The 55,203-nt window shown below is 57.9% G+C and carries 62 protein-coding genes, 2 tRNA genes and 1 rRNA gene (2 of these 65 cut by a window edge); 46 read left to right on the top strand and 19 right to left on the bottom strand.

Translation table 11 applies throughout. From position 1 onward, the window contains the following. From WDO70_12215 to xth, 3 genes are all read left to right on the top strand, one after another. Positions 1-1,544: the 3' portion of a hypothetical protein gene (locus WDO70_12215; GenBank protein ID MEJ0063919.1), read on the top strand. It extends 652 nt beyond the left edge of the window; only the last 1,544 of its 2,196 coding nucleotides appear in the window; its start codon lies beyond the left edge, outside the window; its stop codon occupies positions 1,542-1,544. Positions 1,545-1,575: 31 nt separating this feature from the next. Next, positions 1,576-1,926, top strand: a complete 351-nt coding sequence (locus tag WDO70_12210; protein ID MEJ0063918.1) for an iron-sulfur cluster assembly accessory protein — start codon at positions 1,576-1,578, stop codon at positions 1,924-1,926. Positions 1,927-2,411: 485 nt separating this feature from the next. Continuing rightward, positions 2,412-3,191 carry an exodeoxyribonuclease III gene (gene xth, locus WDO70_12205; protein MEJ0063917.1) on the top strand — a complete coding sequence of 260 codons (780 nt, stop codon included), beginning with the start codon at positions 2,412-2,414 and terminating at the stop codon, positions 3,189-3,191. Here the strand turns inward: xth and WDO70_12200 are convergent. Together WDO70_12200 and WDO70_12195 are read right to left on the bottom strand one after the other, a co-directional pair. Further along, positions 3,163-4,341 carry a glycosyltransferase family 2 protein gene (locus WDO70_12200; GenBank protein ID MEJ0063916.1) on the bottom strand — a complete coding sequence of 393 codons (1,179 nt, stop codon included), beginning with the start codon at positions 4,339-4,341 and terminating at the stop codon, positions 3,163-3,165. The genes xth and WDO70_12200 overlap by 29 nt on opposite strands. A 42-nt stretch (positions 4,342-4,383) precedes the next feature. Beyond that, positions 4,384-5,466: a PA0069 family radical SAM protein gene (locus WDO70_12195; GenBank protein ID MEJ0063915.1), complete on the bottom strand. Its 1,083-nt coding sequence runs from the start codon at positions 5,464-5,466 to the stop codon at positions 4,384-4,386. Between the two features lie 294 nt (positions 5,467-5,760). Here WDO70_12195 and WDO70_12190 point away from each other — a divergent pair, with 294 nt between their 5' ends. The 15 genes from WDO70_12190 to WDO70_12120 all read left to right on the top strand — a co-directional run bounded on the left by WDO70_12190 (position 5,761) and on the right by WDO70_12120 (position 17,199). Next, positions 5,761-6,378, top strand: a complete 618-nt coding sequence (locus tag WDO70_12190) for an OmpA family protein (protein ID MEJ0063914.1) — start codon at positions 5,761-5,763, stop codon at positions 6,376-6,378. Between the two features lie 34 nt (positions 6,379-6,412). Further along, positions 6,413-6,712: a hypothetical protein gene (locus WDO70_12185; protein ID MEJ0063913.1), complete on the top strand. Its 300-nt coding sequence runs from the start codon at positions 6,413-6,415 to the stop codon at positions 6,710-6,712. 68 nt (positions 6,713-6,780) lie between these two features. Beyond that, the gene (locus WDO70_12180; GenBank protein MEJ0063912.1) at positions 6,781-7,215 is read left to right on the top strand and encodes a hypothetical protein; all 435 of its coding nucleotides are present in this window, start codon (positions 6,781-6,783) and stop codon (positions 7,213-7,215) included. Positions 7,216-7,218: 3 nt separating this feature from the next. After that, on the top strand, positions 7,219-8,313 hold the full coding sequence (locus WDO70_12175; protein MEJ0063911.1) for a lipid A deacylase LpxR family protein: 1,095 nt from the start codon (positions 7,219-7,221) through the stop codon (positions 8,311-8,313). A gap of 178 nt (positions 8,314-8,491) precedes the next feature. Next, positions 8,492-9,214, top strand: coding sequence for a response regulator transcription factor (locus WDO70_12170; GenBank protein MEJ0063910.1), 723 nt, complete (start codon positions 8,492-8,494; stop codon positions 9,212-9,214). A gap of 173 nt (positions 9,215-9,387) precedes the next feature. Further along, positions 9,388-9,633 carry a YMGG-like glycine zipper-containing protein gene (locus tag WDO70_12165; GenBank protein ID MEJ0063909.1) on the top strand — a complete coding sequence of 82 codons (246 nt, stop codon included), beginning with the start codon at positions 9,388-9,390 and terminating at the stop codon, positions 9,631-9,633. A 60-nt stretch (positions 9,634-9,693) separates the two neighbouring features. Beyond that, on the top strand, positions 9,694-10,110 hold the full coding sequence (locus WDO70_12160) for a hypothetical protein (GenBank protein MEJ0063908.1): 417 nt from the start codon (positions 9,694-9,696) through the stop codon (positions 10,108-10,110). A 269-nt stretch (positions 10,111-10,379) separates the two neighbouring features. Then, positions 10,380-12,206, top strand: a complete 1,827-nt coding sequence (locus WDO70_12155; protein MEJ0063907.1) for an ATP-binding protein — start codon at positions 10,380-10,382, stop codon at positions 12,204-12,206. A 62-nt stretch (positions 12,207-12,268) separates the two neighbouring features. After that, positions 12,269-13,864, top strand: coding sequence for a response regulator (locus tag WDO70_12150; protein ID MEJ0063906.1), 1,596 nt, complete (start codon positions 12,269-12,271; stop codon positions 13,862-13,864). 136 nt (positions 13,865-14,000) lie between these two features. Continuing rightward, positions 14,001-14,225, top strand: a complete 225-nt coding sequence (locus WDO70_12145; GenBank protein ID MEJ0063905.1) for a hypothetical protein — start codon at positions 14,001-14,003, stop codon at positions 14,223-14,225. 135 nt (positions 14,226-14,360) lie between these two features. Next, complete coding sequence (locus WDO70_12140) at positions 14,361-14,876, top strand: DNA starvation/stationary phase protection protein (GenBank protein MEJ0063904.1); 516 nt, start codon at positions 14,361-14,363, stop codon at positions 14,874-14,876. A 37-nt stretch (positions 14,877-14,913) separates the two neighbouring features. Continuing rightward, positions 14,914-15,174 (top strand): hypothetical protein, encoded by a 261-nt coding sequence (locus WDO70_12135; GenBank protein ID MEJ0063903.1) that lies wholly within the window; start codon positions 14,914-14,916, stop codon positions 15,172-15,174. Continuing rightward, positions 15,164-15,439 carry a hypothetical protein gene (locus tag WDO70_12130; protein ID MEJ0063902.1) on the top strand — a complete coding sequence of 92 codons (276 nt, stop codon included), beginning with the start codon at positions 15,164-15,166 and terminating at the stop codon, positions 15,437-15,439. The genes WDO70_12135 and WDO70_12130 overlap by 11 nt, the downstream gene beginning before the upstream one ends. A gap of 18 nt (positions 15,440-15,457) precedes the next feature. Beyond that, a complete protein-coding gene (locus WDO70_12125) occupies positions 15,458-16,432 on the top strand; it encodes a hypothetical protein (protein ID MEJ0063901.1) in 975 nt (324 codons plus the stop codon). Between the two features lie 119 nt (positions 16,433-16,551). Next, on the top strand, positions 16,552-17,199 hold the full coding sequence (locus WDO70_12120; GenBank protein ID MEJ0063900.1) for a hypothetical protein: 648 nt from the start codon (positions 16,552-16,554) through the stop codon (positions 17,197-17,199). Here WDO70_12120 and WDO70_12115 read toward each other — a convergent pair. From WDO70_12115 to WDO70_12100, 4 genes are read right to left on the bottom strand one after another with little or no spacing between them, the layout of a single operon-like run. Continuing rightward, positions 17,196-18,977, bottom strand: a complete 1,782-nt coding sequence (locus WDO70_12115; protein MEJ0063899.1) for an acyl-CoA dehydrogenase C-terminal domain-containing protein — start codon at positions 18,975-18,977, stop codon at positions 17,196-17,198. The two genes, WDO70_12120 and WDO70_12115, sit on opposite strands and share 4 nt — an antisense overlap. Positions 18,978-18,980: 3 nt before the next feature. After that, positions 18,981-21,308, bottom strand: coding sequence for a 3-hydroxyacyl-CoA dehydrogenase/enoyl-CoA hydratase family protein (locus WDO70_12110; GenBank protein ID MEJ0063898.1), 2,328 nt, complete (start codon positions 21,306-21,308; stop codon positions 18,981-18,983). A gap of 16 nt (positions 21,309-21,324) precedes the next feature. After that, positions 21,325-21,873, bottom strand: coding sequence for a hypothetical protein (locus WDO70_12105; protein MEJ0063897.1), 549 nt, complete (start codon positions 21,871-21,873; stop codon positions 21,325-21,327). Next, entirely contained in the window at positions 21,870-23,006 is a 1,137-nt protein-coding gene (locus tag WDO70_12100; GenBank protein ID MEJ0063896.1) for a thiolase family protein, read from the bottom strand. Before WDO70_12100 ends, WDO70_12105 begins: the two co-directional genes overlap by 4 nt. Before the next feature lie 153 nt (positions 23,007-23,159). Between WDO70_12100 and WDO70_12095 the strand changes: the two genes are divergently transcribed. Both WDO70_12095 and WDO70_12090 read left to right on the top strand, forming a co-directional pair. Beyond that, entirely contained in the window at positions 23,160-23,513 is a 354-nt protein-coding gene (locus WDO70_12095) for a type II toxin-antitoxin system RelE/ParE family toxin (protein ID MEJ0063895.1), read from the top strand. Then, entirely contained in the window at positions 23,510-23,842 is a 333-nt protein-coding gene (locus tag WDO70_12090) for a helix-turn-helix transcriptional regulator (GenBank protein ID MEJ0063894.1), read from the top strand. The genes WDO70_12095 and WDO70_12090 overlap by 4 nt, the downstream gene beginning before the upstream one ends. Before the next feature lie 12 nt (positions 23,843-23,854). On the opposite strand, the gene WDO70_12085 is transcribed toward WDO70_12090, so the two are convergent. Beyond that, positions 23,855-24,088, bottom strand: coding sequence for a hypothetical protein (locus WDO70_12085; GenBank protein ID MEJ0063893.1), 234 nt, complete (start codon positions 24,086-24,088; stop codon positions 23,855-23,857). Next, positions 24,088-24,513: a Fur family transcriptional regulator gene (locus WDO70_12080; protein MEJ0063892.1), complete on the bottom strand. Its 426-nt coding sequence runs from the start codon at positions 24,511-24,513 to the stop codon at positions 24,088-24,090. Before WDO70_12080 ends, WDO70_12085 begins: the two co-directional genes overlap by 1 nt. Positions 24,514-24,634: 121 nt before the next feature. On the opposite strand from WDO70_12080, the gene fdxA reads away from it, so the two are divergent. The 3 genes from fdxA to WDO70_12065 all read left to right on the top strand — a co-directional run bounded on the left by fdxA (position 24,635) and on the right by WDO70_12065 (position 26,775). Beyond that, on the top strand, positions 24,635-24,964 hold the full coding sequence (fdxA, locus tag WDO70_12075) for a ferredoxin FdxA (protein ID MEJ0063891.1): 330 nt from the start codon (positions 24,635-24,637) through the stop codon (positions 24,962-24,964). 328 nt (positions 24,965-25,292) lie between these two features. Continuing rightward, entirely contained in the window at positions 25,293-25,817 is a 525-nt protein-coding gene (locus WDO70_12070; protein MEJ0063890.1) for a CarD family transcriptional regulator, read from the top strand. Positions 25,818-25,914: 97 nt separating this feature from the next. Further along, entirely contained in the window at positions 25,915-26,775 is an 861-nt protein-coding gene (locus WDO70_12065) for an adenosylcobinamide-GDP ribazoletransferase (protein ID MEJ0063889.1), read from the top strand. 35 nt (positions 26,776-26,810) lie between these two features. Here WDO70_12065 and WDO70_12060 read toward each other — a convergent pair whose 3' ends face one another. Further along, the gene (locus WDO70_12060; GenBank protein MEJ0063888.1) at positions 26,811-27,557 is read right to left on the bottom strand and encodes an acetoacetate decarboxylase; all 747 of its coding nucleotides are present in this window, start codon (positions 27,555-27,557) and stop codon (positions 26,811-26,813) included. 161 nt (positions 27,558-27,718) lie between these two features. Here WDO70_12060 and WDO70_12055 point away from each other — a divergent pair, with 161 nt between their 5' ends. Next, entirely contained in the window at positions 27,719-28,408 is a 690-nt protein-coding gene (locus WDO70_12055; GenBank protein MEJ0063887.1) for a lipid-binding SYLF domain-containing protein, read from the top strand. A 25-nt stretch (positions 28,409-28,433) separates the two neighbouring features. Here the strand turns inward: WDO70_12055 and WDO70_12050 are convergent, their stop codons facing one another. Continuing rightward, positions 28,434-28,673: a hypothetical protein gene (locus tag WDO70_12050; GenBank protein ID MEJ0063886.1), complete on the bottom strand. Its 240-nt coding sequence runs from the start codon at positions 28,671-28,673 to the stop codon at positions 28,434-28,436. Positions 28,674-28,963: 290 nt separating this feature from the next. Between WDO70_12050 and WDO70_12045 the strand changes: the two genes are divergently transcribed. Then, entirely contained in the window at positions 28,964-29,329 is a 366-nt protein-coding gene (locus WDO70_12045) for a hypothetical protein (protein ID MEJ0063885.1), read from the top strand. An 81-nt stretch (positions 29,330-29,410) separates the two neighbouring features. Beyond that, entirely contained in the window at positions 29,411-30,598 is a 1,188-nt protein-coding gene (locus WDO70_12040) for an acyltransferase (protein MEJ0063884.1), read from the top strand. Between the two features lie 147 nt (positions 30,599-30,745). Here the strand turns inward: WDO70_12040 and WDO70_12035 are convergent, their stop codons facing one another. From WDO70_12035 to WDO70_12020, 4 genes are all read right to left on the bottom strand, one after another. Next, entirely contained in the window at positions 30,746-32,248 is a 1,503-nt protein-coding gene (locus WDO70_12035; protein ID MEJ0063883.1) for an NAD(P)H-hydrate dehydratase, read from the bottom strand. A gap of 43 nt (positions 32,249-32,291) precedes the next feature. Next, positions 32,292-33,257 carry a 2-dehydropantoate 2-reductase gene (locus WDO70_12030; protein ID MEJ0063882.1) on the bottom strand — a complete coding sequence of 322 codons (966 nt, stop codon included), beginning with the start codon at positions 33,255-33,257 and terminating at the stop codon, positions 32,292-32,294. A gap of 19 nt (positions 33,258-33,276) precedes the next feature. Further along, positions 33,277-33,351: transfer RNA gene (locus WDO70_12025), tRNA-His, on the bottom strand. Between the two features lie 20 nt (positions 33,352-33,371). Next, a complete protein-coding gene (locus WDO70_12020; GenBank protein ID MEJ0063881.1) occupies positions 33,372-33,548 on the bottom strand; it encodes a hypothetical protein in 177 nt (58 codons plus the stop codon). A gap of 68 nt (positions 33,549-33,616) precedes the next feature. On the opposite strand from WDO70_12020, the gene glnA reads away from it, so the two are divergent. The 5 genes from glnA (at position 33,617) to WDO70_11995 (ending at position 38,983) form a co-directional block, all read left to right on the top strand. Further along, positions 33,617-35,023 carry a type I glutamate--ammonia ligase gene (gene glnA / locus WDO70_12015; protein ID MEJ0063880.1) on the top strand — a complete coding sequence of 469 codons (1,407 nt, stop codon included), beginning with the start codon at positions 33,617-33,619 and terminating at the stop codon, positions 35,021-35,023. Positions 35,024-35,199: 176 nt separating this feature from the next. Then, the gene (locus WDO70_12010) at positions 35,200-36,231 is read left to right on the top strand and encodes a methyl-accepting chemotaxis protein (protein MEJ0063879.1); all 1,032 of its coding nucleotides are present in this window, start codon (positions 35,200-35,202) and stop codon (positions 36,229-36,231) included. 359 nt (positions 36,232-36,590) lie between these two features. Next, on the top strand, positions 36,591-37,898 hold the full coding sequence (locus WDO70_12005) for an ammonium transporter (protein ID MEJ0063878.1): 1,308 nt from the start codon (positions 36,591-36,593) through the stop codon (positions 37,896-37,898). 115 nt (positions 37,899-38,013) lie between these two features. After that, positions 38,014-38,098, top strand: a tRNA-Leu gene (locus tag WDO70_12000). Positions 38,099-38,326: 228 nt separating this feature from the next. Continuing rightward, positions 38,327-38,983 (top strand): hypothetical protein, encoded by a 657-nt coding sequence (locus WDO70_11995; protein ID MEJ0063877.1) that lies wholly within the window; start codon positions 38,327-38,329, stop codon positions 38,981-38,983. A 69-nt stretch (positions 38,984-39,052) separates the two neighbouring features. Here the strand turns inward: WDO70_11995 and rpsD are convergent, their stop codons facing one another. Next, positions 39,053-39,670: a 30S ribosomal protein S4 gene (rpsD, locus tag WDO70_11990; GenBank protein ID MEJ0063876.1), complete on the bottom strand. Its 618-nt coding sequence runs from the start codon at positions 39,668-39,670 to the stop codon at positions 39,053-39,055. 137 nt (positions 39,671-39,807) lie between these two features. On the opposite strand from rpsD, the gene WDO70_11985 reads away from it, so the two are divergent. The 4 genes from WDO70_11985 to WDO70_11970 all read left to right on the top strand — a co-directional run bounded on the left by WDO70_11985 (position 39,808) and on the right by WDO70_11970 (position 42,906). After that, positions 39,808-40,479, top strand: coding sequence for a squalene/phytoene synthase family protein (locus tag WDO70_11985; protein ID MEJ0063875.1), 672 nt, complete (start codon positions 39,808-39,810; stop codon positions 40,477-40,479). 45 nt (positions 40,480-40,524) lie between these two features. Continuing rightward, a complete protein-coding gene (locus WDO70_11980; protein MEJ0063874.1) occupies positions 40,525-41,115 on the top strand; it encodes a urate hydroxylase PuuD in 591 nt (196 codons plus the stop codon). 106 nt (positions 41,116-41,221) lie between these two features. Then, entirely contained in the window at positions 41,222-42,034 is an 813-nt protein-coding gene (locus WDO70_11975; GenBank protein ID MEJ0063873.1) for a metal ABC transporter ATP-binding protein, read from the top strand. Beyond that, positions 42,034-42,906: a metal ABC transporter permease gene (locus WDO70_11970; GenBank protein ID MEJ0063872.1), complete on the top strand. Its 873-nt coding sequence runs from the start codon at positions 42,034-42,036 to the stop codon at positions 42,904-42,906. Before WDO70_11975 ends, WDO70_11970 begins: the two co-directional genes overlap by 1 nt. 2 nt (positions 42,907-42,908) lie before the next feature. Here the strand turns inward: WDO70_11970 and WDO70_11965 are convergent, their stop codons facing one another. From WDO70_11965 to WDO70_11950, 4 genes are all read right to left on the bottom strand, one after another. After that, positions 42,909-43,517: a hypothetical protein gene (locus WDO70_11965; GenBank protein ID MEJ0063871.1), complete on the bottom strand. Its 609-nt coding sequence runs from the start codon at positions 43,515-43,517 to the stop codon at positions 42,909-42,911. A 47-nt stretch (positions 43,518-43,564) separates the two neighbouring features. Further along, positions 43,565-43,789: a hypothetical protein gene (locus WDO70_11960; protein MEJ0063870.1), complete on the bottom strand. Its 225-nt coding sequence runs from the start codon at positions 43,787-43,789 to the stop codon at positions 43,565-43,567. A 207-nt stretch (positions 43,790-43,996) separates the two neighbouring features. Further along, positions 43,997-44,617, bottom strand: coding sequence for an FtsW/RodA/SpoVE family cell cycle protein (locus WDO70_11955; GenBank protein MEJ0063869.1), 621 nt, complete (start codon positions 44,615-44,617; stop codon positions 43,997-43,999). Further along, a complete protein-coding gene (locus WDO70_11950) occupies positions 44,511-45,146 on the bottom strand; it encodes an FtsW/RodA/SpoVE family cell cycle protein (protein MEJ0063868.1) in 636 nt (211 codons plus the stop codon). Before WDO70_11950 ends, WDO70_11955 begins: the two co-directional genes overlap by 107 nt. A gap of 35 nt (positions 45,147-45,181) precedes the next feature. Between WDO70_11950 and zapE the strand changes: the two genes are divergently transcribed. From zapE to WDO70_11895, 11 genes are all read left to right on the top strand, one after another. Then, complete coding sequence (gene zapE, locus WDO70_11945; protein ID MEJ0063867.1) at positions 45,182-46,309, top strand: cell division protein ZapE; 1,128 nt, start codon at positions 45,182-45,184, stop codon at positions 46,307-46,309. A 3-nt stretch (positions 46,310-46,312) separates the two neighbouring features. After that, positions 46,313-46,627, top strand: a complete 315-nt coding sequence (locus tag WDO70_11940; protein ID MEJ0063866.1) for a lipid-A-disaccharide synthase N-terminal domain-containing protein — start codon at positions 46,313-46,315, stop codon at positions 46,625-46,627. Next, a complete protein-coding gene (locus WDO70_11935; GenBank protein MEJ0063865.1) occupies positions 46,624-48,255 on the top strand; it encodes a glycosyltransferase family 39 protein in 1,632 nt (543 codons plus the stop codon). The genes WDO70_11940 and WDO70_11935 overlap by 4 nt, the downstream gene beginning before the upstream one ends. Beyond that, a complete protein-coding gene (locus WDO70_11930; protein MEJ0063864.1) occupies positions 48,252-48,905 on the top strand; it encodes a phosphatase PAP2 family protein in 654 nt (217 codons plus the stop codon). Before WDO70_11935 ends, WDO70_11930 begins: the two co-directional genes overlap by 4 nt. 45 nt (positions 48,906-48,950) lie before the next feature. After that, positions 48,951-49,436 (top strand): helix-turn-helix transcriptional regulator, encoded by a 486-nt coding sequence (locus WDO70_11925; GenBank protein ID MEJ0063863.1) that lies wholly within the window; start codon positions 48,951-48,953, stop codon positions 49,434-49,436. Between the two features lie 56 nt (positions 49,437-49,492). Beyond that, the gene (locus WDO70_11920) at positions 49,493-49,864 is read left to right on the top strand and encodes a hypothetical protein (GenBank protein ID MEJ0063862.1); all 372 of its coding nucleotides are present in this window, start codon (positions 49,493-49,495) and stop codon (positions 49,862-49,864) included. A gap of 144 nt (positions 49,865-50,008) precedes the next feature. Beyond that, positions 50,009-50,161, top strand: a complete 153-nt coding sequence (locus WDO70_11915) for a hypothetical protein (GenBank protein ID MEJ0063861.1) — start codon at positions 50,009-50,011, stop codon at positions 50,159-50,161. 63 nt (positions 50,162-50,224) lie between these two features. Next, the gene (gene fumC, locus WDO70_11910) at positions 50,225-51,625 is read left to right on the top strand and encodes a class II fumarate hydratase (protein ID MEJ0063860.1); all 1,401 of its coding nucleotides are present in this window, start codon (positions 50,225-50,227) and stop codon (positions 51,623-51,625) included. Positions 51,626-51,830: 205 nt separating this feature from the next. Next, positions 51,831-52,616: a hypothetical protein gene (locus WDO70_11905; GenBank protein MEJ0063859.1), complete on the top strand. Its 786-nt coding sequence runs from the start codon at positions 51,831-51,833 to the stop codon at positions 52,614-52,616. Positions 52,617-52,744: 128 nt separating this feature from the next. Continuing rightward, complete coding sequence (gene ppa / locus WDO70_11900; GenBank protein ID MEJ0063858.1) at positions 52,745-53,287, top strand: inorganic diphosphatase; 543 nt, start codon at positions 52,745-52,747, stop codon at positions 53,285-53,287. Between the two features lie 627 nt (positions 53,288-53,914). Next, positions 53,915-55,203: ribosomal RNA gene (locus tag WDO70_11895) — 16S ribosomal RNA — on the top strand (it continues 197 nt past the right edge of the window).

Here is a 55,203-nt window from a genome sequence, read left to right as displayed (position 1 = left end):
AAAACTGGGCCGGCGTGAATTATTTCTATTCGGCGGCGCAATATTGGACCGGACGACAGCACCCTCTTCCATGGGAAGGCTGGTACTCATCGGAAATATGGTTCGAATATTCCGTCGATATCGGCGCCAACAACGGAGATAGCCAAACCTGCGGCTATGTTTTCGCGAGCGACGACCCTGGCGACACCGGCAGGATCGGCGATCCGAACCATACACAGGAAACCCGGTGGGGCCGATTCTACGCCACTTGCGACACGCCGGAACATTTACTGTGTTTCGTCCATCCCTCCCTTTCGGACGGCGATTCTTCGCCGCCGCCCGCCGACACCGGCTACTTCGTCCTGAGCCACGACACATGGACCGGCAATCTGAACGGTATTGCCGGATCGGACGGCGCGGATGCGAAATGCCTCGCCGATTTGACCGGCAATGACTGGCTAAACAAATCCGACGCCGTAAGCCGGGGATTGCTTAACGCCGATCATGTCCGGGCATTCATATGCAACGGGGACTATTGCGCGATGTCGCAACCTGAAGCCGCATACACTTTCGCCCGCTCCGGCTCGACAACGGCAGGCGGCGCGACGTTCCTTGCCGATGAATTCGGCCAGGGGCCGGGCGACGAAATCCCCTGGTCGACGGCGGATCGCTTCGGTTATCCGGCGGAATACTGGTCGGCGCGCGGGCATCCCCTTGATTGGGAGGGCGGCTTGCCGACGCTATGGACCGACTGGTCTCAGGAAGGTTGCTGCGGCAACGCGTGGGTCAATACCTGTGGCCATACCGGAGTTATCCCCTGGATATCCGACGACAACGAGGATGGCGGCTTCATCGGCGACGCGCTTACCGCAGGCCCATCCCGGTGGCAATATGGCCGCGTCGGCTGCGCCACGCCCGAGCATCTCGCCTGCCTCGTGCATCCGGGAGCGGAGGACGGCAATCCGGCTCCTCCGGCGGCCGGCACCGGCTATTTTGTCATGACCAGCGGCACCTGGACCGGAAATCTGGGAGAGCGAGCAGGCGCGGACGCCAAATGCCTTGCCGACCTGACCGCCAACACCTGGTTGAACAAATCCGATGCCAACGGCCGCGGATTGCTCGACAGTTCCCACGTCGAAGCATTTCTATGCGACGGCGACTGCTCGTGGCCGGTTCCCGATACCACTTATACGTTCGCGCGTTCCGGCTCGGCGACGGCGGGCGGCGCGACCTTCAGCGCGAACGGAGATGGCGATGCGCCATTGGATAATCTGAGCTGGACGACGGGAGATCATTTCGGCCTGCCCGCGCAATATTGGACGGGACGGAATGGCGACTCTCAATACGGCGGCGACATGTTCTGGGGTAATCTGGATATGGGCAATGGCAACGGCGAAGTCAATGGATGCGGCATCTGGGGGGTGAGCGCCCCCTGGACATCCGACGATAGCGACTATTATGGCATGACAGGCGATCCCGTCGGGATGAGCTCAAACCGATGGTCATGGGAAAGAGCATCCTGCGACACGCCCAAGCATCTCCTTTGCTTCGTACATCCGGACTGACAAATAGAAAAATATGCGCTATAATGGGCGCATGATCGAAACGCATTCCCATCAGTCCGGTTCCTTGACGGTTACCGGCACAGCGGCGCAGCAGCTCGCGGCGTTCGTGGCGCGCCACGGCAAGCAGGTGCGCCTTGCCATCAATCCCGGCGGCTGCTCCGGCTTCGATATCGCTTTTGCCGAAGGGGAGCCGCAAACCGACGACGCGCGCTTCGGGCCCGCGGGCGCGGAGCTTCTGATCGATCCGATGTCGCTGAGTCTTATCTCCGGCGCGACGGTGGATTACGTCGACCAGATCGGCAAGGAAGGTTTCGTTATCGATAAAATTCCCGGCATGGATGCCCGCTGCGGCTGCGGCAAGTCGTTCAGCATATCGGAATAAGGCCCGTGCGGATTGCCATTACCCCGAACGATTTGCTTTCTCCAAAAGGCGTCGCGGGAATAATTGCTGTTTTAAGTGGTATAGCCCTCAGCGCAGCCTACATCGCGGAGAATTTTTACGGCATACGCGCAAGCTGCGGGTCGTGCAAAATTCAACGTCTTGTATATTTGGTGCTATTAGCAACGAGTGTCATTATCCTTGTTGTTCCAAATCGATATAGACGCTCGGTGTTATTTCTAAGATGGGGATACCCGATTATCTTGATCCCCATGCTTCTCAAAACATCGGGGCTATTTGAATATCTTGAGACATCCAATGCCCCGGCGTCATCCTATGCAATGGTATCCCTATGCCGGGATATGTCCTGGGACATATTTGGCATCCCGGCGGAAAGTTATAATATTGTAATATGGTGTTCTATGATTGGTTTAATTGTTTTATCCTTCCTACGAACAGATAAACCTCACTCTCATTCCTAACCCCTCATGCGCATCGCCACCTGGAACGTCAATTCGATCAGAATGCGCATGCCTCACATCGCCCAATGGGTGAAAGAGGCGCAGCCCGACATTCTGCTGCTGCAGGAATTGAAATGCGAAACGGAAAGTTTTCCGCGCATGGAGATCGAGGCGCTCGGCTATCAAGCTCATGTATCGGGACAGAAGTCCTATAACGGCGTGGCGATCTTGAGCCGGCATGACGTTCAGCTGACGCTCGACCGCCTGCCCGGCGACGATGGCGACATCCATGCGCGCTATCTCGAAGCGCAAAGCGGCGATTTCATCGTCGCCTCGATCTATCTCCCAAACGGCAATCCGGTCGAAAGCGAGAAATTTCCCTATAAGCTGAAATGGCTGGAACGGCTGGAAGCCCGCGCCAGGGAATTGCTGGCGACCGAGCGCCCGGTCATCCTGGGCGGCGATTTCAACGTCATTCCGACAGCCCTCGACGTCTATGATCCCGCGAGATGGGAGGGCGACGCGCTATACCGGCCTGAAAGCCGCGCCGCATGGCGGCGGCTGAAGCATCTCGGCCTGACCGACGCTTTTCGCGCCCTGCATCCCGACGAGCCTCATGCCTACAGCTTCTGGGATTACCAGCAAGGCGCATGGCAGAACGATCTCGGCATCAGGATCGATCATTTCCTGTTGTCGCCGGAAGCGGCGGATCGCCTTCAGGGTTGCCATATCGACCGCGCGCCGCGCGGCTGGGACAAAGCTTCGGATCACACGCCGGTCATCTGTCATCTATCCGGCGATGCCTGATATCCATGATGCCGAGCATGAACGCCGCGAAGCCCAGCTGGAGGCCGCCGACGATGCATGTCGCCGACGCGATCATGATGCGCATGACGTCGCGGTAATCGAGCGCGCCGAAATCCGCCGCCGACCAAATCCGGGCCGCCCATAAAACGCCGCCGCCGCCGATAACCAGGATCACCAGCGCCAGCAGTAACAAGCGCTCGACGCTGAGCAAGGCGAACCATCTCTCATAAGCCGAGTTGGGAGGCAGCATGCCCTGCTTCACCGCGTACTGGCGGGCAAGCAGCGCAAAAGTGATGCTCTGCACGCCGACGAGAAGCGCGAGCGCGCCGACGAGCAAGGTATGAACGTCAAGCCCGACTCCCGGCGCGACCATGAACGGCCCCGGCAGCAGCAGTGCCGCGACGAACAGGCCGAACAGGATCATGAAAATTCCCGGATACAGATAAAGCCAGCGCGGGCTGTAGAGCAGCAAAAAGCGCAGATGCCTCCAACCGTCGCGCCAGGTCTGCAAATGCGGCGGATGATCGCGCCCGTCCTTGGAGAGCGTGACGGGCGCCTCGCCTATTTTAAGCCCGGCGAGCGCGGCGCGGACGATCATTTCGCTGGCATACTCCATACCGGTGGTGCGCAGATCAAGATCGGCAATCGCCTGCCGCCGGAAGCCGCGCAGGCCGCAATGAAAATCGCCGACCTTGATATTGAAGAACAAGCGTCCGATGAAACTCAGCACCGGATTGCCGAGCCACCGATGCAGAAACGGCATGGCTCCCGGCGCGATGCCGCCCTCGAAGCGATTGCCGATGACGACATCGCTGCCCGCGCGCAGCGTATCGATCAGTTTCCCGGCCTCGCGGAAATCATAGCTGGCATCGGAATCGCCCATGACCACATATTCGCCACGCGCCGCCGCGATCCCGCCCGCCAAGGCCGCGCCATAGCCGCGCGCATCGACAGGCACGACGCGCGCCCCGGCGGCTTCCGCCAGCACCTGCGAGCCGTCGGTGCTGCCGTTATCCGCCACGATGACCTCTCCGTCATAACCGGAAGCCCGCAGAAATTCCTTGGCCATTTCAACGCAGCGCACGACCGTCCGCGCCTCATTGAGGCACGGAAGGACGAAAGAAACGGCGGGAGTTTGATTCGTCAACATCGACTAAAGCGTAGCCTGCGACGGATGATTTGACCATATCGTCTAAAACAACTCCCCCTGCCCGTCATTCCCGCCGCACCGGAATGCCGCCGTCGATAGCGCGGTATAGCGCCGGTCCAGCCCATACCGCTTTTTATAATGCGCGAAGATTTGCGCGACCTGGTCGGCGTGAACCCCCTCGCCTTTCATGCGGCTGCCGAAGCGCGGATCGTTAAGCTTGCCGCCGCGTATTTCCCGAATCCGGTTCAGAACTTTCTTGGCGCGGTCGGGATAATGCTCGGCGATCCAGGTTTGAAACAAATCCTTCACGCCGTAAGGGAGGCTCATGACGGTATAATGCGCCGTGCGCGCTCCCGCATTCGCCACCGCCTCTAAAATCGCCGGGATTTCATGCTCGGTAAGTCCCGGTACGATCGGCGCGACCATCACGCTGACCGGAATGCCCGCCTTCGCCAATTCTTCCACCGCCCGCAGCCGCAAGGCGGGACGCGAGGCGCGCGGCTCCATGGCGCGCGCCAGTTTCGGATCGAGCGTCGTGATCGACAGATTGACGGCAATGGCCTGCACGGCGGCCATCTCCTTGAAGATATCGATATCGCGCGTGACAAGATAATTCTTGGTGATGACGACGGCCGGATTGCGAAACGCGGCCAGAACTTGCATGCAGCCGCGCGTAATCTTCATCTTGCGCTCGATAGGCTGATAGCAATCGGTCACGCCGCTGAAGGTTATGACTTTGGGTTCCCAGGATTTGGAGGCGAGTTTGGCGCGTAGCAATTCCGGAGCGTCGGTCTTCGCGAAAATTTTCGTCTCGAAATCCAGTCCCGCCGAAAGCCCGAAATATTCATGGGTCGGGCGCGCGTAACAATAGATGCAGCCATGCTCGCAGCCGCGATAGGGATTGACCGAGGCCTCCATGCCGATATCGGGACTGTCATTGGTCGAGATCACGCTGCGCGACGCATCGCGGAAAACCGTGGTCGGCAGGCGTTTGCCCGATTCGTCTTCGGGATCGTGGAAATCATCGTCGCGTTCTTCAATAGTGGCGAGCTTTTCGAATCGCCCCGCGGGATTTTCCAGCGCGCCGCGCCCATGCACGCCCGGTTTCGTGGTTTCTTGTTTCATATTCTCTATATAGCAAAATCGAAACAAATGTTCTATATTTGTTCTTATCAAGCAAATTCAACGATATAGATTAGTTTTCTATGGAAAAAATAGCATTTGCAGCCGTAAACAAATCGAAAACTTATGGTTGAGCCTTCATTCTTTGTTCCGGTGCCGCCGTCAATGACTCCCCTCATTCCGGCGGCACCAACCTGAATTCCTCTTACCTGCCCCAGTCGTCTTTTATTAAAGCTCGACATTCGACCGGCTTCTGCCAATCATTGATTACTCACAACTCTATACGGGAGAAGTCTTATGAAGAATATGAAGAAGGTGCTTTCGTGCCTGCTGTTGGCAACCATGGCGATCATACCTGCCGCCCATGCGAACGAGACCAACTATGAGGATGTCGTGCTCGACAGCCAAGGCAGCGTCATCCATACCGCGCTGACGGGATCATGCCTGCGAACCCAGTGGCTTGCGTCGGGCGACGCCTGCGGTTCCGCGACGGCCAAGAAAATACGCCGCGCCAAAACCCTCGGCATCGATGAGCGCACCGTCTATTTCGACTTCGACAAAGCGGCTCTGCGGCCCGATGCGCGCGGCAAACTCGACACCTTGGCGTCCATCCTGAAATCGGACGATCAGGTACAGAGCGCCAAGATCGTCGGTTACGCCGACCGGATCGGCAACGCGAAATACAATGACAAGCTTTCGCAGAAACGCGCCAAAGCGGTCAGCGATTATCTCGTTGCCCAGGGCTTCGTGAAAAGCCAGGTCGCGAAGACGCGCTGGCTAGGCGAATCGGCCCCGGCCACCAAGTGCCCGGATAAACTGTCGAGGAAGAAACTAATCGCGTGCTTGCAGCCGGACCGGAAGGTCGAAGTGGAAATTGAATACATCCCCGAATCCTGGCCGCAAGCAGCCCGTTAACTACCGAACCACCAACCCTAGAAAGGAAAACGTCATGTTTGCATCACGAGCTCCAGAAGCCACTGAGGCCAAAAGGGCCGTTAACGAAGCCTCCGGCCAAGCCGCTGATACCTACACCCAGGTGAAGGACGATCTCAGCAGAGCCGCCAATCAGGCGGGGCAAAAGGTACGCCGGGCTATCGACTCCACCTCCGAGGGAGTCGAGCATGCCGCCGATGAGGTGCAGCACATAACTAAGGAAGTGCGCACCCGCATCGAACACAATCCTTTCCAGGCCACCCTCGTCGCCCTGTTCATGGGCTTTGTCGTCGGGGCGCTTGTTCGCGGTAAATAATATTCGATACGTCATTCCGGAAGGCGGCGCCGTCGCCTTCCGGAATTCTATTATTTAGGGGAATCGATATGAAAATGGCCATTCTTTCAGGCTTGGGAAAACTCGCTGGGCTGATCGACCTTCCAGGATCTTCCGTCGATCCCAAATTAGTCCAGGAACTCCTCGCCAAACTGGCGATCGTCATCGCCTTGATCGTGATATCCGGCCTGCTGGTCGGCGTATTGCTGGTCGGCGCTCTTTATGCCGGATACAGCGCGCTGCTTTACTATGACATGCCCCAAGCGTCCGCCATGGCGATCACGGGACTGAGCGCCGCTTTGATCACGGCGATTCTTGTCGTCGTAGCCATACAGCAAGCTCGCCGCCTTTCCGAAATGCCAAGCCGGATCATGCGGCGCCCCTCTCTTCTCCCCTCCAATGATATAGGCCATGGCGCCATCGCGGTTGCCGACGCCTTTATCCAGGGATTACTTACCCGCCGCGTTCACACTGAAAGCAAATAACAAATGAAACTATATATTGCCCCCCTGTTGGCGGTCCTTCTGTCCTTTTTGTCCATGCCCGCTCATGCCGCTGCGGATGAGAATCTTCCAGCCGTTGATCCCTGGCAATTCATTCCCGATCTTCATTTTCCCGAACCTAACGCACCCCCGCCGATCACACCCGATCTGGGAAGAAATCCCGACGAAAAAGGTATTTTCAGCCTTATCTGGGAAAACGATATCATCGCCCGCACCGACCGCGGCTATACCAACGGCGCCCGCGTGGGGTGGCTGTCCTCGGAAAAAGACACGCCGCAATTTGCTCATTGGATCGCGAATAATTTGACCATGGCAGACAAAGATAGCCAGAAGCGCGTCGCCATTGCCGTCGGGCAAAGCATGTATACGCCCGAAGACCTCAACAATCCCAATCCAAGCCCTGATGACCGTCCTTATGCGGGATGGCTATACGGCTCTTTCGGCATCGTCTCGGACAACGGCCGGAGGCTGGACAATCTCGTTCTCACTTTGGGCGTCGTCGGTCCCTGGTCGTACGCCGAGCAAACCCAGAAATTCGTCCATAAGAATATTACCGGCTCGCGCGATCCGAAAGGATGGGACTCGCAATTGCATAATGAGCCGGGCGCGATCCTCACCTATCAGCGCAAATGGCGCAGCCTGTATCAATTCTCGCCTTTCGGAACCGGCATGGACGTCACGCCGAACGCAACGGTCAATCTCGGCAATATCAACACCAGCGGCGCGGCAGGGATGACGTTCCGCCTCGGCTATGATCTTCCCGCGGATTACGGGCCGCCGCTCATCCGCCCAAGCCTGCCGGGGTCGGACTTCTTTATTCCGACCAAAACGTTCGGCGGCTACCTGTTCGCAGGCTTTCAGGCCCACGCCGTCGCGCGCGATATTTTCCTCGATGGCAATACGTTCCGGGATAGCCCTCATGTGGACAAGAATGTCTTCGTCGGCGACTTGCAGGCTGGATTCGCCCTCACTTACGGCAATGCGCGCCTGTCTTATACGCATGTCGTCATGACGCCCGAATTCCATGGCCAAACGGGATTGTCTCAATACGGATCTCTTAACGTGGCCATGCGCTTTTAATATTAATTTATATCTTTCTTATAACCCCCTGGAGTTAGATGATGTTTTCTTTATAAGCGCGGCGGCCAAACTAGTGAGCCGCTCTTAAAGATGAGGGCGATTCGTATAATAAGTTCCGCCGCAAGCCTTTCTCCTGCTATACTAACTTTAACGAGCAAACTTTAATTTGGGGATACCTATGCCAGAAAAGAAAAACACCCTTCTCGTCATTGATGACGAACCGCAGATCCGGAAAATGCTGAACATTTTCCTCGACGCCTCGGATTTCAAGATAGAAGAAAGCGATTCCGGAAGACAAGGAATGCGCATGGTGGCGTCCATCAAGCCGAACCTGGTGCTGCTCGATCTCGGCCTGCCCGATATCGACGGCAAGGAAGTCGTCGCCTCCATCCGTCAATGGTCGCAGGTTCCGATCATCATCCTGTCCGTTCGGTCGGCGGACGATGAGATCGCCGCCGCGCTGAATCTCGGCGCGGACGATTATGTGGTGAAGCCGTTCAATCCGAGCGTGCTCCTCGCCCGCATCAACGCCAATCTTCGCAAGACCGCCGTGCGCGCCGCCGGCGAGCCGGAACTTATCAACGGACCGGTGCGCATGGATTTGGTGCGGCACGAGATTTTCGTCAATGGCGAAAAAATTCCGTTCACGCCCAGGGAATATGATCTGCTGCGTTATTTCCTCATCAATCGCGGCAAGATGCTGACGCATAAGCAGATCTTGAAAGAAGTGTGGGGTCCGGCCCACGGCGAGGATACCCAGTATCTCCGCGTGTATGTCGGACAGGTTCGGGAAAAAATCGAAGAGAGTTCAGGCTCCCCTCGCCTCATTATCACCGAACCCGGCATCGGCTATCGCATGGAAACATTCGAGGATCCGATTCCGCAGTCTTCGGCGGCCTAAGCGAAACGAAATCGGCGGCAAGCTTCTCTTCCTTGAGAAGTTGCCGCCGATAAAAACAAGCTAACTCCAGTTTGTCTCATCGCTGCCTTATAAATCCCGGCACCATCCCTATATAAAAATAATACGCGCGTTTTTAGTCTGCAACTCCTGTCAACAAACGGAGTGTTTACATCATGCGCGCATTGCACGTAGCCTGTTGCTTATCCCTTATCTCCCTCATCATGCTTTCGGCCTGCGGCGATAGGCCCGGCGAGCGCGCTTTGTCGGGAGGCGCGATAGGCGCGGGCGCGGGGGCCATAGGCGGCGCGCTCGCGGGCAGTCCCGCGATTGGAGCCGCTATAGGCGGTGCCGCTGGCGCGGCAGCCGGCGGTTTGACCGACAAGAGCCAGATCGATCTCGGCAAGCCGGTCTGGAAATAAAACCTGTCATTCAAGTTCTATCCCTCCACATCATAACTTCAACTGAGAAAAGGAAATCCTATGAAACAATCCATGTCTTCTCCGCTCGCCCTAGTCATTCTTGGTGTAGCTTTGACTACCCTGCCGATTCCGGCTCAAGCCGCTGAAGAAAAGGAAAGCTATAAGGCCGAAACTACCGTTAAAACTCATGACAACGGCGGTTACAGCACCAAAGCCAAGGAAGAAACGACTGACGCCGGTGGAACGACGATCAACAAGGAAACCACGAAAGATGTCACCATCGGAAGTGAGGGCGGAGAAACCAAAGTTAAAAGCACCATTACCAAGGATCCCCCGGGCCTCCTGAACAAGACCACCATCGAAACTGAAGATTCGACTGCCACGAAAAATGGTTCGGTCGAAGCCAGCCACGTTAAAAAAGTCGATGGCAAGATCGTCGAAGAAAAAAAAGATAAAGAAAAAGTGAATAACGACTGATAGAGTTATTCCGTTCTTAGCTATCAATCCGCCGGGTCATGCCCGGCGGATTTTTCTATGCATAATTCGAAGGCCCCATGGCGAATTAATGATTTGCCCCCCAATGTTTATAGAATTTTTATATGAAAAATATGACCATCGTATTCGCTGGGCGGATATCTTTTTTGATAACCGATCGATTGAATTATCAGAGCGCCCATACCAATAAACACCATTGAATAAATTGTTACGCGGACACACGCGATCAAACACTGGATATAGGCCATCACATGCGCCGCTTCGATCTTTCCGGCCATCGCCCGCTTATCGTCATCTTTTTGATCTCTCCCCTGCTGCTGTCCGCTTTTACCTATGCGCTCTATCTGCATGCCAACCAAAGCCGCGCGACCCAGCGCCGCATGATCGACGCTTACGAAATGGTTCGCCTGGCTAGAGCGGCCGATTCGACGTCTTTGAACATGCAAGCCGACGAGCGCAGCTACGCGCTGAGCGGATCGGGAGAATTTCTGGAATCATACGCCAATGACCGCGCGGCTTTGACCAAACATGTCGAGAGCCTCAAGGTTCTGGCCGCCGCCAATCCGGCACGCGCGCAAAATTTCGACAGGGTAAGCGCGGACGCCGCCCTAGTGATCGCGGACATCGATGCGCGAATCGAGCGTCTTAAAGCATCCGGAGACGCCCGCTCGACGCCTGAAATCCTGCACCGAAGCAAGGAAGTCATGGACGATTTCCGCGCGGCCTTGGAAAATCTCACCGCTCCCGAAGAAACGCTTCTGCGGGAATACCGGCAACCGACCGTTGAAGCCGACCGGCAATATTCGATCGCCCTTATCATAGGCACCGCCCTGACGCTGGGCAGTATTTTTCTTACTTATCTTACGATCATCGGCCTGATCGCGGCGAACCGGAAATCCCATGACTCCCTCGCCGATTCCAAGGAAACCTACCGCCTTATTCTTGATGGCATCAAGGACGGCATCTATGACTACTCCCCTCAAACCGGCAAGATGTCGTTCTCGCCGAGTTACCATGATTTGCTGGGCTACGACGCTTCCGAGCTTCCGGACAGCCTGGAACTGGTGATCGCCTTGCTGCATCCGGACGACCGCGAGAACGCCTTAAGGGCGATAGGCCAATTCGTGCGCCATGAAATTCCCTCCTACGTTTCCACGTTTCGCTTAAGGCACAAGGATGGAAGCTGGCGCTGGATACTCGCGCGCGGAGTCGGCATATGGGACGAGCGCGGCGTCATGGAGCGCATGGTCGGCACCCATACCGACATCACCGACCAGAAAACGCGCAACGAGAATTCGGAACAGTTCGACGACGATATGTCGGGGGTCGTCTATGTCATTTCTCACGATTTGCGCACGCCTTTGGTCAACCTTCGCGGATTCACCAGCGAAATAGAACGGTCGCTTTTGGAAATCACGCCTCTTCTGGATAAAATGATCGCGAAAGCCCAGCCCACTGAAGAAGAAGCCGGCAAGCTGCATCATGCCTTTAAAGACGACATTCCGGAGGCTATCGATTTCATTCATACCAGCGTGGAACGGATGGACCGGCTGACCAACAACATTCTTGATTTGGCGCGGATCGACCAGCGCGAATATGAGCGCGGACAAGTCGACTGCCAGATCGTCGTCAACCGCTGCATCGAGAATCAATCTTATGAAATCCGGCACCGGAACGTCGAAATCATATGCGAACGGCTCCCTACCGTTCTCACCGATGCGGCGGCATTCGAGCAAATTCTGGCCAATATCCTCGACAACGCCATCAAATACGCCATGCCCAACCGCAAGAGCGTCGTCAAAATCAGGGCGCGCCAATTGCCCTGGGAAACCATCTTCAGCGTCGAGGATAACGGACGCGGCATTGCCGCGCAGGACAAGCAGAAAGTCTTCGATATTTTCCGCCGCGCCGGCAACACGACCGGCGTGCGCGGCGCCGGCATGGGCATGGCTTACGTCAAAGCCATCTTGCGCAGGCTAGGAGGCAGAATTTGGTTCGATTCCGTTCTCAACGAAGGCAGCACGTTTCATTTCACCATCCCCGCGGCCAAGGAAGAGCGTCTCCGCCAGGCGTCATGATACGGTGATGTTTACATCACCCCTTCGGTCGAATACGATTGCACATATGATAGGAAAACGAGATGCCTGACGGAAACGACAAACTGCAGAATGTTCTTTACATTGAAGACGATGCCGGGCTCGCGCGCCTGCTCCAGAAACATCTGGCCCGGGCCGGCTTTCATGTCGAAACCGCGCCCAGCGCGGAAGAAGGCCTAGAGCTGATTCAAAAGAACGAATACCACATGATCCTGGTCGATTATCATCTTCCGGGCATGGACGGGCTGACTCTTCTCGATAAATTGTCGTCTTGGAAAACTCCCCCGCCTGTCATCGTTCTTACGGGAAGCGGTGATGAGAGTGTCGCCGTGAGAGCGCTCGAAAAGGGCGCTGCCGATTATACGATCAAAGATACGGGGCAATTATACTTCGATTTGCTGCCTGCGGTCATGCAAGCCGCCTTTGTCCGCGAGCGCCTGCTGCGGGAAAACGAAGCCCAGCGGCATGAGCTTGAGCTTGCGAAAGACAAGGCGGAATCGGCCAACCGGGCGAAAAGCGAATTCCTCGCCACCATGAGCCATGAAATACGCACCCCCATGAACGCGGTCGTCGGACTGGCTACTTTGCTCGCCAATACGGAACTCGACGCCAAACAAAAAGAGATGGCGGAGACTCTCCGCACCAATGCCGACGTTCTTTTGAAGCTCATCGACAACCTTCTGGATTTCAGCCGCATCGAGGCAGGCCAGCTGCAGCTCGAAATATCCATCTTCAGTTTCGACGAGATCATCGGCGAGATCAAAGCGATGTTCACGCTGCAAATGGAGCAAAAGGGACTGAAATTCGCCATCGAGAACCGGACGGGAGGCATGTCTTTCCATGGCGACCGCACGCGGCTCCAGCAAACCATAGCCAACCTGCTCAATAACGCGCTCAAATTCACCGATGAGGGCAGCGTGGAACTCGTCATCGATCATACGCCGCTCGACGATCATACCAGCCTGGTAAGCGCCCGCGTCACCGATACCGGTATTGGCATCGCCCCGAAAAAAATCGGCCATATTTTCGATAGATTTACGCAAGCCGATCAAAGCATATCCCGCCGCTTCGGCGGATCGGGTCTTGGGCTGGCTATCGGCCAGCGGTTGAGCAAGATGATGGGCGGCAACATCGAAGTCGAAAGCACGGAAGGCAAAGGATCGACCTTCACCGCTTCATGGAGATTGGGCACCGTGGCCGGAGCGCGAGACAACGCGCCTCAAGCAAACCCGGCGTCCGCCGCCGATGCCGAGTCGCACCAGCCAAGCATTCTGCTGGTCGAAGATTATCCCGCGAATATCCTGGTCGCGACCCTGATGCTGGAGAATCTCGGCTATAAGGTGGATGCCGTCAATTCAGGCCAGCAAGCGGTGGACAAGATCGCCACGATCATGGAACCCTATGAAGCCATTCTCATGGACGTGCAGATGAACGATCTCGACGGCTATGAAACCACCCGCCATATCCGGCAACTGGAGCGCGACAAGTTGTTTCGTCACACGATCATAGGCGTCACCGCGCACGCGCTTGCCGGAGATCGCGAGCGCTGCCTGGATGCCGGCATGGACGACTATATGAGCAAGCCGATCCATCCCGACATGCTCGCGCAAAAGCTCTCCGGACTGCGCAAGGCGAGCTAGGACGAGTCAGGCCCCTTACCGTTCGTTTATCAATAAGCCGACCATCATTCATGGCGCGCTTATTTTCTTCGTAATAGGTTGATATGGGTTGGAGGTTTTTTCCAGCTTGTCCAGTCACGACCACGGGAGATGGATTATGACTCCGGAGGCCATTCAAAAGATACGCGACCGCCTTAAATTGACGATCGAGGAAATGCAGCGGCTTGAAGGCGAAGGAGGAAATCCGGCAACCAAAGCCCAGGCGGACGATCTTGAAAGATTAATCAAAATATACCGCCGTCTCGAGGGAATAGGCGGCATGAAAACGGCGGCCCCGGAAGAAGAACGGACCAAAACTTCCAAACGCGACGAGGCGGCATAAAGCTGATTAAAGGGATCATCGCCCCTTATACGCTGCTTACGATATCGCCGGGGTTCAGGACAGTCACCTGACGGCGACTCATTTAGCCTCTCACCTCATCTATTCTTTTACAACGCAACCAGCGAGATCAGGGCCATGAAACCATCTATTATAAGCACGGTTCCCGCCCAGCCGGAGATTCAGGCATCGAACGCGGCGGCGGATCCCCGCAAACGGGAAGCGGCGGCTCACGCCCTGTCGCGTTTTCTGGCCTCTACCTATGCCCTCTATCAAAAATCTCTTTTTTATCATTGGAATGTCGGAGGACCGCATTTCGTTTCCCTGCATAAGCTTTTCGAAGAGCATTATCAGGAATTGCATGAGGCGGGTGACACGATCGCGGAACGCATTCGCGCGCTGGGATATTTCGCTCCCGGCACGCTTACCGAATTCGCCGCGCTTTCCTCGGTTGCGGAAGATCGCAAGCTTCCGGCCTCCGCCAAAGAGATGATTGGCAATCTTCTCAAGAGCCATGAAGTCTGCTCGGGCGAAGCGCGCAAAGTTCTGACGATCTCCGAGGAAGCCGACGACCAGGTGACTTTCGATCTCATGGTCCAGCGCATGGCTTTCCACGACAAAGCGGCCTGGATGCTCCGTGAGCTGCAGGCCTGAATTTCCAATTACATCAACCCCGGAAAAGGAACTGAAAATGGCTGTCATGGCAAATACCAATTCGATGATTAGGCTTTTCGTCGTCGCGGCTATCGTGGCCGCCGCGGGCTTCGCGCTGTTCATGATGCTGACCACGCCCGACCAGCGCAGCTTTAGCCAGAAGGTCGGCGATGCCGTCGACGCCCTTCCCGACGGCGGCGACAAGGCCGTTCGGCAGCTCGAAGACCGGACGCCTGCCGACAAAATCGGAGACGCCTTGAAAGACGGGCGGAAAGAGGTCGAAAAGAATGCCCGCTAATCAGGCGAATGACGACAAAAGAGAGCAAGCCATCAATACCCTGCCCAAGCTTCACGAATCAAACTCTCCGGAGGAGGTTCTTTGCTGCCTGGAATCGGCTATTGAGGCGTTCGATCATGCCGGGCGGATCGCGTCGGATAATTACCGGAATTTCGCGGCGGGCAAGCCGTGGCTGATGATATCCTCGGAGCTTGAGAGTGTGCGGAAACGCATCGAAGTCAGGCTTAACAAGCGTTGTACGATGGAAGAAAAAGTTCCTGCCTAACGTTTAAGGAGTCCCGTCATGTCCAGGAAATTTATTCTCGCGAGCGCGATGCTACTAGGAGCATGGGGTCTTGCGGCGACGGCGCAAGCGGCCGACGCGGTCATCATCACCAGTCCCGCATCTTCCATGACGGAACGGCGCGGGATGGTCATAGCGCCCCAAACGACGCCCGTCATATCGATCGTGCCGGTGGAACCCGCCCCCTATTCCGTTCCTCCGGATACGGTCGTCATCAGCAATCCCGCTACCGCGGCGGGCTATTTCATGGAACGCGTGAGCGACGCCCAGTGGGCGCTGTCCACGGATAATCCCGCGCTGGCTCAAACGCACATCGCCGCGGCCCAAACCCTCGCGGCGGGCCTCAAAGCGATCACCCCGCCTGACCAGCGGATCATCAAGGTCAATCTGGGCCGAAGCGTATACATGCCGACCGCTGTTTCTAATCCTGTCATATATCAATACCGCTATTTACCCAACCAAACAGGCTATGTCGAAGTCACCACGGTTGAAAATACCGTCCTTGTGCCCACGGGCCATAATTTCGCCGACGTGGAAGCAATGAATATCCGCCTGGATTTTTCCACCGACGCGCCTGAGCGATATCTGCAGGCAGCCGGCGCGGCGATCGGCGAGGGCGATTATGCGGAAGCCGAGCAGCGCCTGACTGAGCTTATGGAAAATATTGTCGACAATAGAGAGCAATATGACACGGCCCTCGACAAAGCGAGCAACAACATCGCCCTGGCCCGCTATTTCATCATCGAGAATAACTATGCCGCCGCCCGCTACGCACTGGCCCATGCCGACAAAGCCCTGGAAAACATGCAGCGGGACATCCACTACAAGGATAAAAAGGATTCGATCTTGTCCATTCGCATGGAGATCGATCAAGTTCAGGAAAGCATAGCGCGCGCCGATACGTCGGCCCCGCCGATAGCCGATTCCACCATGAAAAGATGGTGGAACAATCTGCACAGATGGCAGCGCGGCTAAAGCTTTAGGACGCGATTTTCCGGCTTATCCTGCTGTGTTTGCGGCCACATTTTCCGTTTGGCAAATGCGCGTTTCGATTGCTACAGTCGAAGCGTGATTTTAACGAATGGAGATTTGCAATGCCGATCCACAACGACGATTCAGCATCAGAATTGGCACGGAATTTAGGCTTGGTTGATAGGGGAATGCGAGCTCCCGCCGTCATACACAAAATCGGCGCTTCAATCGGAAGCGCCATGGCGAATCGGGATGAAGAAAGCTTGCAGCTCTTAAAAAAGTTCGTGGACCTCGCCGAGGAACTCACATTGCATGGGCCGGATGGGAAGGCTATTCGCACCGTGCTGACCAGCGTGGTTCAGGGATATCTCGATCATGTCGAGGGCACCCAGATTTCTCAACATAAAATTCAGGAAAACCTCCAAACATGGCGGCCTATGATTGGCGAATGGCAGCCCGTCATGGATGTGCTGCAAAGCAGCGGCCCGATTGCTCCCCGAGATGTGGCGGACAGGCTGGGCGTGACGATCGGCGAAACGAAAAACCGGATAGCCCAGCTTAGCCAAGAGGGCTTGGTGGAGCCCTGGCCCCGTCCCAGCACCTCCGATCAAACGGTGGCTTTTTCCGGCCCACTGACCATATCATATGTCCTGACTAATATGGGCCAAGCCCTTGCCAAGCATCTCAAGCAAGAAACCAGTGCCCAAGCTTCACGGCCAACCGGCGAGCAACGTTCCGCTAGCGGCCATCTGCGCGCTGTAGTCGGTTAGTTTCCGAATCCCTCGACCGGGAAATCCATGACCGGCTTGCTGCCCGCCATGATGGAGAGGTTGAGCGCATTGACCTGCGGCATGATCTTCTGGAAATAGAAGCGCGCGGTTTTGAGCTTGGCGTCGTAAAAGCCCGCGCGGTCGCCCGCCGCCGGAAGTTTCTCCGCCGCGACCTTTGCCATCTTCAGCCACATATAGCCGACGGCGACATACGCGAACAGCTTGAGATAGTCGCTCGCCGCCGCCCCGGCCTCGTCAGGATTGCCAAGGCCGCGCGAGGCCACCGTCACCGAGGCCATCTGCAATTTGCCGAAGGCGCTGATAAAGGACGGCATGAAATCCGCCAGCGCGGCGCTCCCCTTCTCGGCCTCGATAAAATCTGCGACCGGATGGAAAAACCGCCGCAGCAGCTTGCCGTAGGTATCCGGCATCTTGCGCCCGACGAGATCGAGCGCCTGAATGCCGTTGGTGCCTTCATAAATCTGCGTGATGCGGGCGTCGCGGACATATTGCTCCATGCCGAAATCCATGCAGTAGCCATGGCCGCCGTAAATCTGCATGCCGATATTGGCGACATCGAAGCCTGTATCGGTCAGGAAGGATTTGACGATCGGCGTCATCAGCGCGACGAGCTCGCCCGCCTCCGCCCGCTTCGCGGCATCGGGATGCTTCGCCTCGATATCGAGATGCAGCCCGATCCAGCAGGCCAGCGCACGGCAGCCTTCGGTCAGCGCCTTCATGGTCAGAAGATTGCGCCGCACGTCGGGATGGACGATGATCGGATCGGCAGGCTTGTCCGGAAATTTTACGCCGGTCAGCGCCCGCATCTGCAGGCGCTCCTTGGCATAGACCACGGCATTCTGATAGCTGACTTCGGCCAGCCCAAGCCCCTGAATGCCGACCGCGAGCCGCGCCTCGTTCATCATCGTGAACATCGCCTTCATGCCGCCATGCGGCTTGCCGACCAGCCAGCCGGTCGCGCCCTCGAAATTCATCACGCAGGTCGATGACGCCTTGATGCCCATCTTGTGCTCGATGCGCCCGCAATTCAGCCCGTTGCGCTTGCCGTCCGGCAAAATCTTCGGCACCAGGAACAAACTAATGCCCTTGGTTCCGGCGGGCGCGTCGGGCAGCTTCGCCAGCACCAGATGCAAAATGTTATCGGTCAAATCATGCTCGCCCGCCGAGATGAATATCTTCGTGCCGATGATTTTGTAACCGCCGTTTCCGTCCGGCTCCGCCCGCGTGCGGATCAGGCCGAGATCGGTTCCGCATTGCGGCTCGGTCAGGCACATCGTGCCCGACCAGGTTCCATCCACCAGCTTCGGCAGATATTGCTGTTTCAATTCCGCGCTGCCGTGAATATTGATCGCGTTATACGCGCCGTGCGACAGGCCGGGATACATGCCGAACGACATGTTCGCCGCGCTGACGATTTCATCGACGACGAAATTCAGCAGTAGCGGCAGCCCTTGCCCGCCATAGGCCGGATCGCAGGATAGGCCGATCCAGCCGCCCTCGCGGAATGTCGTGTAAGCTTCCTTGAATCCCTTCGGCGTCGTGACGACGCCATTGTCGAAATGGCAGCCTTCCTCATCGCCCGACTGGTTGAGCGGAAACAACACTTGCTCCGCGACCTTGCCCGCCTCTTCGATCACGCTGTCGATCAATTCCAGACTGGCGTCGCCGTAGCCCTGGAATTTTTCCAGCTGCGCGGCGTCCAGCACCTCATGCAGCAGAAATTTGATGTCGTCGCGCGGCGCTTGATATTTGGGCATGGTTCAATTCCTCAACGGCTTGCCGTTCGCCAGCATATATTCGATCCGCGCCTGGGTATCGGGATGGCGCACGAGGTCGAAAAAGGCTTTGCGTTCCAGTGTCAGGATATCCGCCTCGCTTTGCGGCGACGGCAAATCGCCGCCGGTCAAGACTTCGGCAAGCTTTTTGCCCACCACCACGTCATGCGGCGTTGCCTTGCCCGCGGCGCGGAATCCCTCGATGGCGAGAGCGACGGCGGCGCGGCCGGTCTTGCCCGCCAGCTTGAACGTTTCTTCCTCAGGGGGCTTATAATCTTTCGCAAGCTCGATCGCTTTTTGCTTGGCATCGAAAAGCAGCCGGTCGCGATTCATCGTGATGCCGTCGGTCGGTCGCAGATACATAAGATCGACGGCCTCCGCCGCCGATTTCGACACTTTGGCCGTGCCGATGGTCTCGAATGCTTGCACCAGCGGCGGGATCGGGCCGCCGAAGCCTTTCTTGAGCGCATAAGTCCGCCCCAGCATCTGCGCGCAGCCGCCCCAGCCCGGAACGACGCCGATGCCGACTTCGACGAGGCCGGTATATAGCTCGGCATGCGCCTGCACCGCCGCGCAATTCAGCAGAATCTCGCATCCGCCTCCCAGCGCCAGATTGGCGGGAGCGCCGACGACCGGGAACGGCGCAAATCTTACGGCGCGATAGGCCGCCTGTCCCTGCTCGATAAGCTGATCGATAGCCTGATACATCGCCAGATTGATGGCGAACATGGCGAGGCCGAGATTGGCGCCCGCCGAAAAGACCTTGCCCTCGTTATAGATCACCATGCCGCGCCAGCGCGCGCGGTCGCTCCCTAACAACTCCACGCTCTTGTGCAGCATGCCCAGCAAATCGGGATCGATGGTATTCATCTTGGTGTGATATTCGAAACAGGCGACGCCATCGCCGATATCCCACAGACTCGCGGAGGCGTTTTTCAGCACGGGTTTGCCCGCGCGCTTCACGTCTTCGAGCAGCAATACGCCTTCGGCGCGCGGCACCGGCTTATACTCGCTCGCCAGCATCAGATAGTGCAGTTTGCCGTCCTGAACTTTATAGAACGAACGGTCGCCGGCCAGTTTGAGCAGTTCCGGCACCGGCCTGTTTTCGGCTTTCAATTTTTCGGCAAGCCATGCCGCGCCGAGCTTGTCGATCAGCTCGAACGGCCCGAAATCCCAGTTATAGCCCCAGCGCATCGCGCTATCGACGCCGACCACGTCGTCGGCGATTTGCGGCACCAAGCTCGCGGCATAGCTTAAGGTCTGGCTGAGAACCGACCAGGCCAATTGCCCGGCTTTTTCGGATGAAGAGCACAGCGCGCGCAAATCCTTGCCCGCCGATTCAATCGCCGGATGCTTTTCCTTGCTCGCCGGGCGATATTCGCCGGTCTTCAGGTCGATGGCCTCTTTGACCTTGCCGCCGCCTTCCTTGTTGATGCGGTAAAAACCGCCCTTGCCCTTGCGGCCCGTATAGCCGTCGGCGATCATCTTCTTGAACAAATCCGGCTCGCGATAGATTTTCCGGTATTCGTCGTCCGGCGGCAACGTCTCCATGAAGCTCTTGGCGATCAGCGGCATTAAATCGAGGCCGACGAGATCGATCAGGCCGAAAACGCCGGTCTTCGGCACGCCCATCGGCTTGCCGCATACGGCGTCCGCCGTTTCGACCGAAAGGCCGAGATCGAGCGTAGCGTTGATCGCCGTCTGCATGAAGAAGGTGCCGATGCGGTTGGCGATGAAGCCGGGCGTGTCCTTGCAGATCACGATGCCCTTGCCCATGCGCTTATCGATGAAATCGCTGACGGCGGTCACGGCATCGGGGCGCGTCTTCGGTCCCGCGACAAGTTCAAGAAGCCGCATGTAACGCGGCGGGTTGAAAAAATGCGTCACCAGGAAATCGCGCGCGAATTGCTCCGACTGCCCGCCAGTCAGAATATGCAATGGAATCGTCGAAGTGTTGGACGACACGATGGAGCCGGTCTTGCGCGCGGCATCGATCTTTTTATAGATGTCGCTCTTGACCTGCGGATTTTCCAGCACCGCCTCGACGATCCAATCGACATCGGCAAGCTTTTGCAAATCGTCTTCGAGATTGCCCGGCGTCACCAGTTTGATCGCCTTGGCATGCATGAAAGGCGCGGGATCGGCTTTCTGCATTCTTTCCAATGCACCCTTGGCAAGCTGGTTGCGATCCTTCGCGTCTTTCGGAACGATGTCGAGCAGCAGCACCGGCACGCCAGCATTGGCGGCCTGCGCGGCGATCTGGCTGCCCATCACGCCGGAACCGAGAACGGCAATTTTTTGAATTGGACTCATGATTGCGATGCCTATTCTAATTGGGAAGCGGTGCCGCCGGCGTGAAAGGCGTCGATCCTCCCCCCGGCACTTTGGGAAGTTCGATCGCGCTTCTGATCGTCGCCAGAAGCGTCGGCTCATAAACGCCTTCTTTTTCTGTTTTATGAGCGTCCAATATCCTTTGACGCCGGGAAGCTTTGCCATCGTATCGCATATGGCCCATGGGAATCACCCATCGAGTTCGCTTGCCGTCAATTTGAAGTACGCCGCCTAATTCTTTCGTACGATTTGACGACAGAGCCTTATGGAGCAAGCGCCATTCCATCTTCTGACTCTCATCCTTCATGTCGAATTCGACAATCAAATGCGGAACTTCGGGACGGTCGCCGGTAAAGGGAAGAGGAAAATTCATGTCGGCGGCGCGTTCCGCCGAAGGAAGAAAGGGGCTGGCATCGCTTTGCTTGAGCGTGACGTTGAGTAAGCTTGGCATGCCCGCTCCGTGCGCGGCCTCGGCGTTCTTGGCGACAAGCTGCATGAAAGCCGCCTTTATGTCGTCATCGGCTTCTCTTTCGGGAACGCCGCTCATACCGCCTCCAGCACCGTCGCGATCCCCTGCCCGCCACCAATGCATTGCGTGGCGAGGGCGAATTGCTTGCCTTCGCGCTTGAGCAGCATGGCGGCCTTGCCGGTGATGCGCGCGCCGGTGGCCCCCAGCGGATGCCCAATGGCGATCGCGCCGCCGTCGATATTGATCTTGCCTTGATCCAGGCCGAGATCGCGAATGCAGGCGATGGACTGGCTGGCGAAAGCTTCGTTGAGTTCGATGATGTCCAAATCCTTGGCCGTCAGCCCCGCGCGCTTCAGCGCTTTCTGCGTCGCCGCGACCGGGCCGATGCCCATGATCTCGGGATCGCAGCCCGCCACCGCGACGGATTTGATCCGCGCCAGGATCGGCAGATTATGCGTGTGCGCGAATTCCTCTGTCGTCACCAAAACCGCCGCCGCGCCGTCGGTCAGCGGCGATGACGTTCCCGCCGTGACCGTGCCGTTCTCGTCGAAGGCCAGCTTCAGTCCAGCCAGTTTTTCCAGCGTCGTTTCCGCGCGGATGCAGCCGTCCTTCGTTACATCGCCCCCAGGGGCTGTAATGGCGATGATTTCGTCCGCCAGTTTTCCCGCGGCTTGCGCCGCCGCCGCCTTCTGCTGCGAGGTCAGCGCGAATTCTTCCTGTTCCTTGCGCGTGATTTGATATTTGCGCGCGACGTTCTCCGCCGTCTGCCCCATGCTCATGTATGCGCCGGGCAGCCGCTCCATCAGATCGAAATTCGGCATCGGATTGAATCCCGACATCGGAATTCTCGTCATGGATTCGACGCCCGCGCAGATGAACACTTCGCCCGCGCCAAGCTGGATCGCGCCCGCCGCGTTGTGAATCCCCTGCATCGACGAACCGCAAAATCTGTTGACCGTCGCCCCGCCCACGCTCTGCGGCAAATCCGCAAGCAGCACGACGAGGCGCGCGATATTCAGCCCTTGCTCGCCTTCGGGAAAGGCGCAGCCCATCTGCAAATCCTCGATCAGCGCGGGATTGATCTTGCTGCGCTCGACCAGCGCGCGCACGACCGCCGCAGCCATGTCATCGGGACGAACTTCCGCCAACTCGCCCTTCGTCGCGAAACAGAAAGGCGAGCGCAGATAACCGGCAATGACGACTGATTTCATGGGGAAGCCTCCATCATGAATCTGGCCCGAACTCTTTAAGAAATGGTTAGGGTTGGTTAAAGATTCAATGGTGCGATGCATATAGCGCTTGCCATTGGCAATTCATCGCACTATTGCATTTATGAGTATTTTATCATATTATGGGGTTCGCGCTTGAGTGAAGACATCAGGCCGGTCACATGGCTGGGCGATTCAAAGAAGCAGGTGCAAAACTTTCCGCCGGAAGTTCGGAAAAGTATCGGCGCGGCATTGTACGACGCTCAGAAAGGACAGAAAGCACCCACGGCAAAGCCTTTTAAGGGAATCGGCAGCGGCATATTCGAGATTGCCGTGCGATTTGATACGAACGCGTATCGGACGGTATATGCGGTGCAGATCGGCAAACAGATATACGTTCTCCACGCCTTCCAGAAAAAATCGAAGGCAGGGATTTCGACCCCGAAACAGGATGTGCATTTGATCGGACAACGCTACAGACAGGCCGTTACGATGGAGAAGGAATCATGAGCAGGAAAAAAACCCCGGAATACGAAATCGGCAGCGGCAATGTCTTCGCTGATCTTGGCCTGGACGATGCCGACGAGCTTATGACGCGCGCGCAGCTCGGCCATACCGTCCGCATGATCCTCAAGGACAGAAAACTGAAACAGCGCGAAGCCGCCGCGCTGCTGGACATCGACCAGGCCGAAGTGTCGAAACTGATGAACGGCCAATATCACTTGTTCGCCGAAGGCCGGTTATTCGCGTTCCTCAAGCGGCTCGAACAGAAAATCACCATCCGCGTCAGCCGCCATCACAAAGGCGAGCCGTATCAGCAGGTGATGTTTGCGTCTTAAATAGCAGGCAGTTTAATGCTCCGCGCCCTGCCGCACCCAGCCGCGCACGATGGTCGCCGCGTCCGTCAGATTGGTTTCGGGGTGATGCCACTTGAAAACCGTCAGCGCCACGTCGAACGCCGCCGTATCCGCCGCTCCCGTATCGCATAATTCGGCATAGGCGCGCCGCACCGCGCTCATGCAGCAATCGCCCGCGCATATGTCGAGCGCGTCGTGATAATCCTGAAGCTTGGCGATTTTGGTCATCATTTGCGCGACGGGCGAGCGCCTTTTTTCACGCCATACAGCTCAAGGCGATGGCCGACCAATTCATAGCCGAGATCGGCGGCGATTTTCTTCTTGAGCTGTTCCAACTCGTCGTTCTTGAATTCGATGACTTCGCCGCTGTTTAGGTCGATCAGGTGATGGTGGTGCTCGTCGCGGGATTCTTCATAGCGGGCGCGGCCATCGCCGAAATCGAGCCGTTCGATGACGCTGGCCTCTTCCAGCAGGCGCATGGTGCGATAGACCGTGGCGATGCTGATCTTGGGGTCGAGCGCGGCGGCGCGGCGATAGACTTCCTCGACATCGGGATGATCGTGGGCTTCGGACAGCACGCGGCTGATGGTCCGGCGCTGCTCGGTCATCTTAAGTCCTTTTTGGACGCACACTTTTTCCAGGCTGGAAACCATTCTTCGTCTCCTTACGGCTGCAACCGAGTCCATCATAGAGGGCGGATCGCGATTATCCAACCCCTTGCCTTTAAGAAGCATAGGCATTACATGGTGATTTCCGCCTTGAGGAGTCTCATCCATGCCTTATGTCGTTACCGAATCCTGCATCCGCTGCAAATATATGGACTGCGTCGAAGTGTGCCCGGTCGATTGTTTCTATGAGGGCGAGAACATGCTCGTCATCCATCCGGACGAGTGCATCGATTGCGGCGTATGCGAACCTGAATGTCCCGCCGAGGCCATTGTCTCCGACACTAACGAGGTTGCAGCTAAGTGGCTTGAGATCAACCGGGAGTATGCAAATCAGTGGGCCAACATCAGCAAAAAGAAGCCCGCCCCCGAAGACGCGGACCAATGGAAGGGCGTGCCGGATAAATTCGCCAAGTATTTCAGTGAGAAAAGCGGTTAATTTAACCATAAATATTTACCATGATGGCAAAATAAAGGCACGAAAGCCGCTTTATGAAATCATTTTAACCCATGGAAAGTTTTGTCAAAAACGCTGATTCGTGTTATTGTCGGTCAAGATTTGGAATTGTTACCGTTTGAAAGAAAATTTCAATCAATTGCGCGGTAATATTAACCAAAGCTGGCTGCCCAAGGTAGCTTCCGTAAATGAACCGGGCCAGTATGGAATTCTGGCGAATTCCATAGTCCGGTCTTTTATCGAACGCCTGAGGTTAGGTCATTGACGATAACCAAAGTAAGCCCGTTTAGGGCGAGAAAGGGAGTACGTGATGGCGGATAAGGTTGAGAAGCTGGAATTCAAAAAAGGCGATTTTGTAGTATATCCGGTTCATGGCGTGGGACGGGTTGAGGGCATTGAAAGCTTCGCCGTCTCGGGCAGCAGCGTTACTTTATATTCCATCATGTTCGAACAGGACCGGATGCGGCTTAAAGTTCCGGTGATGAAAGCCAAGACCGCCGGTCTGCGCCGCCTGAGCTCCAAGGACAGGATCAAGGACGCCGTCACGACCCTGCAGGGCCGCGCGCGAGTCCGCCGCGTCATGTGGAGCCGCCGGGCCCAGGAATACGAGACCAAGATCAACTCCGGCGATCCGGTATCCATTGCCGAAGTGGTGCGCGATTTGCATCGCGGCAGCGACCAGCCGGAGCAGAGCTACAGCGAGCGCCAAATCTATCAGGCGGCTCTCGAACGCCTCGCCCGCGAACTCGCGGCGGTGGAGAAGATCGATCAAGCCAAGGCCGCCGAGAAGATCGAAGCGGTCATGATCAAGGAAAGAATGAAAAAGGCCGCCTAAATTCTATCCAAGCAATAAATTCCTCCGGAAGAGCGGGGTGCGGCAAGCATCCCGCTCTTTTCAACTAAGCTTTTGCAAGCCCCCTCCCTACCATCCCATGACCGATCAGGAATCACCGCAAGAACCGGGCAAGCCCGCCGTAGAAAACGCTGCTCCGGCCGCGCCGAGGGCCTTGGCGAGCCAATGGCGCAACGACTGGTGGCGCGAACTGATTATCGCCGCCAAATACCTCACGCGCATCAGAGTGCCCTTGCGCGGCCTGCCGGATCAGATGCAAATCGGCGGCTCGATGGCGTGGTTTCCGCTGATCGGCGCCCTCATCGGCGCGTTCGGCGCGGGCATCGACGGCTTTGCCATCGCCATCCTGCGCCTGCCGGTGACGGTGACATCTGCGTTGGCCGTGCTCGGCATGATGTGGCTGACGCGCGGGCTGCATGAGGAAGAGCTGGCCTCGCTCGCCAATCAGTATGGCGATCTCGGCGACAAGACGCGCCGCGTCGGCTGGCTGAAGGAAGAACGCTCCGTCCGCTACGGCACCATCGCGATGGTTTTCGTGATCCTGCTGCGAGTCGGCGCGATCTCCAGCCTGAACAGCATCGAACTGGTTTTCGCGACGCTGATCGCCAGCAGCGCCTGGTCGCATGCCTTGATGTCGATCGGCGCGGCCTGGATGAAGCCCCTGCCCCACGATCCCGTGTCCGCCCATTTCGGCCAGCCGCCGCTCAACCGCGTGCTGATCGCGCTCGCCCTCGGCGCGGCCATCGTATTCGCCGTCATGGGCAGTTCCGGCGGGCTGGCTATCCTCGTCAGTTCGGCGGCGGCGGCCATCGCCATCGTCATCGGCAACAAGCTGTTCGGCGGCTATAACGGCCCGATGCTCGGCACCCTGCAGCAAGTCGCCGAAATCGCCATGATCTGCGCCCTGGTGGCGGGACAGTCGATCGATGTTGGGGATTGATTGGCGAGGTTCGCGTCGGCGTCCTCATTCCGATCTCACCCCAAATAATCATGCAGAACCCGCCCGTAGGGCAGCGTGAAATCGACGACCTGATGCCTGCCGCCGAGGATTTTGCGCACCGGCAGTCCCGCCACGCGGCAATTCACATGATGGAATAGCTCCAGGCATGCCGGGCCTTCCCACGCGCCATGCACGACGACATTTTCCAGATTATAGCCGACCAGCTGCGCGATCTTCGGCTTGCCGTCCACGTCGGGAATGAGCTTGAGATTGACGTTGAGCTTCTCGAGGCCCTTCTTGACGTCGGGCAGATGAGACTCCAGGCTGACATGCTTATAGCCCATCGTGCCGATGGCGACGGGGATGCCGTCGTAATGCAAGGTGCCGGTCAGCGTGTCCTTGGTCACGCGCAGTTTCGGCTCGCCCCATTTTTTCGGAAACCCCCAGATTTCGCGGCCCGCGGTGATCGGCGGCTCATCGTTCAGATACATCTGCACCGAAAAATTGCACGGCTCGCCCTTAAACGTCGCGAGAATGCCGCTGCCGCTTTCCTCATAACTGCCGAAGCCCGAACTGTCGGGCATCTTCATCCATTCGTAGAAGCATAGATTGCCCGCGCCCGCAGGCTCCAGCGGCTCGGGCAGCGCGGCGCGCACGGCCTCCGGATCGGTCTCGTAAGAAACGATCAGATATTCGCGCTGCTTGAAGTGATAAGGCCCGGCGGGGTAGCTCGGGCTGAAAGCTGGCATGGATAAGGTCTTGGCGATCTCATCGATTTTCATGGCGGCATCCTTTGGAGCACGAAGCGGTTGATCATGAGCCTAGCGAACGCAATAGAATATACGAATGCGTCAATATCGGGGCAGAAAGATAGGCGCGGCGATAATCATATTTGACATCCTCCCCCACTCGGCATATCCGGGAGTCTGTGGAGGAACGACCTATGAACATGATTCGCCTGATTGCGCTGCTGCTTACCGTGACGTTCGGCGTGAGCGCCTGCCACGGCCCCGAAGGCTTGCAGAACGAGCCTGAGAAATTGATCGACAACGCGGCGGCCACGGCCAAGGCGATGTACAGCAATCCCGAATACGCGACCTTGCTCAACCTGACCAACCGCGCGCGCGGGGTTCTGATCGTTCCCAGCATGCTGCGCGCGAGCTTCATCTGGGGAGCGCGCACCGGCAATGGCGTCCTGCTCACGCGCGACGCCTCGGGCAGCGGCGGCTGGAGCCAGCCCGCCTTCTACACGCTCGGCGGCGTCAATTGGGGCTTGCAGGCCGGCGTCCAGGAACAGGAAATCATCATCGTCATCATGACGGAGCGCGGGCTTAACGCGGTCATCGACCGGCGCGTGACGCTCGGCGCCGACGCCAGCGTCGCCGCGGGCGAACTGGGCAAAGGCTACAACGCCGCGACCGGCGTGGGGATCAATGCCGACATGTATACCTTCGCCAAGACCGCGGGGCTTTACGCCGGAATTTCGCTCGACGGCTCATGGATCGAGCCGCGCGACAGCTGGAATAAGCTGGTCTATGGCGACGCGGCCACGGCGCGCGGCATCGTGATCGATCGCAGCTTCACCGCGACGAATTCTCAAGCCGCGCAGAATCTGGTTTCAGCGCTGCCGTAATCTCTAGAAAGAGAAATGACGCGTTTTAAAGGCGGTCGCGATAACGCGCGCGGAAGCTCGACAGAGCGAGCGTACGCTGCTCAACCGTCGGCGTGTTGCAGCCGCGTTTGACTTCAAGCTGGAAACGCACATGAGGAATGCCGACGCGATCGCTGCCGACGCTTAGAACTTCGGCTTTTTCGACAACCGCGCCATGGGCCGAACAATAAGTCGCGCCACTCTCGACGGCGTCTTGCGCCAATTGCATTGCTGGTGAAAACGTCATAGGACACCACCATTTCCTTGATAAAAGCTTTACGACCTTACCACAACCAAGCTTAATCCACAGTTAAAAATAACTGCCCTAACCCTATGAAATAAAATGGTTTTTATTTAGAACTAATTTGCCGGACACTTGCGCGTCTCGACTCATTTATCTTCTGAATGAGCCGAATATGGCCAGATTTGCAATGGTTGACAAGAGATTAATTTCATCGTATTCGCCACCGTAAGTTGCTTATCGCCCTCGTCCCCGCCAATTTTCCCGACATCCCCCACCCCACCATGGAGAATCCCTTGAAAAAAATCCTCGCCGTAGCCGCGTTGGCCGCCATTTTTGCCATGCCGGCCTTTGCCGCCGATCCGATGGCCCCCTCGGCTCCCAAAGCGCCGTCCGTCAAGCCGGTTTCCGCTCAGGCGGGCAAAATGAAAGCCTGCGTCGCGGAATATCATGAAAAAAAGATCGCGAAGCCGGAATATCGCAAGTTTATCGGCACATGCCTCAAGAAGAACTATAAGCCCGGCAGCTATCAATCCGGCATGATGGCCCCAGCGGCGGCGAAGATGATGCCCGCCTCCCCGGCTCCCGCCATGATGGAAAAACCCGCCGTCGCGCCCGCTCCGGCCATGGACGCCCCCGCAGCCCCGGCAACGAACGAATAAAAGCGGATTCCTCGAAAGAATCTTGATAACAAGAAAGGGCTGAACCGTCTGGTTCAGCCCTTTTTTTGTTGGAGACGACGCGTGCGATCTTTTGGGTCCATTCTGGACAGTCACAAAGGCGTTGGTCCGGGTTTTGATTTTGCCAGAGTTTTTCTCGCATTATCGGTATTCGCGTGGCACTGCATAGGCATCGCGCAAGGCTATGCCATCGTGAAATTCACGCCATTCTGGTTCGCCGAATTTTGCATATTGCCGATGTTCTTCGCGCTCAGCGGATTCTTAGTGGCGGGATCGGCGGCCCGGCTTTCTTTCGGCCATTTTCTTTTAAACCGAACGCTTCGGATCGTCCCGGCCTTGGCCGTCGATATTATCATCTGCGCCCTCATCCTGGGACCGATATTTACGACGCTCGATCTGTCCTCGTATTTTTCTCATCCGCTTTTTTGGGGATATTTCAGAAATATCTTCGGCGATATCCATTACTATCTGCCGGGAGTTTTCGAGCAGAATCTCTCGACAAAGGTGAATGGCGCGCTTTGGACTATTCCCTATGAAATCGGCTGTTACGCGCTGCTTTCTTCGCTTTTGATATTACGGCTCTTTAAACGGCCGCTCTTCGTCGGGGTTCTGGCAGCCGGACTGCCGTTATTGGCCATCCTGTTCGACCTGATGCAAACGGATCGGCATATCCCGCAGGCATGGGAAGCTGTTTTGCAGCTTGTCGTTTCGAACTGGGTAGGCCTCCGGCTCATTCCGGCATTTCTGATGGGGATCTTCTTCTTTCAAATGCGGCATCGAATCATTTTCGACTGGCGGATAGCCATAGTGTCGACCGGCCTTTGCCTGCTTGCCGCCTTTGCCGGCAATTCATCATGGAAGGGCAATCCTTTTTATCATCTGATCGGAATGCCGATTTTGACATACATCGTCATTTACATTGGGCTTTGCAAATTTCCAAAGCTGCCGCTTTATTCGAGCGGCGATTACTCATACGGAATTTACCTTTACCATGTGCCCATCAATCAAACGGTTGTCAGCCTGATCCCAGACATAACGCCGCTCGCCATGTTTTGCGTCAGCCTGCCAATCGTGACGGCAGTCGCCGCATTCTCATGGCATTTCGTCGAAAAACCCATTTTGAAATTGCGCAAAAGCGCCGCTTTCGCCGGCAAGAAAGCAAATAAGAAAGCGAGCATCCAGCCTGCGGAAAACTTAATCGCCGTGCCGTCAGCCGGTGCCGAACAGGCGATGATGAAAAAGATGGCCTGACTTTAAGAAACCGTCTGAAAAGTCATCAGGCCGGAGCGAAAACCGTGCTTTTCGAGAACCGGAGCGCGGCCTATTCAACATAGGTGAGCACCGGAAGCGCAGGAAAGCGCGGTTTGCAGCACGGCATCATGGCTTTTCAAATGGTTTCTAAGGCGATCCGTCCTTCACCCCCGCCAGCGCGGCAGGCAATGCGCCGATCAAATCCTCGGCGATCATGCCCGGATGGAAATTCCGGGCGGCGAGGCCATGCAGCCACGCTCCGGCGCAAGCGGCAAGGAACGGCTCCATGCCCTGCGCCAGGAATCCGGTGATGACCCCCGCCAGAACATCGCCGCTTCCGGCCGTCGCAAGCCATGGCGGCGCGCTGGTATTGATGGCCGCATAACCGTCAGGCGACGCGATGATCGTATCCGCCCCCTTCAGCAGCACCACGGCCCCCGCGCCCTGCGCCGCCGTCACGGCGGCGGCAAGCCTGTTGCTCGCTTCCGCCGGATATTGTTTGAACAGGCGCGCGAACTCGCCCATGTGAGGCGTCAGAATGCATCGCGGATGAAGCGCCGCGAATAATTCTTCGGGAGCATCGGCAAAACTGGTCAAAGCATCGGCATCCAGCACGCAGGGTTTCCCGCTTTCGAGCGCGGCCAGAACGGCGGCGCGGGTTTGCGGCCCTATCCCGGATCCCGGCCCGGCCAAAACCGCGGTTTTCCGCTTATCGGCGACGGCTTCGCGCCAGACAGCCGCATCACTCAGCTTCAGCACCAGAACGCTATCCAGGCTGGTGGCGTAGACCGGCACGGCTTCCGGCGGCGCGGCAATGGTAACCAGGCCGGTGCCCACGCGCTGAATCGCCCGAGCCGCCAGCCTGGCGGCGCCGGTCATGACGCCCCCGCCGAGAATGAGCGCATAGCCGTGATCGTATTTATGCTGCTCGGCGCGGAACTCCGGCAGCGCGTCGCGCCACAAGGCTGGATGGTTTTCGGCGAAATGAGCGGGCATATTGCGCATCGCATCGGCATCCATGCCGATCTCCCGCACGATGACCTCTCCCGCCATTTCGCGGCCCGGCAGCGCCAGCAGCCCCGGCTTCTTGCGCGTGAAAGTCACGGTCGTCTTCACCTTGATCGCGGCCCCCATGACGGCGCCGCTGTCCGCATGGATGCCGCTGGGAATATCCACGGCGACGACCGGAATTTTGCTCTCGTTGACCGCGTCTATCGCCGCCGCGAATTCCCGGCCCAGCGGGCGGTCAAGGCCGATGCCGAACAAGGCGTCGATCATCAATTCCGCGTCTTCAGGCAATTGCGGCGACCATGGGAGAATCTCGCCCTGATAAAACAGCCGCGCGAGCGCGGCGTCGCCGTGAAGCGCCTCGGGCGGCGTCAGCATCGCGACGCGGACATCCCATCCGGCCCGGCGCAGAAACTCGGCGGCGATGAATCCGTCCCCGCCATTATTCCCCGGCCCGCACAGCGCCAGACAGCGCCCGGGCCGGTATGCTTCCCTGATAATTTCTGCCATCACGGCGCCCGCCCGCTGCATGAGCGTAAAGCCGGGCGTGCCCAGCGCGATGGTGATGCGATCAAGCTCCGCCGCTTCGGCGGCGGTCAGAAGCGCATGCGCGCGCCATGCGGGGAGATCTGGATGGGACATATAGCGATTTGTCCCCCAACCGGCCCGCATTTGCAAGCGAAGCTCAGACACCGGCGGATGATCCTGTCTCTGCCGCATGAATCAGCGACGTCATGACTTCATTGCAGGGCGCGGGCATATGCGCGCCCGCCGCCATCCTTGCGATGGCTCCGTTCAGGTAATCGATTTCTGTTTTCCGTCCGGCTTCTAAATCCTGGAACATCGAGGATTTATGCGCTGCGACCCTGGGCATAAGCTTGGGAATGAGCGTTCCATGAATATAATCGGCGCCATCTTCGTACAGCGCGACGCCGCAGACTTCCCGCACGACCGCGACGGCCTCGTCCGCGAGGCGGATCATGAGTTCCCGCCGCGCGGGACTCGCCGCCATCTCGCCATACGCGCAGCGCAATATAGCTCCGGGCGCGTTGAGGCAGATGCTGAACATAAACTTGTTCAGGATGATGGTCTTGATGTCCTCGCGATATTCGACATCGATGAAGCCTTGCGCGAAATCTTGCAGCAGCGGCTCGATGGCCGCTTGCGGATGCCCGAACAGAGAGCCGATGCGGATCGGCGTCGCATGCGCGGCGATCAGAACTTCAGCCGGAGAAAGCCGCGCCAGCCCGGTCATAAGGGCCGCGGAGTAAAGCATCGCTCCGGCGGGCGCAATGGCCGCGGCCTCATCGGCGGACCCCCACCCGTTCTGAGGCAGGAGGAAAGCAGGCGGGCGTCGGCTCTTTTCCAGAAGTGGCGCAATCGACCGAATGGCCGAGGCGACCTGGAAGGTCTTGGTGGCGACGATCACGTAATCCGGCGGGCTTGCTTGTTCCGCCAGCCCATCGGCTGGCAGAAACGCTACGCGGCCTGGCGGAATCTCATGATCGCCCAGCACGCCGGTGACGCGGATGCTACGCTCTCCCGATGGCATTCCGCCCCGGGTCACGAGCGTGATATCGGATTTCGCGGCAGAGAGCGCGGCGGCCATGCCCAGCCCGACCGCTCCCGCACCGAGGATAAGAATATGCATGGCATATGCCAGTTAAGAATGGGGCGACCGACGGGGATCGAACCCGCGACAACTCGGACCACAACCGAGGGCTCTACCACTGAGCTACGGCCGCCATACATTTTGGATAGCGGCTTATCGCAAACCTAGGCGCGATAGTCCATGAAAAAAGCCTTCAGCTTCATGCGCTAAAGGCTTGCAAAGCTTGCGCGAAGTTTTGCTTCGCTCTTCTGCCGCCACCACCAGCGGGCACGGCTCCAGGCTTCTATCAAACCAGAAAACAACCAATATTGTCAAGGCAATGAATCCCATGCAGTGTCCTTACCGCAACGCACAAGCGATGCCATTGCTTTCAAACCCTTTTTGCGAAGAGCGATCCCATGGCTAACAAACTCCTCGATCTGATTAAGGAACATGACGCAAAGTTTATCGATCTGCGCTTTACCGATCCGCGCGGCAAAATGCAGCACACCACGCAGCACGTCGACACGCTTTGTACCGAAGCGGCGGTCGAGGAAGGCATTATGTTCGACGGCTCTTCGATTGCGGGCTGGAAGACAATCGACAAATCCGACATGCTGCTGAAACTGGATTCGGCGACGGCCGTCCTCGATCCTTTCTTCGCGCAGCCGACGGTAGGCGTGTTCTGCGATGTCTATGAGCCCGAAACCAATCAGCCTTATGATCGCTGCCCGCGCGGGATCGCGAAGAAGGCCGAGCAATATGTCATAAGCTCCGGTGCCGGCGACAAGGCGTTCTTCGGCCCCGAAGCCGAGTTCTTCATTTTCGACGACGTGCGTTTCCGCGTCAGCCCGGGCCGCAGCTTCTATCAGGTCGATTCCGAGGAAGACCCCTACAACACCGGCCGCGAATATCCGGAAGGCAATCTCGGCCATCGCCCGCGCGTCAAGGGCGGCTATTTCCCCGTCGCGCCGATCGACAGCGGCCAGGATTTGCGCGGCGAAATGCTGAGCACCATGAAGGACATGGGCATCGAAGTCGAAAAGCATCACCATGAAGTCGCCTCCGCGCAGCACGAGCTCGGCATCAAGTTCGATACCGTGACCAAGTGCGGCGACAACATGCAAATCTACAAATACGTGATCCATAACGTCGCCCATAACTACGGCAAGAGCGCCACCTTCATGCCCAAGCCCGTCTTCGGCGACAACGGATCGGGCATGCATGTGCATCAATCGCTCTGGAAGGACGGCAAGCCGCAATTCGCGGGCGACAAATATGCCGGCCTGTCGGAAATGGCGCTGTACTATATCGGCGGCATCATCAAGCACGCCAAGGCGCTGAACGCGATCACCAACCCGACCACCAATAGCTACAAGCGGCTGGTGCCGGGCTACGAAGCGCCGGTGCTGCTGGCTTATTCCTCGCGCAATCGTTCGGCCTCATGCCGCATTCCCTACGGCAACAGCAAGAACGCCAAGCGCGTCGAAGTGCGTTTCCCCGACCCGACCGCCAACCCCTACCTCGCCTACGCGGCGATGCTGATGGCAGGCCTCGACGGCATCAAGAACAAGATTCATCCCGGCGATCCGATGGACATGAATCTGTACGACTTGCCGGCGGCCCAGCTCTCCCAGGTGCCGACGGTTTGCGGCTCGCTGGAAGAAGCCCTCGACGCGCTGGATGCCGATCATCAGTTCCTGCTGGCGGGCGGCGTGTTCACCGCCGACATGATCGACTCCTATATCGGCCTCAAGATGGAAGAGTGGGACCGCTTCCGCACCGCTCCGCATCCGGTCGAATTCGATATGTACTACAGCTCCTAATCTTATCAGGAGCAGCGCGGGCGGCTTCCCCTGGCCGCCCGCGTTTTTGTTTCTAATTAACGGCGCGTCTTAAACCTTAATCGATAATAAACCTTTTGCTGACAGCTTTCTGAAGTCGATACGTGTCCGGGATTTTCCGGCGGTTGTGATGAGTAAGATTGCAGTTAGGATGTCCGATGCCTGAACGGATTTTGGCTTTATCGAAGAGCGTCTCCGACCTTGCCAAAAGCAAGGTCAATGAAATTCAATCCGTAACCGGCGCCACTCGGATGCTGGCGCTGAACGCCCTGATCGAGGCGTCGCGGGCGGGCGAGCATGGCAGGGGATTCTCCGTCGTCGCCAGGGAAGTGCGGGAAATCTCCGAGCGCATACGCTCGATCGCCGACGAATTCTCCAAAAGACTCACATCGCAAACGACCGAGCTTAATAATCTAGGCGCCAATCTGGTGACCGATTTGCGCGGCGGCCGCTTGACCGATCTAGCGCTGAGCATGATCGACATTATTGACCGCAACCTATACGAACGCTCGTGCGACGTGCGCTGGTGGGCGACCGATAGCGCCGTCGTCGATTGCGTGACCGAGCCGGACACCAACCATTGCGAATATGCCTCCAAACGCCTCGGCGTCATTCTCGACTCCTATACGGTTTATCTCGACCTGTGGATCGCCGACAAAAAAGGCATGGTGCTGGCCAATGGCCGCCCCGGCAAATACCGCCAGGTCGTCGGCAGCGACGTCAGCCGGGAACATTGGTTCCGCGATGCGCTTGCCACCCGCGACGGAAGCGAATTTTCAGTGGCCGACGTGACCGTCAATGAATTGCTCGACCGGCAAATGGTGGCCACTTACGCCACGGCCATCCGGCGCGGCGGCGAGATCAATGGCGAAGTGATCGGCGTTCTGGGCGTATTTTTTGATTGGGAAAAACAGTCTCAGGGCGTGGTCGATTCAGTGCGCCTCAAGGAAGATGAGAAAAATAAAACGCGCTGCCTTCTGGTGGACAGAAAAATGCGCGTCATTGCCGCAAGCGACCGCCGCGGTGTGCTGACCGAGGTCTTTCCCTTGGCTCACGATGGGCGTAATATGGGAAGTTATGTAGACAAATCAGGGAATTATGTCGGGTTTGCTCTCACGCCAGGTTATGAGACTTATAACGGCCTGGGATGGTATGGGGTCATATCCCAAAACGCGACGTCGAAGCCGTAAAAGACCCCGGCCTACCCCGACTGTGGCGCAATTGCGTCACATGGCCGTAATTTTTTCCTTTGACGCGCTTCACCGACAGCCGGTCTTTCCAAGAATCGACATGCAGCGTATACAGGCGTACGTGAGTATCGCAGCGTGGGCGATCCGGAAAAAGCAGTGCCTGTTTCAATCATCGCGTATCCCCTATCAAGTCAATCCGTAACAATACCTAAACGCCGCAAGCCATTCCGATCCCGGCATTCCCACGACCGGATACATCTATAGTGCAACGCACCAATCAGAAGGAGAACCCAATGGATAGGATAACGAAAGCTGCGCGAGACAAGCGCATGCAGACATGTCTTGCTGCAACTCTGATTATGGGACTGGCGGCGTTGCTGCCCGGTCACGCCTTGGCGCAGGACGCGCCCGCCGCTCCCGCGATCAATTCCGGCGATACGGCGTGGATGCTGACGTCGACGGCGCTCGTGCTGATGATGACCATTCCCGGCCTCGCCCTGTTCTACGGCGGTCTCGTCCGCAAGGGCAATCTGCTCACGACGATGGCGCAAAGCTTTGCGACCACCTGCCTCGTCGCGGTGCTGTGGGTCGTATGCGGTTACAGCTTGGCCTTTACCAACGGCAACGACTATGTCGGCGATTTGTCTCGCCTCCTGGTCGCGCACAGCTCGATGAGTGCGCCCCTGACGCTGGGCGAAGGCATCACGGGCGGCTTCACGCTCACGATTCCTGAGTCCGTTTTCATGATGTTCCAAATGACCTTTGCGATCATCACGCCGGCGCTCATTTCGGGCGCCTTTGCCGAACGCATGAAGTTTTCGGCGGTGCTGGTGTTCATGGGCCTATGGTCGCTGATCGTCTATTCGCCGGTCGCGCATTGGGTATGGCATCCGAACGGCTTCCTGTTCAAAGCCGGCGTGCTTGACTATGCCGGCGGCACCGTCGTGCATATCAATGCCGGCGTCGCGGGCTTGGTCACGGCGCTCGTCATCGGCAAGCGCAAGAGCTATCCGCACGATGTCGCGCCCCCGCATAATCTGGCGTTCAGCCTCATCGGCGCCTCGCTGCTGTGGGTAGGCTGGTTCGGCTTCAACGCCGGTTCCGCCGTCACCGCGGGCTATAACGCGGGCATGGCCATGGCCGTGACGATGGTAGCCACCGCCGCGGCGGGTCTTACCTGGATGCTGGTTGGCTGGGCCGTTTTCAAGAAGCCGAGCATCGTCGGACTGATCTCCGGCGCGGTTGCAGGCCTTGTGGCGATCACACCGGCTTCCGGTTTCGTGGACGTCACCGGCGCCCTGATCCTTGGCGTGATAACGGGCATCATCTGCTTCTTTGCCTGCACGACGCTCAAGGCGAAGCTCGGCTATGACGACAGCCTCGACTGCGTCGGCGTTCACGGCGTAGGCGGCATCGTCGGCGCCGTGCTCACGGGCGTCTTCGCGACGAAGGAAGTCAAGGGCGGCGACGCTGCGGTCGGCTTGATTGACGGCAATGCCGATCAAGTCATAACCCAGCTGATCGGCATCGGCGCGACGATCGCCTGGTCCGCCATCGGCACCTTCGTCATCGTCAAGATCATCGACATAGTGATCGGCTTGCGCGTCCATCCGGATGTCGAGCGCGAAGGCCTGGATGCCCATCTCCATGGCGAAGTCCAGGAATAAGATTTCCAAGTCTGACGTGAGAAAGGGCGGCCCGCAATGGCCGCCCTTTTTTATGGCTTATGGGTTTATTGCTCTCCCACGGAACAACGTGATAGGAGAATGCCTCGAAGCGCATGCGGGCGTGGCGGAACTGGTAGACGCGCTGGATTTAGGTTCCAGTGAGGTAACTCGTGGGGGTTCAAGTCCCTCCGCCCGCACCACCAGTTTTTCTTAACGCGCTTGCGCGTTTAGAAAAACTGGGTGTCCGCCATAGCCCGAAGGGCGACGGCGGACTGGTGAAGCGCCGCGCAGCGGGGCGAAGACGGGCTGGTTTCGGTCAGCACGCAGACGGCCTCCCCATAAAACACGCTAACTTAAGACATTATCAATATACCGGTCCCAACATATCATTGCTCGCTTACCTGACAACGGCAGATATTCTCTCCGCTATGACTATTTCACCTCGAATACCGAATGCCGTACTGACCGGCCTTGCCGTCTTTTTGCTGGCGCAAGCCCCTCCCCAGCAAACGCCGGCGAAGCTGGACGACAGCCTTCAGAAAATAATCGGCGTCACCTGGCTCGAGCTTCAGGCTTGCGCCAGCACCGCCGACTGCGTGCTCATCAAGGATTTCGTCGGCTGTTGCACCGAGCGTCCGGTCAATATGAAATATACGGCCCGGATCGAGCAAGACCGCGACCTGCTTCATGAGAAACTTACGCCCGAGGCGGACTTAGCCCGATGCATATCCGCCCAGTGCATACCTCCGAGCGCGCAAGTGGCTTGCAACAATTCTCTCTGCGAAGCAGTGTCTATGCCCGCCAGGCTGCTCGGCGCCGACGCTATCAACATCGCCAGGGAGACGATGGCGAAAGAAATCTTCGACGCGGATGATTTTGGCGTGCCGACTTTCACGTTCGACCGCGATCACAGAGTCTGGCGGCTGAATTTCGGGCCGCGGCTAAGCACGCATGTCCAGAAAATGAAGGATGAAGGCCGCGACATCGGCTATTACGTCATCGTCGACGACGCGAACGAGCGGGCCGCCATCAAAACATATGAAATTACGCCGACAGGCATCGTCGCCATTAAAAGCGACAAATAACGGCTGGAAAAAGAACGCGGAAACGGTGACGCATCTTCGAAATACGTCACCTGCCGTACGGCGCGAAACCTAACGCGAATAGAATTCGACGACCAGGTTTGGCTCCATCTGCACCGGATAGGGCACGTCGGCGAATTGAGGGGCGCGGATATAGGTGCCCTTCATTTCCTTGTGATCGACCTGGATATAATCGGGTACGTCGCGCTCGGCGAGCTGCACCGAGGCCAGCACCACCGCCATCTGCTTGGCGTTCGGGCGAAGCTCGATGACGTCGCCGTCCTTGACCGAATAGGAGGCGATATTGACGCGCTTGCCGTTCAGGCTGACATGGCCGTGATTGACGAGCTGGCGCGACGCGAACACGGTCGGCGCGAACTTCATGCGGTAAATGACGGCGTCCAGGCGGCGCTCCAGCAACTGGATCAGATTTTCGCCGTTATCGCCCTTGCGGCGCATGGCTTCCTGGTAATAGCGGCGGAACTGGCGCTCGCCGATATTGCCGTAATAGCCCTTGAGACGCTGCTTGGCCATCAGCTGAATGCCGAAATCCGAAGGCTTGCCGGCACGGCGCTGGCCATGCTGGCCGGGACGGCTTTCGCGCTTGGTGATCGGGCTTTTGGGACGGCCCCAGAGATTGACTCCTAGGCGGCGGTCGATTTTGTACTTGGAATTCTCACGCTTACTCATTGTTTTTCCTTTGCATTTCTATGCTATATTGTCCCGATAGTTCATGCGCGCAAGGCTAGCCGAGCCGCTGACGGGACTGGCCTTTAGGCCGGTCCACATTTTCAGGAATGCTTGTCTAATAGAAAAATCCGGCCCCCATGTCAAATCCGATCCCACCTAATCAGCCGGAAATCGCCCTTTTGCAGGAATTAAAGGCTCAGGATCGCGATTTTTATGCCTTATGCCTGTTTGCCCCTGCCGCGGCGCGGGGCGATCTGGCGGCCCTGTTCGGCTTTCATGCCGCCTTGGCGCGCGTGCGGGATCAAGTGTCGGAACCCATGATGGGGCATATCCGCCTGCAATGGTGGCGGGATGCTCTAACCGCGCTCGGAACCAAGGGACAGCCGCGCCATATCGTGCTCGACCGGCTGGCGGCCGTTCAGCAGCGGGGCATCGATCTCGGCCCGCTGCAAATCCTGATCGACGCGCGCGACGCGGAACTGGCCGGAACGCCCCCTCTTCCCCGCAGCCTATACGAACCGCTGGCGACCGTCGCGGCCGCCATAGTGGGGCAAAAGCAAAACGCCCCGCTCTATGCGCGCGCCGCCGAAAATTACGATGCGCCGGACGAAGCGAAAATCGTGGCCCTGCGCCGCGATATCGCCATGCTGCCGCGCCACGAAAGGCGAGCGGGAATGCCGATGCTGCTGATGAACGACCTGGCGCGCTTCGATCTCGCGCACCCGAAGCGCCGCAAGACCGCGCCTTCGAGGCTGCTCTATCTGCTATGGCGCGGAATGGTGATTAAGTCTTGTCCCAAGATTGCATAAGCCTTACCGTATGGCCGCCGGTTATCACTACAGGAGCGTCGCAGCATGAGCAAAATTCTGGAAGGGCTATATACCGCGCTGGCCGCCAGCGTCGCGCTCGCCGTCCTGATGTTTCTGTATCTGCATGGCGACCTGCTCGCGGATTCCACCACCGGCCAGATGGCCGCCATCAATGCCATGATTTGGCTGCATGTCGTGGCCGGAATCCTGTGGATCGGCCTACTGTGGTACTTCAACATGGTGCAAATCCCCACGATGCCGAAAATCCCCCCGGAACTGAAGCCCGCTATCGGCAAATTCATCGCCCCGAACGCTCTGTTCTGGTTCCGCTGGTCGGCCCTGGCAACCGTGGTCACGGGACTGGCGGTCGCGTTTCTCAGAGGCTATTTGCATGAAGCCCTGGCTCTGCAGATGCCCGCGCGGACGATCGGCATCGGCATGTGGCTGGCGCTGATCATGGCGTTCAATGTCTGGTTCATCATCTGGCCGAACCAGAAAAAGGCGCTCGGCATCGTCGCCACCGATGACGCCGCGAAGGCCAAATCGGCGCGCATCGCCATGCTGACGTCGCGCGCCAATTTCGTTCTGTCGCTGCCGATGCTGTATTGCATGGTTTCGCAGAACATCGCGGGATGAGCGCGCCGAAATCCTTGCTGGCCTTAAGCCTGTGGCCGCGCCTGGCGCTTGCCGCCGGCGCGATAGCCATGCTGGCGATCGTGGCCGCGCTGGCGATGGGCTGAACATGCTGGAACTATGCGACCTCAGCGCCGGATATGAACGGCATCCCGCCGTGCATCACATATCGGCCAAATTTCCGCCCGGCAGCCTGACCGCCATCGTCGGCCCGAACGGCGGCGGCAAAAGCACGCTTCTGAAAGCCATTACCGGGACGATCCCGCTGATGTCGGGCCATATCATCCGCACCGGCATCGGGGCCAAAGACTGCGCCTATCTGCCGCAGCAAAGCGAAGTCGACCGCGAATTTCCGCTGCGGGTCATCGATCTGGTCAATTTCGGCCATTGGCGGCGGACGGGCCTGGCCGGAGGGATCACGCCCGCCATGCTGGAGGCAAGCCGCGCCGCGCTGGCGCGCGCGGGCATGTCCGCCTTCGCCGAACGGCCTATCGCCAGCCTTTCCGTGGGACAGTTTCAGCGCGTGCTGTTCGCCCGCATCATCGTCCAGGACGCGAAGCTGATCCTGCTGGACGAGCCTTTCGCCCCCATCGACAGCCGCACCGTCGCCGATCTGGCCCCCCTGCTCCAGCAATGGCGCAACGAAGGCCGCATCATCATGGCCGTCATGCATGATTTCAGCGTGGTGCGCGAATTCTGCGAAAATGCCCTGCTGCTCGCCCGCGAACTGGTGGCCATCGGCCCGGCGGCGGAAGTCTTGCGGGACGAGAATTTGCAACGGGCCAAATTACTGGCCGAAAGCTGGCGCGACGGAGCACCGCAATGCGATCGCGATTTGCCGCCGCACGATCACGGCCATCATCATGGGCATCATGCCCACGATCATTCTCATCACCATCATGGCGAAGGTGACGCGTCATGATGGAAATTTATGACTATCTCATAGGCCCGTTCGCCGATTACGCCTTTATGCGCCGGGCGCTTGCCGCCGTGGTCATCCTGGCGTGCGGCAGCACGCCGCTTGGGGTTTTTCTGGTGCTGCGGCGCATGAGCCTGATGGCCGAGGCCATGTCTCACGCCGTGCTGCCGGGCGTCGCCATCGCCTTCATGGTAGCCGGGTTCTCGCTGCCGCTCATGAGCCTGGGAGGATTTTGCGCCGGAGTCGCGGTGGCGCTGCTCGCGGGGCTGGCGTCCCGCTTTACCCAGATGCGCGAAGACGCCAGTTTCGCCGCGCTCTATCCTGTCGCGCTGGCTTTAGGCGTGATGCTCGTTTCCCTGCGCGGGGGAGCGATCGATTTGATGCATTTGCTGTTCGGCTCGGTGCTGGCGGTCGATCAGGCGAGCCTGTTTTTGATGACCGGCATTACCGGCGCGACGCTCATGGCCCTTGCGATCGCCTATCGGCCATTGGTGATGGCGATATGCGATCCCGCCTTTCTGAGCAGCCAGGGCGGACGGACGACATTGTATCATTTGCTGTTTCTGGCGCTGACGGCGATGAATCTGGTCGCGGGATTCCAGGCCATGGGAACGCTGATGGCCGTCGGCCTGATGATCATTCCCGCCATTGCGGCGCGCTTTTGGGTCAAGCATATCGACGCCATGCTCGGGCTTGCCGTGCTGATCGGCGTTTCGGCGGGGATGGCGGGATTGCTGATATCGTATCATGCCAGCGTCGCGTCCGGCCCGGCGATCATCCTGGTCGCGGGAGTCTTCTACCTCGCATCATTTCTGCTGGGCCATCATGACAGCCTGCGGGCACGATACTGGCCGCGACGGCATCTGACGCAGTAACTTTATCCTAACGTCAATGCCGGATTCGCGGAGCCCCCTGTTGGCCCAGGCGTTCTCGGCGTAGAGGGCCCCTCATCAGGCGCGGGAAGCGCGGGCACATAGGGAGACCGCGCATGATGATCCAGCCGGCTCACGAACATGCCGGGCAGCGCATTCCGCACCGGATAGGAGGAATCCTCCTTGCATCCGCCAAGATCGGGGAGAGACGCCGCCTGCTCTCGCATCGCCTCATGCAAGGCACGCCAGGCGATATGATTCCGGTTTTCCAAGGCGGCAAATTTTGAATCTTTGCCTAAATATTTTCTTTTCTCTTCCTTCGTATATTCCGATTCAGGTTTGCGCGGCATTTCCGCGTCCATATGCCAGCGCAAGCTCAGGCCTGCCTGCAACAGCTCGGCGATTTCAGGCTTGGCAGCCTGGACGACGATCTTAAGAGCGTCGCTGGCTTTTTTTCTCGCTTGATCGACATCGACAAAAGAAGCGACAGCCTCATCAATAGATCTATCGATCACTTGAGCTTCAGTCGGCCAGCCCCTGTCTGCATATTTTTCACGATAGGTTTGAACGATTTCGGCGTCGGTCAGCCCGTCGCCATTATGGGCTTCAACCATGATATCTCCGTAAAATATGGGTGTGTTTTAAGCAGCGCTGTTTTTGCTTAAGCCGCGCTGAATGTCAAATCGTCGCGAATGAACCCGGCTTCGGCCAGGGCGGCGACCTTGCGCGTATCTTTCTTCAGTTCCGACGGAAGCACGTCGTGGGAGGCCAGCGACAGCTCGCGCGCGACCCGCGCCAGCATCGGCGAGGCGTCGCTTTCGACCTGCATGGCATCGCGCACCAGGGCGCACAGCGTCAAATAAGTTCCGGTGGATACGTTCAACATAATCTTCTCTCTATAAAATCTTTCAATCGTCATGGTCTTCACAATCATCTCGCAGCGACCTCATGTCCTGCTTCAATGAGCTAATCATGAAAACATGAAAGCAAATAATGTTTTTTGCAGAAAGACTTCAGAAAAATCGCTGTTTACCTCATTTCGGCATGTCCTTGCCCCATAATGGTAGGGCGCGGAAATACTTTCATGAGGCGGTCATGAGTCGGTGATCCCGGTTCGCGAAATGCGCGTATCGCGGTGAATGCCGATCCCGAGAAGAATCCCGAAGCCCATCATCAGGGTCAGCATGGCCGTCCCGCCGTAGGAAACTAGCGGCAGAGGGATGCCGACGACCGGCATCATCCCCGTGACCATGGCGATATTGACGCCCATATAGAGGAAAAAATTGGTCGTCAGGCCGAAGGCGGCCAGCCGCCCGAATTGGTTGCGATTGCCGATGGCGATCAGGTAGCCGTAAACCAAGATCAATGTATAAAGCGCCAGCAGGACACAGGCGCCGATCATGCCGAATTCCTCCGCCAGCACGACGAAGATGAAATCGGTATGCTTTTCCGGCAGGAATTGAAGCTGGCTTTGCGTGCCGAGGCCGAAACCCTTGCCAAGAAGCCCGCCCGAACCCAAGGCTATTTTCGACTGCATGATGTTATAGCCGCTGCCGAGCTTGTCGGCCTCGGGATTCATGAAGGTCAGCACCCGCTGCTTCTGGTAATCATGCAGAAAATGCCATGCGATCGGTAGACTGCCCCCGACGGCGGCAAAAAAGCGCAAAAAACTTCCATTTCCGCACACCCGCGACAAAAAACAGCGCCATCGCATTAAAGCCCAGCAGCGCGGCGGTGCCGAGATTGGGCTGCATCAGCACCATGCCGATCGGAAACACCGCCATGAGAGCCGGAGGCACCAAAGACCTGATCCGGCCTATATCCTCCCCCGGCAAGCCATGAAAATACCGCGCCAGCGCCAGGATCATGGTGATTTTCATCATTTCCGAAGGCTGGATGACGAAAAAGCCGAGATTGAGCCAGCGCTGCGCCCCCATGCCGATATGGCCGATAATTTCGACCACGACCAAAAGCGCCAGCATCGTGAAATAGAGCGGATAGGCCAGCCGCAGCCACCAGCGCACGTCGATCATCGCGAAACCCAGCATGAGCAGGATGCCGACGCCCGCGCGAATCATCTGCGGCCAGGCCCAGGGCTGCCAGTTCCTGCCGCCCGCGGAATAAAGCAAAGCGACCCCGATGCCGCAGACCATCGCGACCAGCAGCACCAGCCCCCAATGAACCGCCCGAAGTTTCTCGGTCAGGCGCAAATCGTCGTTATGGAAAAAGAAGCTGCGAGGCATGGTTCCGTTTTCGCTTGAGCTGTTTATAATACAGCATGACCGTAAGTCTTCAGCAAATCTACACCGCCCGCCTCGCTTCGGGCGAATTGCGTCCCGACCCGCCCCAGGCGCGGGCAGTCGATGCCTTGCAGAATTTATGCGTTCGCCTGTCGGCCGGCGTTGCCAGGCAGGCCACCGGCACTTTTGGGCGGCTCTGGCGGCAAAAGCAAGCTGTCCCGGCCGTGCGCGGAATCTATCTCCATGGCGAAGTCGGGCGAGGCAAATCCATGCTGATGGATTTGTTTTTCGACGCCGCGCCGGTCAAGGCCAAAAGACGAGTTCATTTTCACCAATTCATGCTCGAAATCCACGCGGCGCTCCATCAATGGCGCGGCAGGAATAGCGGCAAGGCCGATCCCCTGCCCCAGATCGCCCGCCGGATCGCCGCCGACAGCAAATTGCTGTGTTTCGACGAATTTCATGTCTGCGACATCGCCGACGCCATGATTCTGGGACGGCTGTTCACGGCGCTGTTCCAGGCGGGCGTGGTGCTGGTGGCGACATCGAACTGGCCGCCCGACGAGCTTTACAAGGGCGGACTGCAGCGCCAGTTGTTCCTGCCCTTTATCGAGACGCTGAAATCGCAGACCGATATCGTCGAACTGGAAGGCGCGACCGATTACCGCTTGGCGCGGGTGCATGGACGCCCGATGTTCTTTTCGCCGCTGGGGCCGGAAGCCAGCCGTCATCTTGCCGAATTATTCGCCGCGCTCACCGACGATGCCGAACCGAAGGCCGACACGCTTCAAGTGGCTCAGGGGCGGCATCTGGAACTGTCCCGCGCGGCCAAGGGCGCCGCCTGGTGCACATTCGCCGAATTATGCGAGCAGCCGCTCGGCGCGGCCGATTATCTGGCCTTGGCCAACGGCTATCATGTGCTGCTGCTCGACGGCGTGCCATGCCTGAATTCCGAGCAGCGCAATGCGGCGCTGCGCTTCATGACGCTGATCGACGCCTTGTATGAAGCCAAGGTGAAGCTGGCCATGACGTCCGCCGCGCCGCCGGAGCAAATTTATACCGAGGGCGAGCATTCCTTCGCCTTTAAGCGCACCGTAAGCCGGTTGATGGAAATGCAGGCCGCCGACTATCTCGGCGCGCCGCATGTCAGAACTGCAGAGGATTGAATCATGAGCATCGCTGAAAATCTTATCGCATGGCTGATCGTCCATTGGGACTGGTGGGTGATATTCGGCTTCGCGGGACAAGCGCTCTTCGGGATGCGCTTTATCTATCAATGGATCGTCAGCGAGCGCGCCGGCAAGAGCGTGATTCCCGAATCCTTCTGGTATTTGAGCCTGACCGGCGGCGGGACGACGCTGATCTACGCCATTCACAAGCAAGACCCGGTCTTCATTTTCGGTCAGGCCGCGGCGATGCTCGTCTATCTGCGCAACATCCATTTCATCCGGCGGGATAAAGCCGTGGCCGCGCCCGCGGAATGACCGGGGGGCTGACCTGGCGGCATTATGGCCTGCTTGCTGCGCTCGCGCTGATGACGATGCTGCCCGGCCTTGCCAGCTTGCCGCCGGTCGACCGCGACGAGCCGCTTTTCGCCCAGGCCAGCAAGCAGATGATCGAGAGCGGCAATTATGCCGACATCTATTTCCAGAACGATCCGCGCTACAAAAAACCTATCGGCATATACTGGCTGCAGAGCGCGAGCGCGCTTATGTTCGGCAAGTCTCCCTACAATGAGATATGGCCCTACCGGCTGCCGTCGCTGCTGGGAGCGCTGGCGGCGATCCTGCTGACCGGCTGGGGCGCGGGGCGGATTTCCGGCCCGCGAACCGGATTCCTGACGGCGGCGATCCTCGTCAGTTCCGGCCTGCTGAACACCGAGGCGCGCCTCGCCAAGACCGACGCCGCCCTTCTGGCCGTTATTTGCGGGGCGCAATGGATTCTCGCGCGTGCCTACATAACGCAGGAAAAGCTGCCCTCGCGTCTCGCCGCCGGATTCTGGATAGCCCAGGCCCTGGGGATCATGCTGAAAGGCCCGATTGCTCTCTTCATCAGCGGACTGACGATCCTCGCGCTATGGATCGCCGACCGCAAGATCGATTGGTTCAAACAGTTGCGCCCCCTGCCCGGCCTTGCGTTGTGTCTTGCATTAACCTTGCCCTGGCTGGTCTGGATCGGGATCGCGAGCGGCGGAAAGTTTTATGCCGAATCGGCGGGGCATGATTTCCTCGGCAAGATTTTCACCGGGCAGGATCGCGGCTTCCTGCCCCCCGGCTATTACGCGATCCTGTTTCCGATATGTTTCGGGCCGTTCACGTGGCTCGCGCTGCGCGGCCTGGCGGCGGCATGGGCGGAACGGCAAAACCGGGCGCTCCGCTTCGCGCTCGCCTGGATTTTACCGGCATGGATCGCCTATGAGCTGATTTTCACCAAGCTGCCGCATTATGTGCTGCCCTGCTATCCCGCGCTTGCATGGCTGGCAGCGCATGCCGCGTTTCAGGAAAGGCCGGTCGCCGCACGGTGGAACTTATTCTGGAAAGCCGCCAATATTCTTCTCGGCTCGGCGCTGGCGCTATTCATGCTGGCGGTCGCGGCCGTGCCGCTCATGCTTGGAGAATCCCTCAAGCCGCTTCCCGCCGGACTTATTCTGATCGCTGTTCTTTTTCTTGTTCTTCAGATGCGCCAGCAGTTGCGCGCTCCGGCCAAGGCCGCCCGCTGGGGCGTCGGCAGCGCAATCATTCTCATACCGGCGGTATTTTCCTTGCTGCTCCCCGCGCTGGACTCGCTTTGGATTTCTCGGCAAACGGCGGAAAAATTCGCCGAATTCCGGTCATGCGCCTCAAGCCGCCTCATCACCAGCGGCTATACCGAACCCAGCCTTGTGTTCCTCGCCGGAACCGCTACGCTGCCCGCCAACGGCGCCGCCTATGCGGCAAAACTGCTCGAACAGGATTCATGCGCCGTCGCGATGATCGAGAAGAAACAGGAAGCGAAATTCAACGGCGGCCTGAATGCCGTCAAGCTTGGCGAAATTCGCGGCTACAATTATAACGGCGGCGGATGGCAGGATTTTTCCCTCTACAGGCCAAACGGTACGAAACAAACTCCATGACGCAAACCAAACAAATCATCATAGCCCTTCTGGCGGCGGCTCTCATCATCGCGGGGTGCATGATGTGGGTCGACCGCCCCATCACGGCCTATCTGCAAGCGCTGGATCGGGAGAGGCCCGATATCATCGCGCCATTCAAGGTCATTACCGATCTCGGCAAAAGCGTATGGTATCTTCCGCCGCTCGGTATTTATGCCGGGGTGGCGTTCCTGCTCGCATGGCGCGGAAAGAAGCAATGGCTCGCGCGCGGGCAGATCGCCGCCTTCATCTTCGCCAACGTCGCCGTTTCCGGCCTGGCGGTCGATCTCATGAAGATCCTGGTGGGGCGATCAAGGCCCGTGCTGCTGGCGAGACACGATATCTTTAACCAGTTCTCGCTCGTTGTTTTCGACTCGCAAAGCTGGTCGTTCCCCTCGGGCCATTCGGCTACCGTGATGTCGCTGGCGCTGGCGGTATCGGCGATATTTCCCCGGTGGCGGGCGGCGCTGCTGGTCTTCGCGGGCGTCGTGGCCTCGACGCGCGTGATCGTCGCCGCTCATTATCCCAGCGACATGATCGCCGGAATCGCCTTTGCCGTCATGGTTTACTTGGCGCTGACGGCTTTATTCCGCGCGCGGCGATGGGACGGCTGGATCGAGCCGCCCAAATAGGATTTTTCCCTTGATCTTGCCTTCGCGGTCGGCTATAGCATCGGCATGACAAACCGCAAACCATCCAAGAAAGCCCCCAGCTGGCTCCAGACGCTGCAGCAGCTGCTCAACGAGCGCGATTTTTCGCCGCGCCAGCTGTCGATCCTGGCCGGGCTTAATCCCACGGCGGTGCGCGATATGCTGATAGGCCGCGCGCGCAATCCCCGTTACGACACGCTGCAGGCTCTGGCGCGCGTGCTGGGCACGACGCCCGCCTATTTGATGGGAGACGCGACCGCTCAACATGATTTGAATCAGGGAAAATTTCCCGACAAACTGGATTTGCTGACGGAAATTATCGCCAGAATCCAGGAAACCGCCGACGATATGGGACGGAAACTATCATCCAAGGAATTGGCGACGATGGCGACGACCTTATACCGGCAAATGCTGGCCGACGAGCAAAAGCCCGCGGCACTGGCCTCGCAGGCCCGCACCTTGATCGCCTACGCCCAGAATAACGACGGCGCCGCGAGAAAAATTAAAAAGTAACCGCAAAAATTTTTAAGGCGTGAAAACTGCCGGTAATAACAGGAGGCTGATTAATCATGAGTGATCGAAGTGAGAAAATTGTAACCCTGGCGCGGGAAATATTGGCGCGCCCCGAACCCGAATCCGATCACGGCGGCCAGTACAGCCTGAAAACCGTAGCGCTTGCCGCCATGTTGAGCGCCGCCGGCGCGAGCGGCGCGACCGTTCTGGCGCTGGACTACGCCCGCCCCCTCAACCGCTATGAAAAGATCGAGCTTATCGCTCTCATTCGTTACGCGGCCGACACGCAGCATATCGAAAAAGACTCCATAAGAGACGCATTCTTCGATCAGTTCGGCATCGTCTCGCTGGACGATTTGTCGAACGCCCAGATGAACGAAGCGCGCGATTATTTGCAGAAGCGCATTAAGCAGAACGCATCCTTCTGATCCACCATTATTGCTTTTCTCGAATTGCACGGAGGGAAGGAAACATCCCTTGAAATAGGATTTTTCCTCCTGTAAACAGAAAAGCGATTCTCCTTATTTCGGCTGATTCGTTTTATGGCGCGACCATCCATTATCACAAGGCAAATGGCTTTCAGTTTCGACGACCATCCGCCCGTCGGCTTCGACGATCTGTGCCTGATGCTGGAGCTGGAAATCGCGATGGGCCGCACGAAGGATTTCCGCCGCAGATTGAAGCAGGCATTGGAAACGGCTTTCGCGAAAGGGCGCGGATATTAGCGCTGTTGCCCCGCGCGCGGCAAATGTTCTATCGTCGGCGCAGACCCCAGCCGCGAGTCCCCCATGACCCATCCGACCACCCGCACCGAGACCGACAGCTTTGGCCCTATCGAGGTTCCCGCCGGACATTACTGGGGAGCGCAGACGCAGCGCAGCCTGAAGAACTTCAAGATCGGCGGCGAACGCATGCCGCTCGCGCTTATTCATGCATTCGGGATTCAGAAAAAGGCGGCGGCGTTCGCCAATATGAAGCTCGGCGTTCTGGACAAGGCTATCGGCGACGCGATCGTAAAAGCCGCCGACGAGATCATCCTCGCGAAAATGGACAGCGAATTTCCGCTGGTGGTCTGGCAAACCGGCTCCGGCACGCAGACCAACATGAACGTCAATGAGGTCATCTCCAACCGCGCCATCGAAATGCTCGGCGGCGCGATGGGCAGCAAAAAGCCGGTCCATCCCAACGATCACGTCAATATGGGCCAAAGCTCCAACGATAGCTTCCCGACCGCGATGCATATCGCGGCCGTCATGCAGATCGACGATCATCTGATCCCGGCGCTGCTGCACTTCGCCGGGGCGCTGGAGAAAAAAGCCGCCGAATTCGCCGCCATCGTCAAAATCGGCCGCACCCATCTGCAGGACGCGGTGCCGGTCACCCTGGGGCAGGAATTCTCCGGCTATGCCGTCCAGGCGCGCAACGCCGTCCAGCGCGCCAGGGAATGCCTGCCGCGCCTCTATCCCTTGGCGCAAGGCGGAACCGCCGTCGGCACCGGCCTCAACGCCAAGAAGGGCTTCGCCGAGGAATTCGCGCGCCAGGCCGCCATCATCGCCGGCAAGCCCTTCATCAGCGCGCCGAATAAGTTCGAGGCGCTAGCCAGCAACGACGCCATCGTCGAAGCCTCCGGCACGATGAACACCATCGCCGTCAGCTTCATGAAAATCGCCAACGACATCCGCCTGCTCGGCTCCGGCCCGCGCTGCGGCATCGGCGAGATCAGCCTGCCGGAAAACGAGCCCGGCTCGTCGATCATGCCCGGCAAGGTCAATCCCACGCAGTCGGAAGCCATGACCATGGTCGCGGCGCAGGTGATGGGCAATCATGTCGCGGTGACGGTGGCGGGATCGAACGGCCATTTCGAGCTGAATGTCTTCAAGCCGGTGCTGATCTATAATCTGCTGCAATCGGTGCGCCTGCTGGCCGATGCCGCGCGCAGCTTTACCGATAATTGCGTCGTGGGCATCACGCCGAATCTGGAGCGGATCGCCAAACTGGTCGGCGAATCCTTGATGCTGGTCACGGCGCTCAACCCCCATATCGGCTATGACAACGCCGCCAAAGTCGCGAAAAAGGCCCATGCCGAGGACAAGACGCTCAAACAGGCCGCGCTGGAACTCGGCATCCTGTCCGCCGAGGATTTCGACCGGCTGATCAAGCCGGAAGAAATGGTGCGGGAGCTGGATTAGAATCCTTTCATCACTCTTGCTTGCCGCAATTAACCAACATAGGCCGCTGCCGTTATTGAACGTCAGGACAGAGCGGCCATGAAAGTAATGCAAACATGGACGCATTAAAATATTGAGCTTATGATCGCGAAATCATTTTTCGTGAAATCATTTTTGATGCGAGAATAGCCATGAAAATATCATGCAAGCGATGCGGCGCGGGCCCATGACTCAAGAAAACAGCGAGCAAGAAATGCAGCCCGCGCCCGGGACTCAGAATGAATGGGAGATAAGAACGCGGGAGAATTTTAAGATACGCCGCGAGATGATCGTGCATGAAGATGGCCAGGTCAATCAGCGCGCGACCTTTCAGCTTGTGGCGCAGTCGCTTTTGGCCACCGCCGCCACTCAGCTTGCATCCAATAATTTTTTTGATCGGTACATCACGGCAGCGATGTTCGGAACTCTTTGTGTCGCGGGCCTTAGCCTGACGCGCGCTTTGGACCATGCCTTGAAAGCCGCCTATACGGCTCAGGAAATCATCAAATACCCCTATGCCGATAACAAGGAAAGCAAAGCTATCCAGCAAAAGCATATCAACCAAGCGCGTACGCTCGGCAATGCGCTGCCCATCGATGATCCGTCATTGCTGCGCGCCCTTCAGTCGGAAAAGCAGGTCCTTCAGCATGGGCGTTACGGGACCAATCTCCTGACGAAAACATTTTTCGTTTTCTGGTGCGTGTATGGCCCGTTGGGGACAGCGGGATTGGTCTTGGGCCGTCAAGACGACGATACGGCTAAGGATAAAGCCCGCATCGAGCAGCGGGTGGAAAAGGCGGAACAGCGGGCGACAAAAGCGGCAAAAGAGCTTGCGGCTCTGCAAACACTGGTCGCGGCGCAAAATCCGGCACCGCCGCCATTGCCGTCGGTGGTACCGTCGTCCTTGCCGCTCCCGCCTCCATCGGCAATGCGATCATCGCCGGCTCCCGCGCCGCGCCCCCTATCCCCATAAAGCGTGATGCGTCCGGTTCGAATCATCTGGTCGTTTCGTGCCTTCCAGACAACATTTCAGCTTGCCAACTTTGCTGCACCTGCTAAAAAGCCAGAATTGTTAATCCATAATCCTGAAAGGCTTTAGCGATGTCTCTTAGCAAAGTGCCCGCCGGGCGCGATCTGCCCGATGATTTCAATGTCGTTATCGAAATCCCGATGAACGGCGATCCGATCAAATACGAGATCGACAAGGAAACCGGCGCCATGTTCGTCGACCGTTTCATGTCCACGGCGATGTTCTATCCCTGCAATTACGGCTATATCCCCGACACGCTTTCGGATGACGGCGATCCGGTGGACGTGCTGGTGATTACGCCGGTGCCGCTGCTTCCCAGCATCGTCGTGCGCTGCCGTCCTGTTGGGATTCTGCGCATGTCGGACGAAGCGGGCGGCGACGAAAAATTGCTGGCCGTGCCGGTGGACAAGCTGATCCCCATTTACCGCCATATCCGCAGCCCGCAAGACCTTCCCGAGCTGACGCGCGCGCGCATCGAGCATTTTTTCGCGCATTACAAGGATTTGGAGCCGGGCAAATGGGTCAAAATCGATGGCTGGGGCGATGCCGAAGAAGCGCGCCGGGAAATCATGAATGGCGTCGAACGTTGCCGAGTCGCGAACGCCAAGAAATAAAATTCCAGCGCCTTTTTCTGCCGGATCACGCTTTTGGGTTCAAAAAGCTTATCCAATTATCGTCAATGACCTGTGGAAAACTCTGTTGATAATCTTTTTTCCAATTAAGTCACTGATATAGAACAATAATTTTCTTTACGGAAAGTTTATTTTTCCCTGGACAGTTCGTAGGGGAATCAGTAATGTCCCTCCCTCTGGTGAGCGATTCTCGCGCACCGGGGCATCATTGAAAATCGGTCTAGGCAGTGCGCCTACAAGCGCACGCAGGGCCGGTTTTGCTCTTGATGGGATCGGATCTTTGACATCGTGAATTTTTGAGAGAAAGGATGCGCAGACGGCGGCTGCCGCGCGTGCCACCTTCGGGTGGTCATGTGCGGTTGATTTTATGCCGAGCCTTAAACGTTGGCCTCAAGCCAACGATATAAGCACGGTCAGCTGCCTCTAGGGCATCCTGCCGAAAGTCTGCCAGTTATCACGACTGGCAGCACATTAAGTTCGATACGCCTTACCACTGTTATTTCGGTAAGGGTGGTAAGGAGCAAGTATCAACCCTCGACAGGAGCTTTTGTGTACAGAAGCTGACTGTATCGGAGACCAGGTTTCCCAAAACCATTTGGTCTCCAAATTCAACTTGAGAGTTTGATCCTGGCTCAGAACGAACGCTGGCGGCAGGCCTAACACATGCAAGTCGAACGCTCCGCAAGGGGAGTGGCGCACGGGAGAGTAACGCGTGGGAACCTACCTATTGGTTCGGGACAACACCGGGAAACTGGTGCTAATACCGGATAAGCCCGAAAGGGGAAAGATTTATTGCCGATAGATGGGCCCGCGTTGGATTAGCTAGTTGGTGAGGTAACGGCTCACCAAGGCTACGATCTATAGCTGGTCTGAGAGGATGATCAGCCTCACTGGGACTGAGACACGGCCCAGACTCCTACGGGAGGCAGCAGTGGGGAATATTGGACAATGGGGGCAACCCTGATCCAGCCATGCCGCGTGAATGATGAAGGCCTTCGGGTTGTAAAGTTCTTTTGGTGGGGACGATGATGACGGTACCCACAGAATAAGCTCCGGCTAACTTCGTGCCAGCAGCCGCGGTAATACGAAGGGAGCTAGCGTTGTTCGGAATTACTGGGCGTAAAGGGTGCGTAGGCGGTTTGACAAGTCAGGCGTGAAAGCCCAGGGCTCAACCCTGGAATTGCGCTTGAGACTGTCATTCTAGAGTTCGGGAGAGGTAAGTGGAATTCCCAGTGTAGCAGTGAAATGCGTAGATATTGGGAAGAACACCAGTGGCGAAGGCGGCTTACTGGACCGACACTGACGCTGAGGCACGAAAGCGTGGGGAGCAAACAGGATTAGATACCCTGGTAGTCCACGCTGTAAACGATGTATGCTAGACGTGAGGGGGCTTAGCCCTTTTGTGTCGCCGCTAACGCATTAAGCATACCGCCTGGGGAGTACGGCCGCAAGGTTGAAACTCAAAGGAATTGACGGGGGCCCGCACAAGCGGTGGAGTATGTGGTTTAATTCGACGCTACGCGAAGAACCTTACCAGGCCTTGACATGGGAAGTGTGGGTTCCGGAAACGGAATCCTTCATTTAGTTGGCTTCCACACAGGTGCTGCATGGCTGTCGTCAGCTCGTGTCGTGAGATGTTGGGTTAAGTCCCGCAACGAGCGCAACCCTCATCTTCAGTTGCTACCAGGTTATGCTGGGCACTCTGGAGAAACCGCCGGTGACAAGCCGGAGGAAGGCGGGGATGACGTCAAGTCCTCATGGCCCTTACGGCCTGGGCTACACACGTACTACAATGGTGGTGACAGTGGGCTGCGAAGGAGCGATCCGGAGCGAATCCCCAAAAGCCATCTCAGTTCGGATTGCACTCTGCAACTCGGGTGCATGAAGTTGGAATCGCT

The organism is Alphaproteobacteria bacterium, from assembly GCA_037200005.1.
Taxonomy (GTDB): Bacteria; Pseudomonadota; Alphaproteobacteria; order UBA9219; family RFNS01; genus JBBCGY01.
Note: the sequence above shows the minus strand (reverse complement) of the source record. Positions and strands in the feature narration are given on the sequence as shown.

Coding starts and splice junctions, on each gene's coding strand:
- WDO70_12210 (MEJ0063918.1), top strand. CDS start 1,576: ATGATCGAAACGCATTCCCATCAGTCCGGTTCCTTGACGGTTACCGGC.
- xth (MEJ0063917.1), top strand. CDS start 2,412: ATGCGCATCGCCACCTGGAACGTCAATTCGATCAGAATGCGCATGCCT.
- WDO70_12200 (MEJ0063916.1), bottom strand. CDS start 4,341: ATGTTGACGAATCAAACTCCCGCCGTTTCTTTCGTCCTTCCGTGCCTC.
- WDO70_12195 (MEJ0063915.1), bottom strand. CDS start 5,466: ATGAAACAAGAAACCACGAAACCGGGCGTGCATGGGCGCGGCGCGCTG.
- WDO70_12190 (MEJ0063914.1), top strand. CDS start 5,761: ATGAAGAATATGAAGAAGGTGCTTTCGTGCCTGCTGTTGGCAACCATG.
- WDO70_12185 (MEJ0063913.1), top strand. CDS start 6,413: ATGTTTGCATCACGAGCTCCAGAAGCCACTGAGGCCAAAAGGGCCGTT.
- WDO70_12180 (MEJ0063912.1), top strand. CDS start 6,781: ATGAAAATGGCCATTCTTTCAGGCTTGGGAAAACTCGCTGGGCTGATC.
- WDO70_12175 (MEJ0063911.1), top strand. CDS start 7,219: ATGAAACTATATATTGCCCCCCTGTTGGCGGTCCTTCTGTCCTTTTTG.
- WDO70_12170 (MEJ0063910.1), top strand. CDS start 8,492: ATGCCAGAAAAGAAAAACACCCTTCTCGTCATTGATGACGAACCGCAG.
- WDO70_12165 (MEJ0063909.1), top strand. CDS start 9,388: ATGCGCGCATTGCACGTAGCCTGTTGCTTATCCCTTATCTCCCTCATC.
- WDO70_12160 (MEJ0063908.1), top strand. CDS start 9,694: ATGAAACAATCCATGTCTTCTCCGCTCGCCCTAGTCATTCTTGGTGTA.
- WDO70_12155 (MEJ0063907.1), top strand. CDS start 10,380: ATGCGCCGCTTCGATCTTTCCGGCCATCGCCCGCTTATCGTCATCTTT.
- WDO70_12150 (MEJ0063906.1), top strand. CDS start 12,269: ATGCCTGACGGAAACGACAAACTGCAGAATGTTCTTTACATTGAAGAC.
- WDO70_12145 (MEJ0063905.1), top strand. CDS start 14,001: ATGACTCCGGAGGCCATTCAAAAGATACGCGACCGCCTTAAATTGACG.
- WDO70_12140 (MEJ0063904.1), top strand. CDS start 14,361: ATGAAACCATCTATTATAAGCACGGTTCCCGCCCAGCCGGAGATTCAG.
- WDO70_12135 (MEJ0063903.1), top strand. CDS start 14,914: ATGGCTGTCATGGCAAATACCAATTCGATGATTAGGCTTTTCGTCGTC.
- WDO70_12130 (MEJ0063902.1), top strand. CDS start 15,164: ATGCCCGCTAATCAGGCGAATGACGACAAAAGAGAGCAAGCCATCAAT.
- WDO70_12125 (MEJ0063901.1), top strand. CDS start 15,458: ATGTCCAGGAAATTTATTCTCGCGAGCGCGATGCTACTAGGAGCATGG.
- WDO70_12120 (MEJ0063900.1), top strand. CDS start 16,552: ATGCCGATCCACAACGACGATTCAGCATCAGAATTGGCACGGAATTTA.
- WDO70_12115 (MEJ0063899.1), bottom strand. CDS start 18,977: ATGCCCAAATATCAAGCGCCGCGCGACGACATCAAATTTCTGCTGCAT.
- WDO70_12110 (MEJ0063898.1), bottom strand. CDS start 21,308: ATGAGTCCAATTCAAAAAATTGCCGTTCTCGGTTCCGGCGTGATGGGC.
- WDO70_12105 (MEJ0063897.1), bottom strand. CDS start 21,873: ATGAGCGGCGTTCCCGAAAGAGAAGCCGATGACGACATAAAGGCGGCT.
- WDO70_12100 (MEJ0063896.1), bottom strand. CDS start 23,006: ATGAAATCAGTCGTCATTGCCGGTTATCTGCGCTCGCCTTTCTGTTTC.
- WDO70_12090 (MEJ0063894.1), top strand. CDS start 23,510: ATGAGCAGGAAAAAAACCCCGGAATACGAAATCGGCAGCGGCAATGTC.
- WDO70_12085 (MEJ0063893.1), bottom strand. CDS start 24,088: ATGACCAAAATCGCCAAGCTTCAGGATTATCACGACGCGCTCGACATA.
- WDO70_12080 (MEJ0063892.1), bottom strand. CDS start 24,513: ATGGTTTCCAGCCTGGAAAAAGTGTGCGTCCAAAAAGGACTTAAGATG.
- fdxA (MEJ0063891.1), top strand. CDS start 24,635: ATGCCTTATGTCGTTACCGAATCCTGCATCCGCTGCAAATATATGGAC.
- WDO70_12070 (MEJ0063890.1), top strand. CDS start 25,293: ATGGCGGATAAGGTTGAGAAGCTGGAATTCAAAAAAGGCGATTTTGTA.
- WDO70_12065 (MEJ0063889.1), top strand. CDS start 25,915: ATGACCGATCAGGAATCACCGCAAGAACCGGGCAAGCCCGCCGTAGAA.
- WDO70_12060 (MEJ0063888.1), bottom strand. CDS start 27,557: ATGAAAATCGATGAGATCGCCAAGACCTTATCCATGCCAGCTTTCAGC.
- WDO70_12055 (MEJ0063887.1), top strand. CDS start 27,719: ATGAACATGATTCGCCTGATTGCGCTGCTGCTTACCGTGACGTTCGGC.
- WDO70_12050 (MEJ0063886.1), bottom strand. CDS start 28,673: ATGACGTTTTCACCAGCAATGCAATTGGCGCAAGACGCCGTCGAGAGT.
- WDO70_12035 (MEJ0063883.1), bottom strand. CDS start 32,248: ATGTCCCATCCAGATCTCCCCGCATGGCGCGCGCATGCGCTTCTGACC.
- WDO70_12030 (MEJ0063882.1), bottom strand. CDS start 33,257: ATGCATATTCTTATCCTCGGTGCGGGAGCGGTCGGGCTGGGCATGGCC.
- WDO70_12020 (MEJ0063881.1), bottom strand. CDS start 33,548: ATGGGATTCATTGCCTTGACAATATTGGTTGTTTTCTGGTTTGATAGA.
- glnA (MEJ0063880.1), top strand. CDS start 33,617: ATGGCTAACAAACTCCTCGATCTGATTAAGGAACATGACGCAAAGTTT.
- WDO70_12010 (MEJ0063879.1), top strand. CDS start 35,200: ATGCCTGAACGGATTTTGGCTTTATCGAAGAGCGTCTCCGACCTTGCC.
- WDO70_12005 (MEJ0063878.1), top strand. CDS start 36,591: ATGGGACTGGCGGCGTTGCTGCCCGGTCACGCCTTGGCGCAGGACGCG.
- WDO70_11995 (MEJ0063877.1), top strand. CDS start 38,327: ATGACTATTTCACCTCGAATACCGAATGCCGTACTGACCGGCCTTGCC.
- rpsD (MEJ0063876.1), bottom strand. CDS start 39,670: ATGAGTAAGCGTGAGAATTCCAAGTACAAAATCGACCGCCGCCTAGGA.
- WDO70_11985 (MEJ0063875.1), top strand. CDS start 39,808: ATGTCAAATCCGATCCCACCTAATCAGCCGGAAATCGCCCTTTTGCAG.
- WDO70_11980 (MEJ0063874.1), top strand. CDS start 40,525: ATGAGCAAAATTCTGGAAGGGCTATATACCGCGCTGGCCGCCAGCGTC.
- WDO70_11975 (MEJ0063873.1), top strand. CDS start 41,222: ATGCTGGAACTATGCGACCTCAGCGCCGGATATGAACGGCATCCCGCC.
- WDO70_11970 (MEJ0063872.1), top strand. CDS start 42,034: ATGGAAATTTATGACTATCTCATAGGCCCGTTCGCCGATTACGCCTTT.
- WDO70_11965 (MEJ0063871.1), bottom strand. CDS start 43,517: ATGGTTGAAGCCCATAATGGCGACGGGCTGACCGACGCCGAAATCGTT.
- WDO70_11960 (MEJ0063870.1), bottom strand. CDS start 43,789: ATGTTGAACGTATCCACCGGAACTTATTTGACGCTGTGCGCCCTGGTG.
- WDO70_11955 (MEJ0063869.1), bottom strand. CDS start 44,617: ATGCGATGGCGCTGTTTTTTGTCGCGGGTGTGCGGAAATGGAAGTTTT.
- WDO70_11950 (MEJ0063868.1), bottom strand. CDS start 45,146: ATGCCTCGCAGCTTCTTTTTCCATAACGACGATTTGCGCCTGACCGAG.
- zapE (MEJ0063867.1), top strand. CDS start 45,182: ATGACCGTAAGTCTTCAGCAAATCTACACCGCCCGCCTCGCTTCGGGC.
- WDO70_11940 (MEJ0063866.1), top strand. CDS start 46,313: ATGAGCATCGCTGAAAATCTTATCGCATGGCTGATCGTCCATTGGGAC.
- WDO70_11935 (MEJ0063865.1), top strand. CDS start 46,624: ATGACCGGGGGGCTGACCTGGCGGCATTATGGCCTGCTTGCTGCGCTC.
- WDO70_11930 (MEJ0063864.1), top strand. CDS start 48,252: ATGACGCAAACCAAACAAATCATCATAGCCCTTCTGGCGGCGGCTCTC.
- WDO70_11925 (MEJ0063863.1), top strand. CDS start 48,951: ATGACAAACCGCAAACCATCCAAGAAAGCCCCCAGCTGGCTCCAGACG.
- WDO70_11920 (MEJ0063862.1), top strand. CDS start 49,493: ATGAGTGATCGAAGTGAGAAAATTGTAACCCTGGCGCGGGAAATATTG.
- WDO70_11915 (MEJ0063861.1), top strand. CDS start 50,009: ATGGCTTTCAGTTTCGACGACCATCCGCCCGTCGGCTTCGACGATCTG.
- fumC (MEJ0063860.1), top strand. CDS start 50,225: ATGACCCATCCGACCACCCGCACCGAGACCGACAGCTTTGGCCCTATC.
- WDO70_11905 (MEJ0063859.1), top strand. CDS start 51,831: ATGACTCAAGAAAACAGCGAGCAAGAAATGCAGCCCGCGCCCGGGACT.
- ppa (MEJ0063858.1), top strand. CDS start 52,745: ATGTCTCTTAGCAAAGTGCCCGCCGGGCGCGATCTGCCCGATGATTTC.